Annotated in this window: 45 protein-coding genes and 1 tRNA gene; 28 read left to right on the top strand and 18 right to left on the bottom strand. The window is 42.0% G+C overall.

Annotation, left to right across the window (positions count from 1 at the left end):
* Positions 1 to 143 precede the first annotated feature (143 nt).
* Positions 144 to 216: transfer RNA gene (locus tag HWQ42_RS03230), tRNA-Trp, on the bottom strand.
* A gap of 152 nt (positions 217 to 368) precedes the next feature.
* Positions 369 to 731, bottom strand: a complete 363-nt coding sequence (gene rplS, locus HWQ42_RS03225; protein ID WP_094348921.1) for a 50S ribosomal protein L19 — start codon at positions 729 to 731, stop codon at positions 369 to 371.
* Between the two features lie 153 nt (positions 732 to 884).
* Here rplS and HWQ42_RS03220 point away from each other — a divergent pair, with 153 nt between their 5' ends.
* Together HWQ42_RS03220 and HWQ42_RS03215 are read left to right on the top strand one after the other, a co-directional pair.
* Complete coding sequence (locus tag HWQ42_RS03220) at positions 885 to 1,943, top strand: glycosyltransferase family 2 protein (RefSeq protein WP_292809236.1); 1,059 nt, start codon at positions 885 to 887, stop codon at positions 1,941 to 1,943.
* A gap of 678 nt (positions 1,944 to 2,621) precedes the next feature.
* Entirely contained in the window at positions 2,622 to 3,680 is a 1,059-nt protein-coding gene (locus tag HWQ42_RS03215) for a glycosyltransferase family 4 protein (RefSeq protein ID WP_292809234.1), read from the top strand.
* A 104-nt stretch (positions 3,681 to 3,784) separates the two neighbouring features.
* On the opposite strand, the gene HWQ42_RS03210 is transcribed toward HWQ42_RS03215, so the two are convergent.
* Positions 3,785 to 4,441 (bottom strand): hypothetical protein, encoded by a 657-nt coding sequence (locus tag HWQ42_RS03210; RefSeq protein ID WP_292809232.1) that lies wholly within the window; start codon positions 4,439 to 4,441, stop codon positions 3,785 to 3,787.
* A 551-nt stretch (positions 4,442 to 4,992) separates the two neighbouring features.
* Here HWQ42_RS03210 and HWQ42_RS03205 point away from each other — a divergent pair.
* Positions 4,993 to 5,298 (top strand): hypothetical protein, encoded by a 306-nt coding sequence (locus HWQ42_RS03205; protein ID WP_292809230.1) that lies wholly within the window; start codon positions 4,993 to 4,995, stop codon positions 5,296 to 5,298.
* A gap of 8 nt (positions 5,299 to 5,306) precedes the next feature.
* Here HWQ42_RS03205 and HWQ42_RS03200 read toward each other — a convergent pair whose 3' ends face one another.
* Positions 5,307 to 6,134 carry an ABC transporter permease gene (locus HWQ42_RS03200; protein WP_292809228.1) on the bottom strand — a complete coding sequence of 276 codons (828 nt, stop codon included), beginning with the start codon at positions 6,132 to 6,134 and terminating at the stop codon, positions 5,307 to 5,309.
* Between the two features lie 356 nt (positions 6,135 to 6,490).
* Here HWQ42_RS03200 and HWQ42_RS03195 point away from each other — a divergent pair, with 356 nt between their 5' ends.
* Positions 6,491 to 7,030 carry a DUF3172 domain-containing protein gene (locus tag HWQ42_RS03195; protein ID WP_292732812.1) on the top strand — a complete coding sequence of 180 codons (540 nt, stop codon included), beginning with the start codon at positions 6,491 to 6,493 and terminating at the stop codon, positions 7,028 to 7,030.
* A gap of 120 nt (positions 7,031 to 7,150) precedes the next feature.
* On the opposite strand, the gene HWQ42_RS03190 is transcribed toward HWQ42_RS03195, so the two are convergent.
* Complete coding sequence (locus HWQ42_RS03190) at positions 7,151 to 7,915, bottom strand: DeoR/GlpR family DNA-binding transcription regulator (protein WP_104906232.1); 765 nt, start codon at positions 7,913 to 7,915, stop codon at positions 7,151 to 7,153.
* A 296-nt stretch (positions 7,916 to 8,211) separates the two neighbouring features.
* Here HWQ42_RS03190 and HWQ42_RS03185 point away from each other — a divergent pair, with 296 nt between their 5' ends.
* On the top strand, positions 8,212 to 10,131 hold the full coding sequence (locus tag HWQ42_RS03185) for a transketolase C-terminal domain-containing protein (RefSeq protein ID WP_292809227.1): 1,920 nt from the start codon (positions 8,212 to 8,214) through the stop codon (positions 10,129 to 10,131).
* A 128-nt stretch (positions 10,132 to 10,259) separates the two neighbouring features.
* Here HWQ42_RS03185 and HWQ42_RS03180 read toward each other — a convergent pair whose 3' ends face one another.
* The 6 genes from HWQ42_RS03180 to HWQ42_RS03155 all read right to left on the bottom strand — a co-directional run bounded on the left by HWQ42_RS03180 (position 10,260) and on the right by HWQ42_RS03155 (position 17,700).
* Positions 10,260 to 11,090, bottom strand: a complete 831-nt coding sequence (locus HWQ42_RS03180; RefSeq protein WP_292809225.1) for an AMIN domain-containing protein — start codon at positions 11,088 to 11,090, stop codon at positions 10,260 to 10,262.
* A 107-nt stretch (positions 11,091 to 11,197) separates the two neighbouring features.
* A complete protein-coding gene (locus tag HWQ42_RS03175; protein WP_292809223.1) occupies positions 11,198 to 11,680 on the bottom strand; it encodes a hypothetical protein in 483 nt (160 codons plus the stop codon).
* 4 nt (positions 11,681 to 11,684) lie between these two features.
* Complete coding sequence (locus HWQ42_RS03170; RefSeq protein WP_292809221.1) at positions 11,685 to 13,874, bottom strand: cation:proton antiporter; 2,190 nt, start codon at positions 13,872 to 13,874, stop codon at positions 11,685 to 11,687.
* A 449-nt stretch (positions 13,875 to 14,323) separates the two neighbouring features.
* Entirely contained in the window at positions 14,324 to 15,610 is a 1,287-nt protein-coding gene (locus HWQ42_RS03165; protein ID WP_292809220.1) for a cation:proton antiporter, read from the bottom strand.
* A 702-nt stretch (positions 15,611 to 16,312) separates the two neighbouring features.
* Positions 16,313 to 16,747 carry a hypothetical protein gene (locus tag HWQ42_RS03160; protein WP_292809218.1) on the bottom strand — a complete coding sequence of 145 codons (435 nt, stop codon included), beginning with the start codon at positions 16,745 to 16,747 and terminating at the stop codon, positions 16,313 to 16,315.
* A gap of 185 nt (positions 16,748 to 16,932) precedes the next feature.
* Entirely contained in the window at positions 16,933 to 17,700 is a 768-nt protein-coding gene (locus HWQ42_RS03155) for a GDSL-type esterase/lipase family protein (protein WP_292809216.1), read from the bottom strand.
* 731 nt (positions 17,701 to 18,431) lie between these two features.
* On the opposite strand from HWQ42_RS03155, the gene HWQ42_RS03150 reads away from it, so the two are divergent.
* Entirely contained in the window at positions 18,432 to 19,634 is a 1,203-nt protein-coding gene (locus HWQ42_RS03150) for an AAA family ATPase (protein WP_292809214.1), read from the top strand.
* Between the two features lie 9 nt (positions 19,635 to 19,643).
* Here HWQ42_RS03150 and HWQ42_RS03145 read toward each other — a convergent pair whose 3' ends face one another.
* Together HWQ42_RS03145 and HWQ42_RS03140 are read right to left on the bottom strand one after the other, a co-directional pair.
* Positions 19,644 to 20,516 carry a response regulator gene (locus HWQ42_RS03145; protein ID WP_292732793.1) on the bottom strand — a complete coding sequence of 291 codons (873 nt, stop codon included), beginning with the start codon at positions 20,514 to 20,516 and terminating at the stop codon, positions 19,644 to 19,646.
* A 140-nt stretch (positions 20,517 to 20,656) separates the two neighbouring features.
* Positions 20,657 to 22,636, bottom strand: a complete 1,980-nt coding sequence (locus HWQ42_RS03140; RefSeq protein ID WP_292809303.1) for a scytonemin biosynthesis sensor histidine kinase — start codon at positions 22,634 to 22,636, stop codon at positions 20,657 to 20,659.
* Between the two features lie 1,655 nt (positions 22,637 to 24,291).
* On the opposite strand from HWQ42_RS03140, the gene scyA reads away from it, so the two are divergent.
* From scyA to HWQ42_RS03060, 16 genes are all read left to right on the top strand, one after another.
* Complete coding sequence (gene scyA / locus HWQ42_RS03135) at positions 24,292 to 26,169, top strand: scytonemin biosynthesis protein ScyA (RefSeq protein ID WP_292809212.1); 1,878 nt, start codon at positions 24,292 to 24,294, stop codon at positions 26,167 to 26,169.
* A gap of 313 nt (positions 26,170 to 26,482) precedes the next feature.
* Positions 26,483 to 27,544, top strand: a complete 1,062-nt coding sequence (scyB, locus tag HWQ42_RS03130) for a tryptophan dehydrogenase ScyB (RefSeq protein ID WP_292809210.1) — start codon at positions 26,483 to 26,485, stop codon at positions 27,542 to 27,544.
* A 25-nt stretch (positions 27,545 to 27,569) separates the two neighbouring features.
* A complete protein-coding gene (gene scyC, locus HWQ42_RS03125) occupies positions 27,570 to 28,538 on the top strand; it encodes a scytonemin biosynthesis cyclase/decarboxylase ScyC (RefSeq protein WP_292809208.1) in 969 nt (322 codons plus the stop codon).
* A gap of 109 nt (positions 28,539 to 28,647) precedes the next feature.
* Positions 28,648 to 29,913, top strand: a complete 1,266-nt coding sequence (locus tag HWQ42_RS03120; protein ID WP_292809206.1) for a ScyD/ScyE family protein — start codon at positions 28,648 to 28,650, stop codon at positions 29,911 to 29,913.
* Positions 29,914 to 30,021: 108 nt separating this feature from the next.
* Positions 30,022 to 31,320, top strand: a complete 1,299-nt coding sequence (locus HWQ42_RS03115) for a ScyD/ScyE family protein (RefSeq protein WP_292809204.1) — start codon at positions 30,022 to 30,024, stop codon at positions 31,318 to 31,320.
* Positions 31,321 to 31,476: 156 nt separating this feature from the next.
* Entirely contained in the window at positions 31,477 to 32,688 is a 1,212-nt protein-coding gene (gene scyF / locus HWQ42_RS03110; RefSeq protein ID WP_292809202.1) for a scytonemin biosynthesis PEP-CTERM protein ScyF, read from the top strand.
* 189 nt (positions 32,689 to 32,877) lie between these two features.
* Positions 32,878 to 34,167 carry a glycosyltransferase family 4 protein gene (locus HWQ42_RS03105; protein WP_292809200.1) on the top strand — a complete coding sequence of 430 codons (1,290 nt, stop codon included), beginning with the start codon at positions 32,878 to 32,880 and terminating at the stop codon, positions 34,165 to 34,167.
* 18 nt (positions 34,168 to 34,185) lie between these two features.
* Positions 34,186 to 35,277, top strand: coding sequence for a bifunctional chorismate mutase/prephenate dehydrogenase (gene tyrA / locus HWQ42_RS03100; protein WP_292809199.1), 1,092 nt, complete (start codon positions 34,186 to 34,188; stop codon positions 35,275 to 35,277).
* Positions 35,278 to 35,288: 11 nt separating this feature from the next.
* A complete protein-coding gene (locus tag HWQ42_RS03095) occupies positions 35,289 to 36,485 on the top strand; it encodes a 3-dehydroquinate synthase (RefSeq protein ID WP_292809197.1) in 1,197 nt (398 codons plus the stop codon).
* Positions 36,486 to 37,063: 578 nt separating this feature from the next.
* Positions 37,064 to 39,268 carry an anthranilate synthase gene (locus HWQ42_RS03090; protein WP_292809194.1) on the top strand — a complete coding sequence of 735 codons (2,205 nt, stop codon included), beginning with the start codon at positions 37,064 to 37,066 and terminating at the stop codon, positions 39,266 to 39,268.
* Between the two features lie 99 nt (positions 39,269 to 39,367).
* Positions 39,368 to 40,195, top strand: coding sequence for an indole-3-glycerol phosphate synthase TrpC (gene trpC, locus HWQ42_RS03085; RefSeq protein ID WP_292809193.1), 828 nt, complete (start codon positions 39,368 to 39,370; stop codon positions 40,193 to 40,195).
* Between the two features lie 476 nt (positions 40,196 to 40,671).
* Positions 40,672 to 41,499 (top strand): tryptophan synthase subunit alpha, encoded by an 828-nt coding sequence (gene trpA / locus HWQ42_RS03080; RefSeq protein ID WP_292809191.1) that lies wholly within the window; start codon positions 40,672 to 40,674, stop codon positions 41,497 to 41,499.
* A 131-nt stretch (positions 41,500 to 41,630) separates the two neighbouring features.
* Positions 41,631 to 42,860, top strand: a complete 1,230-nt coding sequence (gene trpB, locus HWQ42_RS03075) for a tryptophan synthase subunit beta (protein WP_292809189.1) — start codon at positions 41,631 to 41,633, stop codon at positions 42,858 to 42,860.
* A gap of 71 nt (positions 42,861 to 42,931) precedes the next feature.
* Complete coding sequence (trpD, locus tag HWQ42_RS03070; protein WP_292809301.1) at positions 42,932 to 44,023, top strand: anthranilate phosphoribosyltransferase; 1,092 nt, start codon at positions 42,932 to 42,934, stop codon at positions 44,021 to 44,023.
* 248 nt (positions 44,024 to 44,271) lie between these two features.
* Positions 44,272 to 45,342, top strand: coding sequence for a 3-deoxy-7-phosphoheptulonate synthase (gene aroF, locus HWQ42_RS03065; protein ID WP_292809187.1), 1,071 nt, complete (start codon positions 44,272 to 44,274; stop codon positions 45,340 to 45,342).
* Between the two features lie 380 nt (positions 45,343 to 45,722).
* A complete protein-coding gene (locus HWQ42_RS03060) occupies positions 45,723 to 47,057 on the top strand; it encodes an alkaline phosphatase PhoX (protein WP_292809186.1) in 1,335 nt (444 codons plus the stop codon).
* 259 nt (positions 47,058 to 47,316) lie between these two features.
* Here the strand turns inward: HWQ42_RS03060 and HWQ42_RS03055 are convergent, their stop codons facing one another.
* Complete coding sequence (locus tag HWQ42_RS03055; protein ID WP_292809184.1) at positions 47,317 to 48,129, bottom strand: SDR family oxidoreductase; 813 nt, start codon at positions 48,127 to 48,129, stop codon at positions 47,317 to 47,319.
* A gap of 203 nt (positions 48,130 to 48,332) precedes the next feature.
* On the opposite strand from HWQ42_RS03055, the gene HWQ42_RS03050 reads away from it, so the two are divergent.
* On the top strand, positions 48,333 to 49,310 hold the full coding sequence (locus HWQ42_RS03050) for a threo-3-hydroxy-L-aspartate ammonia-lyase (protein WP_292809182.1): 978 nt from the start codon (positions 48,333 to 48,335) through the stop codon (positions 49,308 to 49,310).
* Positions 49,311 to 49,426: 116 nt separating this feature from the next.
* Here the strand turns inward: HWQ42_RS03050 and HWQ42_RS03045 are convergent, their stop codons facing one another.
* Together HWQ42_RS03045 and HWQ42_RS03040 are read right to left on the bottom strand one after the other, a co-directional pair.
* Complete coding sequence (locus HWQ42_RS03045; protein ID WP_292809180.1) at positions 49,427 to 49,645, bottom strand: toxin-antitoxin system HicB family antitoxin; 219 nt, start codon at positions 49,643 to 49,645, stop codon at positions 49,427 to 49,429.
* Positions 49,646 to 49,651: 6 nt separating this feature from the next.
* On the bottom strand, positions 49,652 to 50,074 hold the full coding sequence (locus HWQ42_RS03040) for a putative toxin-antitoxin system toxin component, PIN family (protein ID WP_367119034.1): 423 nt from the start codon (positions 50,072 to 50,074) through the stop codon (positions 49,652 to 49,654).
* Between the two features lie 26 nt (positions 50,075 to 50,100).
* Here HWQ42_RS03040 and HWQ42_RS03035 point away from each other — a divergent pair, with 26 nt between their 5' ends.
* The 5 genes from HWQ42_RS03035 to HWQ42_RS03015 all read left to right on the top strand — a co-directional run bounded on the left by HWQ42_RS03035 (position 50,101) and on the right by HWQ42_RS03015 (position 55,856).
* Positions 50,101 to 50,223: a hypothetical protein gene (locus HWQ42_RS03035; protein ID WP_292809176.1), complete on the top strand. Its 123-nt coding sequence runs from the start codon at positions 50,101 to 50,103 to the stop codon at positions 50,221 to 50,223.
* A gap of 229 nt (positions 50,224 to 50,452) precedes the next feature.
* Positions 50,453 to 51,769 carry an amino acid permease gene (locus tag HWQ42_RS03030; RefSeq protein ID WP_292809174.1) on the top strand — a complete coding sequence of 439 codons (1,317 nt, stop codon included), beginning with the start codon at positions 50,453 to 50,455 and terminating at the stop codon, positions 51,767 to 51,769.
* Between the two features lie 116 nt (positions 51,770 to 51,885).
* Positions 51,886 to 52,431 (top strand): RNA 2'-phosphotransferase, encoded by a 546-nt coding sequence (locus HWQ42_RS03025; RefSeq protein ID WP_292732751.1) that lies wholly within the window; start codon positions 51,886 to 51,888, stop codon positions 52,429 to 52,431.
* A gap of 332 nt (positions 52,432 to 52,763) precedes the next feature.
* Positions 52,764 to 53,981, top strand: a complete 1,218-nt coding sequence (locus tag HWQ42_RS03020) for a lipid-A-disaccharide synthase-related protein (RefSeq protein ID WP_292809172.1) — start codon at positions 52,764 to 52,766, stop codon at positions 53,979 to 53,981.
* 138 nt (positions 53,982 to 54,119) lie between these two features.
* Positions 54,120 to 55,856 carry an ABC transporter ATP-binding protein gene (locus tag HWQ42_RS03015; protein ID WP_292809170.1) on the top strand — a complete coding sequence of 579 codons (1,737 nt, stop codon included), beginning with the start codon at positions 54,120 to 54,122 and terminating at the stop codon, positions 55,854 to 55,856.
* Between the two features lie 72 nt (positions 55,857 to 55,928).
* Here HWQ42_RS03015 and HWQ42_RS03010 read toward each other — a convergent pair whose 3' ends face one another.
* On the bottom strand, positions 55,929 to 57,137 hold the full coding sequence (locus HWQ42_RS03010) for a NupC/NupG family nucleoside CNT transporter (RefSeq protein WP_292809168.1): 1,209 nt from the start codon (positions 57,135 to 57,137) through the stop codon (positions 55,929 to 55,931).
* Positions 57,138 to 57,475: 338 nt separating this feature from the next.
* The coding region (locus HWQ42_RS03005) for a hypothetical protein (protein WP_292809167.1) at positions 57,476 to 57,671 on the bottom strand (196 nt) is incomplete at its 5' end.

Here is a 57,671-nt window from a genome sequence, read left to right as displayed (position 1 = left end):
ATCTAGGTTTGCAGTTTCGACTCTATTTCACTTACTGGAAGCAAAACAACTACAAATACAATAAGTTTACCCGAAATTATTAGCGCTAACTGCTATATTAGCAGCAGCGTAATTATTTCGGGCTTTGTTTTTTTGCTCTTGAGCGCGCCCTGGAGGACTTGAACCCCCGACATCAGGTTTTGGAGACCTGCGTTCTACCAACTGAACTAAGAGCGCACAAGCTGTTTTTGATTCAGTGATTGCGCTGAACTAAATTTCAGTTTAACGCAATATGCGATTTATATCATACCTTAATTTTGTCGGGAAAACAAGTCAGCGGCAGATGCCGCTTGCAGCTTGAGATTTCTCCCATACTTTTGAAGGACGAATCACAAAGGGCGGTCAAACCGTTGCTTGATTCGGGTTGCTTTACCTACGCGATCGCGGAGATAATATAGTTTAGCACGACGGACTTTACCGCGACGTAACACCTTAATGCTGTCAATCCGGGGAGAATGCAACAGAAATACCCGCTCAACGCCCACGCCTTGAAAAACCTTACGAACTGTAATAGTTTCGTTGATGCCGCCATTGCGCTTGGCAATCACAACTCCCTCGTAGGGTTGTACGCGGTATTTTTCGCCTTCCTTGATTTTCACTCCCACTTTTACAGTGTCGCCCACATAAATGTCGGGCAGATTCGATTTTATCTGTTCCGCTTCAATGGAGCGGATAATCTCTTGAGCGTTCATAGTCTTTCTGTCTGCTTAAAAAAAACTCACGATCATCAATGATAAATCGATAATCCTATTTCAGTCTACTTGTTAGGATTGATAATTGTACTGATACAACAGCTTGCATATCGAAGCTATATTGCAGAATGCCGTACTATAAAGGAAAAATTTATGAAATTTAGTATCGTCATCAGTACCTATAATCGCTTGAATTTGCTGCAAAGAGCAATTGATTCGGCTCGTAACCAAACAATGGAGTGCGAGGTGGTTGTTGCTGATGATTGTTCTTCTGATGACACCCAAACCTATCTCAAAAGCTTAGGGGACAAGGTTGTTTACCATCGTAACGAAGTGAACCTTGGTCATGCAGCAACGGTGAATGCTGGAGTTGCCAAAGCTAGCGGCGACTGGATTAAGTTTTTAGATGATGACGACTATTTAGCGCCCAACTGTATAGAAGAGATGGCAAAGGCGATCGCACTTCGTCCCGAAGCTGTAATCTGCTCTTGTGTGGCGGCTCAGGTGGATGGCAATGAAGTTGAACTCTCTCGCACCCCCCAAGTTGGCCCTGGTTTAGCTTTTTATATCCCACAAGCCGATATTCATTATGGGATGCTTTTAGAGCTTGTACCCTTTGGCACACCTGTACAAGTAGCTTGTCGACGTGATGCTTTTCTACAAAGTGGTGGTTGGGACTCCACACTCGATGCTAACTGTGATGACATCGATTCCTGGATTCGGATTGCTCAGTTTGGCGATGCTATTTTCTTCAACCAGTGTCTTGCTTACCGCACTATCTGGCCGGGTGCGTATAATCAAAAGTTTTCTTTGTCTCGGCGGTTAGCGACAAATATTTTGATGAAGGAAAAAATTTATGCCTTGGTAAATGAGCAACATCGCTCAAAGATTCCCGTCTTTCAGGATATAAAAAATTACCTGAAACTCCATTGGCTTTTAGTCGCACTGAAGCAAAAAAATCTCAAGAGTTTTCTTTCAATCATAGATTTATCTATACTTTCTCCTCGGTCTTGGAAGTTTTTGCTAACTGCTATTTCATCACGTCGCTCTCAGGGAAACAATTCTCAAATTCGTAAACTTGTACTGATTGAGTTGTACTATGATGTTTGGCAAAATGCGCAGAATCAAAGCGCCAGTCTTCAGAATTTAGAATTAGATTCTGTACCACTGGTGGACTTGCCTGTGAGCGCTCAGTCGAACTCTGAGCGCTAGACGAGGACGTTACTACCAACTACCAGATTTGTCGCAGTGAAATTATCCAAAGTTGCCAAGGTGTAAAAAGGATAATAACCAAGGACTTTAACTTCTGTAGAAGCACTCGATTGCAAAAATTGTCGGTTGCCATCAGACCAGGTTATGTGTGCATGAGGTGGGAATTATGGAATTTGATTGGCAGTGTGGAGTCTGTAACGTTGCCATTTTTTCACCTCAAACTAAGGTTATGAGTTCAACTCAAACTGACTGAAGCTTTATCATTACTGGGCTTTCAGATAATTATTAACAGTAATAATGAATTATTTGTTACCATTAATTTCTTTCTTGATCATCAAGCAAAATGCTGTTTTTTAAAGCAGTATTTTAAAAAAGTTTTTATTCTCTGTTTTGGCTGCCGTGCTGTAGTAAAGTTCCGATACCAGGTATTGGGAAATATAAAACTTGAAATAACAGATTCAGTCTTCAGAATTTTGAAGTTTTACCCCGATTTATCGAGCCGTTACTGAATAAGTCTTTAAGCTAAGTAACTGGTAATAAGCGCTATTAATCAGTAGAAAGTGGTTAATTTTACCCACTACTGACTACTTTTGAGTTGTCGCTGAAGACCTCAATAATTATGTTGGTTGATTTATACTCGGTTACTTATCTTTATTTTTTATATACATCTCAAAGATTATGCGAATCATACATATTTTGAACCACGTTCAAGAAATAGGTAACGGTATTGTGAATGTGGCTGTGGATCTGGCTTGTCTACAGGCAAAATCTGGTTATGAGGTAGCGGTTGTTTCTGCTGGTGGAGAATACGAGGCTTTACTAGATATTTGTGGTGTCAAACATTATTACTTAGACCAAAGCAGAAAACCGATAAATACGATTAAAGCAGCTATACGTTACCGAGCGATCGCAGCTGAATTTCAGCCTGATATTGTTCATGCCCACATGATGACGGGGGTAATATTAGCACGTATTTTCAAAGGAAACAAATATGCTTTAGTTTCTACAGTCCACAACGAATTTCAGCGTGCTAGCTTACTGATGGGTTTAGCTGACAGAGTAATTGCTGTCAGTAAAGCTGTATGTGATTCTATGATTAGGCGTGGTATTCCAGAACATAAGTTGCGGGTGGTATGTAACGGCACTTTAGGCAGTCCCCGCACCCGACAGATACAAGATTATCAACCTTTACCATTACAACATCCAGCGATCGCCACTGTGGCCGGGATGTATCAACGCAAGGGAATTGCTGAGTTAATTGCTGCCTTTGAACAAGTTGCCTCAGATTTTCCCCAAGCCCATCTTTATTTGGTAGGAAATGGCCCTGATAAACAGCTATTTGAGGCACAGGCACAAGCAACTTCTGTAAAAGAACGCATTCATTTTGAAGGCTTTCAACCAGAACCTCAACGCTATCTGATATCTTGTGACATATTTGTGCTGGCTTCCCACCGTGACCCTTGCCCTTTGGTACTTTCGGAAGCTAGAGAAACTGGAACTGCGATCGTCGGCACTCAGGTAGACGGGATTCCTGAAGCTTTAGACAACGGGCGAGCAGGTCTTTTGGTGCCAGCAAAAGATAGTCATGCTTTAGCTGGGGTTTTAGTGCAATTACTGAGTAATGCCGAGATGCTGCAAGAGTGGAAACAGCGGGCAAAGAAAAACCTAGATAGGCTGAGTGTTGCCCGCGTCCATCAGGAAACAATGACAGTGTATCGTGAGTTAATTACAGAATGAGGGTATGGGCACAAGAGGCAGAGGTGCGGAGGAGCAGAGGGGAACTTATTGCAACTTCTCCCCTACTCCCTGCTCCCTGCTCCCTTGCTTTTTCCCCAGTCCCCTTAACAGAGCGATCGCTTTAATTTTAAAGCTACGCCTAAAGCGCCAAAAACCAGTACACCCAAAACGTTAGTTGATTCAGGAACAGCTGTGTAATAAGAAGCCACTCTAATCGGCCCATCTTTATCTTCTTGGTCTGCTGGAATTGGTGGAATGATTCCAGCACCTGGCGCTACATTAGGCAGGGTAGCGAATGGATTGTAAAACAGGGTTCCGTTTGGGATGACGCCACCACTAAAAGTGACAGTACTACCAGCAATGGTAATGTCTGTAAAAATATCCTTTAGATCGGGGTTAGCAGAGTTACCAATCTTCCCATCTCCATTAACATCTCCCCACTCCACTGTTTCATTATCCAATGGTGGAGTAGAATTCGGATTACTATAGGACAGGGTTTTTAAATCAAAGACCAAGCTATTTATATCGTATCCGGTAGCATTTAGAAAGTTATTAGCTACATCTGGGACACCATATTCTATTACTTGCCCTGGTAGAAACCCTGTAAGGGTTCTTGGTTTTTTTGCATTGAGTACATCTTGATTTTTAGTCGTCACAATGGGTTCTACAAAAATGACGGCTTTTGCTGGTATCGAAGACAAAAAACTAATTCCTGCTGCTCCGAGAACAGACAAGGCTATTTTTGTGGCAATTCTAGTCATATTTGTGTCCTTTGGATATTGATTAACAGAGTGCTATACCTCGTGGTTTAAATCAAACAGCAAAAACTCACTTTTAAACTGCTATCTACCAGCTAGATAAATAGTGGTTAATATGTGCTTGCTCACTGAGTTGATATTTACTCATAGGTTGATTTATAAAGCAATTCTTGTAATGCTTTATCATGATAACTAGTAATTTCACGCAATCTTTATAAAAAATCCAAATTATAACTTATGCATTGACAGATTAGACAATGTGTGAATTATAAGTAATTACCCTGGCTGCTAATGAACTGTGGTTCATTTTGTCTTAACGGGACGCTACAACATAGCAGGTTTGAAATGAAATGGTTATAAGATTTAGAGACTATGGCAAATGACTGGCTGATTTTGAGCAAGAAATTTTAGTATGTTGTCCCCAATGCAATCGCATTGCCAAGATATGGACTGTCAACTCTGAGCAATCAAATCTCAGTTCCATCAAAAGAATTACCTGTCAGCAATGTAGCTATACAAAACAAAAGTTAAAGGATAGCAATCGAAAAGCTGCATTGCTACTGTGGCAGAACAATTACAGGGATAAAAGAAATTCCAGCGATGGAATACTAGACCATTTTTTTGGCTTGCCCCTGTGGCTACAAATCTCTTGTTGCGGTCAATTGCTATGGGCATATAATGAGGCTCATTTGAACTTCCTGGAAAGCTATGTTCAATCAAGGTTGCGAGAACGCTTGCCAGATGACTCATTAGGCTGGCACAATGGCAGTCTTGCTAGTCGCCTACTACGATGGATCAAGCTGACGCAGCATCGGGAAAAAGTTTTACAGAAAATTCAACAGTTAAAGCACAAGTTGTAATCAAGGCTTTAATCTTGTTGATGAGCAAATTTATAACCGCCCCAGAGAGAAAGAGCGATCGCGATCGCCAACAAAATCGGTATGCTGTACCAAGGAAACTGAGACAAGGGTAAATGAGCAACTGCACGCAATCCAATGCTGGCGTAAGTTAGTGGCAGCAGGTAAACTACAACTTTGAGAGCCGCTGGTAATGTAGCAGGGTCAAAGAAAGTCGCTCCTAAGAACGACATGGGGATAATGATAAAATTATTGTAGAGTCCGACTGATTCGAGCGATCGCACACTCAACCCTACAATCACCCCTAATCCAGCAAATACCGCACAATTCAGCACCACTAACAGTAAAAACAGTGGGTTGAGAAAATTCCAGTTTCCACTAAACAGCAGCGCTACCAAAATCACGGAACCGGAAGTCATCAAACCCCGCACGACTCCCGCCAGCATTTTACCCATGTACAACGCTAAGGGATTTATGGGAGTTAACAATAATTCCTCAAAGGTTTTGGTAAATAGTCTGTCTCCACAAATTGAAAATGTCGTTCCAGCAAAGCTAACCGTCATCGACGACAGCGCCACCATTCCCGGTAATATAAATTCCAAATAGTTGTCATAGTTACCACTAATTCCCGAACCGGGTTTGATGGAACTACCTAAACCCAAGCCAAAAGCTAAAATATATATCAGTGGCGATATTAAGCCTGATGCAGCAACTGGTAAAATTCTCACCCGTAAATCTAACCAATCTCCCCAAAAAATAGTCAGACTATCAGCCAGGAAGATTTGAAGTTGTGAAGTTTTGAACCTCTTGCCCGAAGGTAGCGCTCTTTGAGATGTCACTTGCTTTCAATTAGTTATTAAAATTTCATTAAATGTTAATTTACATTGTTTTACACATCAATTACTAGGGGGAACAAAAATATCTCATCTGAGAAATGGGAAATTAACAACAAAAGTTAGATAGTTTAAGCATTCTGACTAGATCAATTGTGAAAAGTAGATTAGCTATATCTGATAACAATTAAAAGTATTAAAATTTTGTCCCAATATCTAGATAAACTAGTATTTTTCTCATTTAACAAGAATATCGCAGAGAAAATCACAGGCAATTACAGTCAAGAATAGGCATACTGAAAGAGGGAGAAAAAACTTTAGACTACTCCCTCCCAAATCGGCGTGAAGGTGATTAAGCAACAATGAGACGTAAATCTACTGGTAGACCGGCTACTACTTCTAAACCCTCTATTTTCCAATCCCCTCTATTTAACTTCACCACCATCGCAATTATGGGAGGGGTGTTGATTTTGGGAATTGGGATTGGCATTGCTTTTAGTTCTACAACCACATTGGCTCCATCAAATGTAGCTTCCCGTGAATTTATAGACACCAAAGCACCGAACCCGGAAATTTGTGTGCAGTACGGAGCCAGCGCGATGGTAATGGACGCTAGACTGTTCGTCACTCTCAACCCATTCAATGTCTACGTTGCCCAACCCAGTATGCGTCCTGGATGTGTGATCCGACAAAATAACTGGGCGCTTTTAGAGCAACGTAAGCTAGTGACATCTGATCAGGTAAGAGATTGCAAAAATCGCCTGAACACCTTTGGTTTCACAGGCAACTTGGACAGTGACAAACCTGATATTAGGTGCATATATCAGAATGAAGCTGCTCAAAACTTCTTCACCGCTCAACCGGGAGCAGTTGGAACACCTCAAGAAACGGATAGATTTTGATTTGGGCATTGGGGTTAGGGAAGAGGTGACAGGTGACAGGTAACAGGGAATAATCTGTACCCTCTAACCTGTACCCTATTCCCTTCCCCAATCCCTAGCGATCGCATCTGTCAAATCAGATCACTCGTACTCATCACGTATAATGGTCAAACCTAAAGCTTTGTAAGCACTCAGCATATTATTAGATACTGTTGGTGCTGTTACTAGGTAAGTCAGGGCATGAATAGACTCCACGAGATAAGGAGCAGCCGTATCTAATTTTTCTGCTGTCACTAATCCTACTACTTCAGCCGAGCCTGCAATCATGGCTCGTTTGACATGGGCTTCGTCTAGGTTAGGTACGCTAATCCCAACTTCTGGATGCAAACTGCAAACTCCCAACATGCACAAATCTGCACGAATCATCCGTAATGTCTCAATGGTGACAGTACCAACGTTCACCAAGGCTTTTTTGTAGAGTTGTCCACCTAACATCACAACCTCTATATGGGGATGTTCTGCTAAAGCAACTGCTATTGGCGGACTATTTGTGATCACTGTTGCGTGCAAATCTAGAGGCAAATGACGGGTTACTTGGAGAGTTGTTGTACCTCCATCTAAAATCACCACCTGTCCTGTACAAACTAATTTTGCTGCTGTCCGAGCGATCGCTTCCTTTTCTTTTGGCGCTTGCTTTTGGCGATCGGCATAACTAGCGGTGGCTGGAGATTTAAGGAGCGCTCCCCCATGAACGCGTTGCAATAGTCCAGTTTCTGCCAGTTCTCGCAAATCCCGGCGAATCGTATCCTCAGAAACTTTCAGAACAGCACTAAGTTCTGTCGAAAGTACCTTTTTATCACGACGCAGAATTTCTAAGATGAATTGTCGTCGTTCAGCAGTTAGCATAATTAATTTTCCTGAAAATGCGTTTTTGGACTTGAAATTGCATGTTTGTGAGTTTATACTTATTGATATGCAAGTTTTTGTACGGTAATCCGTAACTTCAATTGAATTCAAGCACATTCATGCACAATTGAATGTATTGATTTTGGCATTTGATGAAATCACATGGTTCCACAACGGTTCCGAGTGGTTAACTTGAGCTTGGATAATTGTTGCCCAGTGGGGGTTTTAACAATTTTTTTTGTAGTGCGATCGCGCATTCGGTCTGTTCAAATTGTTTTTTATTCAATCAATAAACCATGACTACTATTAATACCCAATTTCCGATCGATCTCGGTGCTTACAAACTTTTAGCGCTCAATCCCGCAAATTCCAGCCTCACCGGTGAACAGCGAGAGACTCTAAAAGCGAATATTCAACTTTGCCGGGATGCGATCGTCTTTTTTACAGCGACTGGCGCTGCTAGCGGAGTCGGCGGTCATACTGGCGGGCCTTATGATACAGTGCCAGAGGTAATGATTCTTGATGCCTTTTTCCGGGGAGCATCGGAGCAATTTGTACCGATTTTCTTTGATGAAGCAGGACATCGAGTTGCCACTCAATATCTGATGGCAACATTGCATGGTGATTTACCTGCCGAGCAACTTTTACGTTATCGGCAAGCACATTCCAATTTACCGGGACACCCGGAACTAAAACTAACTCCTGGTGTGAAATTTAGTTCTGGCCGCCTGGGTCATATTTGGCCTTACATCAATGGTGTGGCAATGGCGAATCCAGGCAAGGCTGTTTTCTGTCTCGGTTCTGATGGTTCGCAGCAAGAAGGTAACGATGCTGAAGCTGCTCGCTTGGCTGTTGCTCAACATCTTAACGTCAAGCTGATAATTGATGACAATGATGTCACGATCGCTGGACATCCTTCTAAATATTTACCTGGTTTTAGTGTTGCCAAAACCTTAGAAGGTCACGGGTTGAAAGTACTTCAGGGAGACGGCGAAGACTTAGACGATTTATACCATCGTATTTGCGAAGCTGTAAATACTCCCGGAGCGATCGCTATTATCAATAAACGCCCGATGTGTCCTGGTATTGAAGGTTTAGAAGGCTCCACTCATGGTCATGATGTAATTCCTGTAGATTTAGCAGTTAAGTATCTAGAATCTCGCGGACAAACTGCGGCTGTCGAATACCTTAAAAGTATTGAGAAACCGAAACAAACATATACATTTCTGGGTTCCAGCGACAAATGGGGCGCTAACCGTAATGTGTTTGGTGAAGCCGTGGTGGGTGTCCTCAGTCGCATGAGCGAGGCGGAGCGTAAAGAAAAAGTCATGGTCATTGATAGCGATCTAGAAGGCTCCTGCGGTTTGAAGAAAATTCATGAAACATACCCAGAAATATTTATTTCCTCCGGCATCATGGAACGGAGCAACTTCTCTGCTGCGGCTGGATTCGGGATGGACGAGGGCAAGCAAGGTATTTTTGCGACCTTCAGCGCCTTCTTAGAAATGTGTATCTCAGAAATCACGATGGCACGGCTGAACTATTCCAATGTTCTATGTCATTTTTCCCATGCGGGTATAGATGACATGGCAGATAACAGCTGCCACTTTGGTATAAATAATATGTTTGCCGACAATGGCTTGGATGATGGCTACCCAACACAGTTGTACTTCCCGGCAGATAATAATCAAATGACAGCTTGTGTAGAAGCTGTGTTTTTTGAGCCGGGACTGCGGTTTATTTTCTCCACCCGTTCCAAAGTGCCCAATATTCAGGACAGCAACGGCAATGACTTCTTTGGAAGTGGCTACAAATTTGTTCCTGGTAAAGATGAAGTTATACGAGAAGGGACGCAAGGCTACATTATCAGTTTTGGCGATGCTCTCTACCGTGCCGTTGATGCTGTAGAGCGTCTGAAACAAGAAGGGCTAGACGTTGGTTTGATTAACAAAACAACTTTAAACACCATTGATGAAGAAATGATTACCAAAGTTGGTAATGCTCCTTTTGTGCTTGTAGTAGAAGCCTTCAACCGTCGCACTGGCTTAGGTAGTCGTTTCGGCTCTTGGCTACTAGAGCGGGGGTTGACTCCCAAATATGCCCATCTTGGAACTTATAAAGAAGGTTGCGGCGGTTTGTGGGAACAGTACCCATATCAAGGTATCGATCCAGTCGGCATCATCAACAAGGTGAAGGAGTTAGTTGGAGGAAAGTAATTCATTTATTAGGGCATAGCGCATAGCAGGGGAGCAGGGAAGAAGTGGCAGTAAGTTTTTCCCTTCTGCCCCTCTGCCCCTCTGCCCCTCCGCACCTCTGCCTCTTTTCCATGCCCAATTCCCAATTTTTATTTAGTTTTGGGTAAAGGTTGACCAAACTCGATTACCTGGGGTTCGGGATCGTTGGGGATTGTTGGAACTGGAAATTCCGACATCCCGAATGGAGGAATGTTATTTAAATTGCCGGGTTGATTTGGGAAAGAAGGAGGGGGAAGACTCAAAGCAGGTTGTTGAGAGGATGTATTTGGAGTTAAAGGGGGTACGGTGACAAAAGGTTGCCCTGAGTTAGTAGTAATTGTTGAGGGCAGTTCATTGGATGGAGGTGGAGCTGTGAGTGAGGGGGATTGTGGGTTAGTAGTTAAGGGTAGTTTACTAGGCGGCTTTTGGAGTGTTTGAGGCTGTTTCTTGGCTGAAGGAGGGGAATTTCCTGATTTGACGGCAGTAGTTTTACCAGAAATAACCGGACGTAATACCCAGCGAGTGGAGTTTTTTCGAGAAACGGGTTGCAGTTGTACCTTTTTGGGATTAAAAACAGTCCCTGCTGCTAAATCTAGGACAATACGTGTATCATTTGCGTTGAGTTGAGAAATGCGAATGCTTTTGATTGCTCCAGAATAATTTTGTTGCGTGGTAACTTTGCCCAACTTAGTATTCGGTAAATCTACAACCAAACGAGAGGGTTGGGCTAAGTAGAAATAACGAGGGGTTGTGCCTGCTGAAAGAGTGATTTCGAGTTGCTGTGTCTTGGGAGAAAAACGCCAATTATTTAGCTTTGCCCCTGGTGTAGCAGCAGTAGTGAAAGTTTCGAGGGCGATCGCTGCATAAAAACTTAATATACTGATGCTAAATAACTGCTTGCCCCATTGGTAAGATTGCTTAGTTTTTAGTACCTGATCCATTATTTTTATTTGCTCCATAAAACCCATACAATGCACTTACATTGCTGTTTACTTCGCGCTTCCAATCCCGTAGACGCGATTCATCGCGTCTCTACCAATCCCCCAATTCAATTAGCTTTTTGAGGCACAGCAGTAAATTTCAGAGTTTGTGGAATACCATTTACGGTTAATTGACCTGTCATATTACCTTTATCCACAAGTTGCATTTGAATTGTGACTGAGGTTAGAGGATCGTTTTGGGGGTAAGGAATATTACAAAGGATTGATTTACCAACTTTCCCAGATAAATTTAATTGTTGATTTCTGAAGATGCCTGCCAGAGAGTGCTTTTCGTCAGTGTCGGTGTTAGCGTTTGCCGGTAATACAGAGGCATTTAAGTAAATACCTGACTGCTGAATGTTTAACGTCAGAGTATCCGATTTTTCACAGTTAGGCAAATTCTCCGCTAGGGTTAGACGATAGCGACCGTTAACTGGCGGAGGAGCCTTGAGATTGTTTTCTCCGTAAGCACTGACAGTTTTAAACAACAGTAGCACTGAAATTATCGCTACTCCGTAAAAACTTAAAGATTTGAAGTTGAAATGATTCATGTTCTCAACTCCTAAGTGTTGGCTCTTGACTGCTAACATCAGGAAGCATGGAAGCCAGATGAGCGGTGACTTGACTGTAACGGCGAGCGATCAGCAGGGAAGAAGAACATTGAATGGCTAGTTGATCTGTATATCTTCCCAAGGTTTGACGCTCGATACCCCAAGTGCGGCTAGTGCCTGCAATTGTTAGGTCTACATTTTTTGAGGCTTCGACTACAGCTTGGATTGGATCTGGAGCTTGGACAATTTTGATTTCGATGCGATCGCGTACACTAGTCGGTAATTGCTCCATCATCGTATTTAACTCATAACTCAATTCATCCTTAAGCTGATTTTCGGGTACAACCTGCAAAACCTGTAATATACAAGTCTCTCGGTTAATTAGCAGTCTCAGAGCTATTATTAGCGCTAAATCATCATGAATATTTGCCGAATAAGGCACTAACAAGCTTTCTAAGCGATCGCTTCCTCTATCCACAAACACTGCAACATCAACTGGCGCAGTAGTGAGCATTTGACCAACTCTTCCACCTAAGCGGTTGCTACTAAAAGCTGGGCGATGCCATCCCACAAGAATTAAATCAACTTGTTTGAGTGCGGCAATCTGTGCAGTTTCCCGTGCAACATTACTAGATATGCGAATAATGGGATGCACATGAGAGCGTGTTTCTACTGGTTCGAGAGTATTAATCAATTCTTCTAGCTGCTGGCGGCGCTGGGCAATTAATCGGTCTGCTTCAACTGGCGTACTTTCAAAGGCATAATCTTCTTCAAATTCAATCAGGCTCAGAGGGTTTACAACAGCCGGAGATCGGGAGTTGAGGGCAATGTTTGCTGCTAACTGTAGCAAGCCTTTTTGGGTACTGGGATTAGCCACGGGCACCAAAATTCGGTAGGGACGAATGTAAGTTTCGGCATCAGTAGCGCTTGCAGCTGTTTGTGCTTCTAACTCTGGTTCCACCACATCTAACCTGATCAGCTTTTTAGGATATGTCCATTCCAGCAGTGGCGAGGTCATGAAGGTAGTTACCAATGCCATAATTACCAGCATGGTAAATATTAAGGGGGAAATTACCCCTAACTCTAAACCAATGTTTAGCACTATCAGTTCGGTTAAGCCGCGAGTATTCATTAACCAACCAAGTGCCGAGGCTTCCCGTTTACTAATGCCACTGACACGAGCTGCTACATAAGTACCAACATACTTGCCTGCGATCGCTACAGCTAAAACCAACCCACACAAAAGCCACAATTCGGGACGGTTGAGCAAACCAATCTGCGTTTTTAAACCACTGTAGGCAAAAAATATGGGCAGCAAGAAAATTAGGACAAAATCTTCCGTTTTCACTGCCAATTCCCTGACTAAATCTTCATTTTTGGGCATGGCTGCTCCCAGCAAAAATGCTCCAAAAATTAAGTGAATCCCAATTAGTTCAGTGATTAATGCTGACGCAACCACGCCCATATAAATCCCAGCTAGCAGCAATTGGCTGAGTCGTCCCGCACGGAGGTAGTGTTTGGCAAGGCGTTGCAGGAACCAACGACCGGCTGTCAACATCAAGCCGATGTAAACTATGCTGGCGATAATTGTGGGTATAGCACCAGCAAAGTCACCAGTTCGCGCAACTGCGATCGCTACTGCCAACAGACACCAAGCTGTGACATCATCCACTGCTGCACAAGTTAACGCCAACGTTCCTAAACGCGTTCCTTGTAAATTGTTTTCAGTAATGATTCTCGCCAACACTGGGAAGGCAGTAATCGACATCGCCGCTCCCAAAAATAAAGCAAAGGCGGTGAATGATACACTTGCATTAGAAACTAGGGGATAAAGTATCACCGCTAGCAATGTTCCTAGAGAGAACGGCACCAAAATGCTGACATGAGAAGTTAAAACTGCTACTTCTAATTGTCCGCCGAGGTATTTGGGATTTAGTTCTAACCCAATCAGAAACATGAAAAATATTAATCCCACCTGAGACAAAACATTCAGAAAAGGAAAAGTTTCTGGTGGAAACAAGCTAACTGCTAGATGGGGAGCAACTAAACCAAACAAAGATGGGCCGAGCATAATTCCGGCGACAATTTCACCAATGACTAGCGGTTGCTTAATAGAACGAAATGCTAGCCCTACTAGCCGTGAAAGCCCAATAACAATCAGCACCTCAACCAGAACGAGAATAACTATGTGCATGGTTTCCTCAAAATTAACTATCTGGTTTCCCTAAGATAATTCTTTAAAAGACTGCAAAATGTCAAGCTTGTTAGATACAACTAAGAGTAATTTGTGCTTCGTTGTTATATTAATTATTGTTACGATTTAGTTGCAACCGTGAAACATGAATTCTGATGATTTAAGGAGCTATATCTCGAAGAACTTCCGAATTAACGATAGCAATAAAGCGAGTTAATAGGGAGTCAGTTTGTAGTATTACTTAATCGCCACTACAAATAAATTAGCAGTCAAAGAAGAGAAATTTACCCAATTACTAGTAGTCTGTAAAATTTCAATTCCCAGGTAATTAAGTTCGTAGTAAGGACTTTAGTCCTTAATTTGCTCAGTCATAAAGTACTTACTACAAACCCTCAAAACTAGCTTGGTCATTGTACTAGATACTTAATTAATCTGATATTTAATTTTGCTTAAGTAGAAGATTTATCATAGCTTGTACCGTGCAATAAGAAGGCAATCAGTGGTGATGCCATCAGGGTAGTAATGACTGCCATAATAACCATTATAGTGAATAAAGTTGGGGTAATGATACCTTGTTCCAGACCAATATTGAGGATGATTAACTCCATCAAACCACGCGCATTCATCAGAGCGCCGATAGTTGCAGATTCGCGCCAATTTTCTCCCGCTAATTTTGCAGCCAACATACAAGCAACACCTTTACCGAGAATTGCGATCGCAATAATTAATAGCGTCACTCCCCATAAAGTAGGTGTGTTTACCAATCCAATTTGAGTGTTTAGTCCAGAGAAGACAAAAAATATTGGTAACAAAAAAGAAGTAGTTAAAAACTCTGTATATTGGCGAATTTGTTGGGCGAATTCTCCCCGTGGTGTCACTGCTCCCAACACAAAAGCACCGAATATTGCATAGATACCTGTAACATCGGTAAACCATGCACAAAACATCAAAATTATCAACATTAAAGTCAGAGTTTGTCTGTTCACACCTTCGCGTTTTGTCATGCGTGTAAACGCTTTCAGTAGAGGTTGTCCGAGAAAAATCGCAAATAGTACATAGCAAATGCCACCACCAATTGCTAATATGGCTATGCTTAGAGAATTTTTCACGCTAGCCAGCACAATCGCTAGCAAACACCAAGCAACTGCATCATCTACCGATGCTGCACCTAAAGCCAAAGTACCGAAGCGAGTTTGTGCAAGACCGCGTTCGTAAAGAATACGAGCTAACATTGGAAAAGCTGTAATAGTCATCGACGCACCCAGATACAAAGCAGCTGACCAAGGCATAACTTTTGGTTGAAAGAAATCGCCATTGTGATAAAACCAAAAAGATGCGATCGCTCCTAAAATAAAAGGAGTGATAATCCCAGCCGCAGATAGCAAACTTGCACTTTTAATATGATGCTTTAAGAGTTTGGTATTAAACTCTAAACCAATCAAAAACATATAAATTGCCAACCCAATCTGGCTGATAGCATATAAAATCGACATCGATGGATTGGGTATTTTGAGTCCGACAGCAGTGATGATGGGAAGCTTAGGAAATAGCCATTGCTGAAAATCTGGTGCAATCAATCCTAGAAGTGATGGCCCTAGCATTACACCTGCGATCATTTCGCAAACAACATCGGTTTGACCAAGATAGCGGCGTCCTATAATCGTGACAATGCGACAAGTGGTTAAAATAACTGTGAGTTGCAGAAATAGCTGAATAACCAGATCAAAATTTGACATTGCACTTCCTTAATTTATGTCTCTGCATTGAAGAATCTCCCTAGACTCTAAAGTTTGTCCTGTTTTACTCATATATGATTACTACATCAGCACAAATGCCAATTTTGTAAACATAAGATAGCTGTTTGTAATTTGATGAGATACAACAAGCAATACGTTGCTTTGGTTTCCAAAGTCATATTGTTCTTAATAACGCACACAACTGTACGTCAATACAACATATTGCATCCAAACTAAAACCGCCATATATAGCAGTCCGAAATCATTCGTGAAAATTATTATATCTCTCTTTCTTCTTTCTTTCCTTTGCGTCCTTCTCTGACGAGACGCTGCGCGTTGGCAGAGCCTCTCGCAGAGAAGGCGTCCTTGGCGGTTCGTTTCCTAATCTATATTTTTCACAACTCAAATAGGATTGCTATATGATTTTTATGATTTGTTAATTTGCGATTTATAGCCCAATACGCTTGGGTGAAGCAAAGCGCAATCCAACAAAGCTATGAAAATGTTGGGTTTCGTTCCTCAACCCAACCTACACAACTTAAGGTTTTTGGCGCTAACCCAAGCGTATTGATTTATAGCTTTTTTTATCTGTTTGAGACACAATCGACTGTAAAGACGTACATTTGTGCGTCCCTACCCTACGGTTGAATAGCCTGAAAATTACTGTAATTTTTAATTAAATTAGTTCGAGAATTTGAAATTTTACAACCACTCACCGCCCCGGAAACGCCAACGAGGGAAGATAATTCGCATCAAGCTTTGGGAACTAATAAAAACTGCTAGCCACACGATGCTATAGTGCAATAAAAAAGCTCCTGGCGAAAGTTCTTCCTTCGGTAAAGGTATTGGCAAGAAGCCAAATAGCTTAACTCCACAAAATATAAATATTAATTCCCATATACCAGCAAAGAGTTGATAAGCTGCGGGCCAATCTCTATCCCAGCGAGATTTTTGTAGATAGTCATAAAGTATATCCCAACCTAAGCCAAAAATGGCGACATAAGCAAGTATCCAAAAATAAACCGAGTTAGCACCAGGGCCAATCCAACCCATTCCAAATGGCAAAGATACGAGTACGCCGACAGTTGCCAGTAATAATAATCGAGTTTGCCAGCGACCAAATAAAGTTGGTGTCATAGGAGTGCTGAGTTAGGAGTTAGGAGTTAGGAGTTAGGAGTAATGAATAATATAGAGAAATTAGAGTTTTTATAGATAGATTTTGACTCGCTTCATTAAAAAATTAGGAAGATTGTGGTGCTTTTTGCGAGGATGGCAAATACGAGAATATCGGCTAGCCCCAAAGCACCAACACATCTATATTATTAGGATGGTTTTAGGTGATAATCAAATTTAGAATGGTAAGCTGCATTGGCAAAGTCCATTGTTCGCGTAGCGTCTCGTAGAGAAGGTATGGCATCCCAATTGATTACATCTTCTAACAAAGCTTGATAACCTAGTGTATTGGGATGGAGTCCATCTTCACTAAAGCGTTTTAGCCGCCAACTCTCACCGCGTTCCATCCATTGCTCAAAAATATCCAAATAGGGAATCTGCCGTTTGCTGCAAGCAATTCGAGTTGCTTCTTTGTAGCGGTACTGGTCGGCATGATTATAGTAAAAACAATCCAAAAACGGCATCTTGGCTTCATCCACTGGCACCATGCCCACGAATAACACAGGACAAAGTTGCTGTGCTAAATCTAGCAGAGACGCAATTTCTTTTTCAAACAATGTAAAATCTGTGTAACTTCGACCATCGGGACGCGCCAACCGGGCTGAGTCATTTACGCCTACGGATAAAATAATCAAATCGGGAACACGATTTCGCAGTTCACCCCGGTGGCGGAATTCAACTTCCAGTCTTTGGGCTACTTGTTGCGTGCGATCGCCTCTTACCCCTAAATTATAAAGAATATGACCGGCGCTATCCGGTAACATCCACCATCGCCGTAGTTGCTCAATCCAGCCTCCTTTTTCCGGGTCGCCGAATCCATAAATTAAGCTGTCCCCCAGTGCGACAATCTTCATAGGCTGAAAGTGATTTGGTGGTACAGACAGCTGCATTGAGGAAGAAGCGAGAAATGTGTGCATTTAACAACTATATTTTATATATTTACAAGATTCTATACATTTCTATACCATAGATGGCTATCTTTAATGTTCAAGTATCTATGGAGTTTTTACTTGTTGATATAGTTGTAAGGTTAATATTGCCGCAGTTGAGCCTCTGTACGATGAGCTACGCCTACGCAGTTTAACAATCAGCATGAAAATTGAACCGCAGAGGCGCAGAGGACACAGAGGAAGAGAAAAGAGGGAGATTCCCTCAAAATTTTCGCCTTTGTGTCATAAATCCAAAGGGTGAAAATTTTATTTTTGGGATGTAGGGAATTCTGCTGGGCAATTCCACGGACATGATATACAGCAGAATTCAGGAGTCAGAATGGGCTGCGCCCCGCTGCGCTAACAGAATTCAAAAGTAAAACAAGCTTTATACCTAACTTTCAGACTAGCTTGTGTATTTCATCAACTTGAAATGCGCTGTCAGTCCTCATCTACAGACGGATAAGTAGTGCAGGTACATCAATCGCTAAAAGTAAACACTGACTTACCAATGGGTTTGTCAAAAAAGTTGACACAAGTAGTTGTTATGTAATACAGTATATTACATAAGTAATGAGTTAGATTAAAAAGACTTCTTCGCCACTAGAGTGGAAATAAAATTACCATTTGTATGCAATTAGTTGATATTACAAGAAAAAATTTTCAAAACTTCCTACTTAACACAAAATAACTTAATTAACGCTGCATAACCGATAAATATGGTTTTTGACTATTTTAAAAGCAACGAAGGCACTCCTACAAATAATACTCGGCAAAGCTTAATTGCTTGTGGTTGGCGACCGTTTAATCGAGAGTTAGACTGGGGATTTTTATGGCAACTGTTGTACAGTGACTCCCGCGAATTAAGTCAAAAAAGTTTGAATTTAGCAAGTAATTTTGCTGATGTTTTAGGACGAAATAATTATGCTTGGTGGGCTAATTTATTAAGTGTTGTATCTGACAATACTCGCTACGAAGTTGAAAAGTTTTGGAATTACATCACGCCAGATCCTCAATCACCAGATCATCGCTACAAAGATGTTTTGAGTACGGAAACGCCCATCGTCCAATTTGTCAGTCGTAGTAGTATTCCTATTGATTATGTTCTTAATCGACTGCAAGAAATTACTGTACTGCGAGTTTTAGGCGTGTTGGGTAATCCTGATATTATTACCCAGTATTACTCAGAAAGAGATTTTTACTTTCCTATAGATAAATTTGTTAGCTGGGAACGCTTAGACGTTATTAATACTGTTTACGCTTACTGGTCTAAGTATGACATTTGGTTGCAAATTGAACCCTACGATCGCGGGCGACGAGAATATAGTTTAATGGCAAAAAATCTCGCGCCACTAATTAACAAAGCAACTTACGACTTAGCAGTGATGCTGAGTGGATATCAAAGTCTTGTAGGCAAAGTTCATAGTCAATTTAACATCCGGACATTTCCCGCAGATATCCAAAACTTTACTGATTCTGTACAGCAAGCGATTCTCAATCAAAACCAGTTAGCGGTTGTTGTACATGGACAACCAGGTACTGGTAAAACAGTGTGGACACAGGCAGTAGCAAAAGAAATTCTTGTACCTTTAGGGTATGTAATTTTTATTTTAGATCATGATGCGATCGCTAATTTTGTCCCCCCGACTTACATAGAGCGTATTTGTATCGTTATTAACGAAGCTGATAATCTAGCGCAAAATCGTGCTTCGGAGGTAGCGCAATACAATAACAAAACCGAACACATTTTGAGCTTGCTGGATGGCACTTTGTATCAGAGTGTAATTGATGACTCTGGTATTCAAATGCAGCAACGGTTAGTTATTTTGATGACTTGTAACACTACTGAAAGATTAGATCCAGCCATGTTACGTAAAGGTAGAGTGGATTTAATATATGAGTTTACACAACTATTTGTTTGAAATCTACTTTCACCACAGTTTCACCTGTTTTTGCGATATAAGCTGATGCTCTTTGCGCCAAGCTTGGGGAGGTAAACCGTGATGTTGGCGAAACTGGCGGGAGAAATGAGACACATCCTGATAGCCCAATGCTTTCGCTATCTTCTCGACTGTCTGATTATTATTTTGGAGTAAAAAACAAGCTTCCGCCATCCGGCGTTTGACAATCCAGCAGTTTACAGTCTCTCCACTTGTCTCCTTTACTCGGTTAGTTAAGTAAGCCGATGAGTAACCAACAGCAACAGCCACATCACACAAAGTAATTCCTTGATGATAATGAGCTTCGATAAAGTCGAAAACTTCTTTTAATTGCGGAATGCAGGGAAAGATTGACTTAGGACGAATGTTGACTTCTTTATCAGAGGCGACGGCAACACTGGAAGCGATCGCTGTAGTATCATCTGTAAATGCTGATGATTTTGGAGCTTTCTCGAATTTCATCGCACACCAGTACTGGAGATTCGCTTGCTTTTCCAAGCGAGTAGCGATCGCTCTGAGCAATTCCTCTAGTGTCGAAGGTTTGGTAAGATAATCATCTGCTCCCAATTCCATAGCTTTGCGAACATCTGCTTTAGTACTACTGCCAGTCAGAAAAATGAAAGGAATAATTGCTGTCAGAGGATCTTGGCGTAGGGTATTTAAAACGCTATAACCATCCATATCGGGCATTGTAATATCGCAAATCACCAAGTCGGGTACATCCTTTTGTGCTTGTTGGATACCAACACGACCGTTTTGAGCGCCTATCATATCAAAACCTTTAGCCTCAAGACCCTTTAAATAGAGATTGCGGGTAACGCTATCATCTTCAATGACGAGAATTTTCTTTGATGATTCGTACATGATTTTCTATTACTATAAATGTGAAAGAAGGTACTTACTAGACTCTTTGGAGAGTATCTAAATAGCAATGAAATTAATTAACTCGTTCCGAGAGTTATGATTGTTAAGTTTTTAATTAACAACTATCTTCATTTCAACACTCATAACTCGGAACAAGTAAACTCTGATTTGATTAATGGCAGTATTACAGTAAACGTAGTGCCAACATCAACTTCACTTTCTACAGAAACTTGACCATGATGTAAATCTACAAGGGTTTTAAGAATCGATAGTCCTAGTCCAGTACCAGGTATATGATCGATATTGCTACCACGGTAAAATGGCTCAAATATTCGTTGTTGATCTACTACTGAAATACCGATACCTCTATCTTTTACTTGGAAAATTAATTTTTCATTTTGGCAAGATAGTTCTAAATTAATTGCCTGATTTGAGAGAGAATATTTAATCGCGTTATCAAGTAAATTCTTCAAAATCGGCTCTAACAGTTTTCTATCTATATAGGCTGTTAGAGAGTTATCTTGACTTACCAAATTGATGGGGTTTTGGCTCAGATTCATCTGCATTTGTGCAACTAAATCCTGACAAAACTGAACTAATTCAAGCGGTTTTGGTTCAAAGTTTAATTTTGCTGATTCTGCTTTAGAGAAAAACAAAATATCATCCAACATCAGGCTCAGTTGTTCGGTGGCTTTTTGAATGTGATCGAGTAATGGCTGGATTTTCTTCTGTGTACGTTTGTCTACTTCTTCTTTAAGTAAACTATTAGAAAATGAAACAATATTCAGTGGGGTTCGGAATTGATGGCAAACCATAGCAAGAAAACGCGCTCTAAGTTCGCTAAGTTGTTTGGCTTGTTCTAAAGCTTGGTTAAGACCTAATTCTGCATATTTGTAATCGGTAATATCGATACCTGCAATCAGTTCGACTGGGTTTCCCCCAAAATCCGGCCCTCCATCAAGCTTGGCAACTGCACAAGCTAGCCAGCGCTCCGTGCCGTTTTTTGTTAAAATATTCATCTCCTGGTATTCAAAGTTAGTTGCTTCATCCTGCTTACGTACTTGCCTGCGTTTTTTGCTTTTAATCAGCCGACGAAGATCAAAACCTGTTAGCAGTTCCTCTTTTGTGTAGCCAGTGAGTTGCTCTACTGCCGGATTTATATAGCAAAGCCGCGTACCTTGAATCAGAAAAGTGCCGGCATCTGTCGTTTCGGCTATTGTCCGAAATCTAGTTGCGTTCAGTCGTAATGCTTCTTCAGTCTGTTTCGATTCAGTAATATCCCAAATACTCCATACTCTCCCAATAATTTTGCCCTCAAGCAACTGAGGTTTAGAGTAATGTGCAAAAACTCTTCCATCTTTCAACTCCAGAATATCGTAGCTCTCGAAATCAGATTGGCTAGACACTTCCCAAATCAGCCGACTAAAGGCTTGTGGATCTTTAAGTTGGTTCTCAAAAAAGGCTTTGCATTGAGGACATTTCTTAGATAGTATTAGGGACTCTGGAATCTGCCACATATCCACAAATTTCTGATTCAAGCTTAGAATATCTCCCTCAAAGTTAACTGCAACAATACCAATGGCAGTAGACTCAAGAGTAGAACGAAGTAAAGAAAGAGATGTTTCTAGTTCTACTTCTTTTGCCTTGACTTGAGAAAATTCTTGTTGCAAATTATCTTTGGCATCTCTTAATCCATCAGTCCACTTTTGTACGCTTAATTCTACTATTTCATCAGTTTTCTCACGAGCAAAGGCACAGCCAAATTCCATATCTTGGTGTTTTACATAGTTCATGGATATTTCTACCAGAAATATCCGACCTCCTTTTGTTCGATAGCGAGATTTAAAGGTAAGGGAACCCTGTGAGCTAATATCTGACCAATTATGCAGCGAAAAATCTACATCTATATCATGCAGACTCATAGAAAGTAATTCCTCACGGGAATACTCAGTCATCAGACAAGTGGCATCGTTAACGTAAAGAAACTGCGCGTTTGCTCCTAAACAGAAGGCAGCATCTACAGCGTGATTTATTAGAAAGTGAGCAAACTTCATCTCTATTTCTGGTTGTAGTGCCCATTGATTGTTTGATCTAGCTAGTGTATATTCGCCAGAATTCATATTCATACTTCCTCCTGGTAATCAATCAGCACCATTCCCATTAATGAGTTAATAGTCATAACTTACTAAAATCTTTGGTGTACTGTTCGGCTGTGAAAAAATAAAATTTGTTAGGATATTAAAAATATTACTAATTACCTTAACAAAACTTATCATACCAATAAAATGTAAATTATTGAATCAAATATTCCTAAAAAAACTAAATATTTTCAAAAATTCTTCTTGACTTAAACAGCTTTTTCTAGCAGCACAAGATTTAGGCAAATCAAATCTAGATTAGCCAATCAATCTTATTAGATAAGAGTTCAAAACTCTTAATCTATAAGTAGAAAAGATATTTTCAATTTAAACTCGTTCTGCACCAGAACTAATTCATAGACATCTCCACAAATTAATTATGCGTTATCAATAACTCTTGTAGAGACGTAGCAATACTACGTCTCTACAAGAGTTCATCAACCTAAGATTCCTGGGTTTCCACTGGGGAAAGGTTAAAGGATAAAAATTTTTATCCTTTAACATTTTCCCTACCAAGGACTTTGGCGAACTACTTGTGTAGAGTCGTTTGATTTTCAACATAAATGAATTTGCAGTGCTGAACCTGGCTTAAATGAATAAACTTCAACTCATCAACTCATTTTCTTAATTTATCTTAACTTACTCTCTCAGGGATTTAACTATAGAAGAATATGCTTAGTCATCCGTCGCAAGAAGTACATTTGTATTAAAATAATATGTATATTTTTACGTATAGGATTGTGTTTGTTTTATCTCAAGAAACACTGCATTTGTATACTAAGTATATGTTTGTATATGTATATTTTAAAACATATTTTAAAGCATTTACATACTAAATACTTTGTCATCCCTCAAAAGAACTATAAAAAGTTGAAAAATGATGTCTTTATCGTTACAAATAATTGACTCAAAAAGTTTTTCTTGGCAATATAAAGACCGCTAAATCTCCTCATGCTTAAATTTGGATAAAAAATTGTGTAAGTTCTAAAGCGAAAGAATTGACACCTACATCAAAAGATTTCCTATTGTAAATTTATTAATGTACCGTTCGTGCGAGCGCAGAATATCAATCTTTCAGGTGACTAAGTTGCAAATGTCACAATCACAATTAAAGCGAAAGAATTGACATCTATACCAAAAGATTTTTCATTGTAAATTAGGTTTTCATTGTAGTGGATAAGAACCTCACCAAGGGTTTATTGAGTAGATCGGTGCTATTAAAGCTAGCTATATGAAGTTTTCTAAAGATTCTGAGACACGCTTAACTTCGGGTTAATTGCTAGTTTATATATCTTTACACCATTTAGTTTTTCCCCGCTAATCTACTTAAATACTGTAGTCACCACCATAGAAGCGAAAAATTTGACACCCCCATCAAAAGATTTTTGATTGCACGACAGTCTTCATCTCCTTTATTCTGGTGACAAGAAGCACAGCCTCAACTGTTGTATGCTTTCGGTAAAAATTTTTGGTACTGCGCTCACAAGCATCAATCAGCAGCGATCAGCCATTTCTATTCTTGACCAAGCTAGATCATCGCTGCAAGAAACAACAGAGTTGTTTGTAATAAATATTTCTAGCGCTGTGATTGTAAACTAAAAAGCCTTTGTGTAACTTTTTGTAATTACGTGAAACTAATGAGTCAAAACTATACTGGTTCAAATCCTCTCATCACCACTGAGCCATACAAGGAACTTCCAGCAAACAGATATGTAGAATCTGTGTCTGACTCCCGTCAGCTTGATGAATCGGAGAATAATGGGGGAATTCAGCCTTTTTTAAACGATGAAATAGCTCCAACACTCTCAGTTGCCGATGCGATCGCTCAAATGTTGGAAAATTTGGGAGTAAACTACGCTTTTGGTGTCGCTGGTGGTGCAATGGCCAGCCTTTGGGGTGCGCTATCCAATAGCAGCATCGAGGTGTTGAACTTCCGCCATGAAGCCGGAGCAGCATTTGCCGCCACCGAAGCATACTTTGCCAATAATCACCCAACTGTAGTTTTTACTACAGCCGGTCCGGGGATCACTAACGCCCTCACTGGGTTGTTTGCAGCTCGTGGTGAAGGTGCAAAGGTGATTTTACTGTCAGCTTGCACCTCAGCACCGCAGCGTGGACGTTGGGCAATTCAAGAAACTAGCACTTACACGTTGCCAAGTGGGGGAATTTTTACCCCAGGAGCGCTATTCAACTATGCAATCACGATTGAATCTGCGGCTCAACTACCGCAGATTTTCCGCAAACTTGCTTTAGCTATGGCGCAACCAGGCGGATTTGTTGCCCATTTGAGCATTCCCACTGCTGTGCAGACAAGTTTAGTTGAGGATATATCCTTGCCTCAACTAGATGTTACTCCGTTTCCGATGACTGCTTCCAAAGAAGCGATCGCTAAATCTGTAGAGTTATTATCATCTGGCCCCTTTGCTATCTGGGTTGGTTTCGGTGCGCGTGACGCAGCAGAGGAAATCCTTGAACTCGCTGAAAAAACCGGAGCAGCCGTCATCTGCTCACCCCGTGGTAAAGGTATCTTCCCTGAAGATCATCCCCAGTTTGTGGGTGTCACAGGTTTAGGTGGACATGCTTCCGTCTTAACTTACATGGAAGAACAACCTCCACTACGCACACTCGTATTAGGAACCCGCCTTGGTGAACCGACTTCTTTTTGGAGTTCGGCGCTGGTTCCAAAAGGAGGTTTTGTCCATGTTGATATTGACCCGGAAGTGCCAGGTGTAGCCTATCCTCACGTTGAAACTTTTGGAGTTCGGTCTGACATCAAAGTTTTTGTGGAAGAGTTGTTGCAGCAATTACCAGATGCACCTGATTCCACAATGCCGCTACCTCGTCCAGAACACAAAGCAATTGAACCGGCATCAGACGTAGATTATCCAGTACGTCCAGAAGTATTGATGGCAGCAATTCAAAAGATCGTTGTTGAGGGTAGCGATGCTGTAGTGATGGCAGAGTGTGGTAACTCCTTTACTTGGTCAACTCATCTACTCCAATTTGCCGAAGCCAATCGTTACCGAGTCAGTACCGGAGTCGGCGCAATGGGTCACGCCGTCACTGGAGTATTGGGTGCAGCACTGGCAAGCAAAAGCAAGGCTGTAGGAATTGTCGGCGATGGAGCAATGCTGATGAATAACGAAATCAGTACAGCCGTGAAATACAAAATTCCTGCAATCTGGATTGTACTTAACGATGCGCGTTACAACATGTGCCATCAAGGGATGAAAATCTTGGGGTTAAAGGGCGCAGATGCAACACTTCCACCGACAAACTTCGCCATGATTGCTCGTGGGATGGGAGCAGAAGCGATCGTCGTTGTCAGAGAGTCGGATATTGAAGCCGCATTAGAACAAGCGATCGCATCAACTGTTCCCTTTTTAATCGATGTAGTGATTGACGCCGATCGACCAGCACCTTCTGGTGGACGTAATAAAAGTTTGGCAGCCCAAGGAATTAAATCAAGTGCTGCTAAAAATGCAGTCAAGCAAGTTTCATTCCCAATGGTTTGACTTTAAAACCTAGCAATTTCCTGCAATTTTTATAGATACTAAAACATCTCAACAAGTTGGACTTTACAATCCAGTTTGGATTAGTCAATTCAACAAAAGACAAAGGATAAATTTAGAAGCTGCAAAAACCTTATTCCAGCCAAAAACTATACCCAATCAACTGGAATTTTAAATTTTTGATTTTTAAACCCTAAAGTCTCTTCTTAACTCCATCTAATCTTAATCTTCGAGAGTTGTTTTGTGTCTATATATTTACATTTTGTAATGGTCATTACTTTCTCTAACCAATCCCAAACAATATCGAGAGGTCAAGATGCTGCTATTTGAAACTGTTAGAGAAATGGGTCACGAACAAGTTCTTTTTTGTCATGGTAAAAATCCCGAAATTAAGGCAATTATTGCCATCCATGACACAACCTTGGGCCCAGCGATGGGAGCTACAAGAATCTTGCCTTATATCAACGAAGAAGCTGCGTTAAAAGATGCACTTCGTCTAAGCCGTGGGATGACATATAAAGCCGCTTGTGCAAACATCCCGGCTGGTGGCGGAAAAGCAGTTATTATTGCTAATCCTGAAAATAAGACAGATGACCTGTTGAGAGCTTATGGGCGTTTTGTTGATAGCTTGAATGGGCGTTTTATTACCGGACAAGATGTCAACATTACGCCTGATGATGTGCGGACAATTAGTCAAGAAACGAAATATGTTGTTGGGGTATCAGAAAAATCTGGTGGACCTGCTCCCATAACATCACTAGGAGTTTTTCTCGGAATTCAAGCTGCTGTAGAATCTCGTTGGCAGAGCAAAAGACTTGATGGCATGAAAGTTGCAGTTCAAGGCTTAGGAAATGTTGGTAAAAATCTCTGTCGTCACTTACATGAGCATGATGTCCAGCTTTTTGTTAGTGATGTAGATCCAGTAAAAGCGGAAGAAGTGAAACGGCTTTTTGGTGCAACTGTTGTAGAACCAACTGAAATTTACTCACTTGATGTAGATATTTTCGCTCCTTGCGCTTTAGGAGGAATTCTTAATAGTCATACAATTCCTTTCCTGCAAGCCTCGATTATTGCTGGTGCAGCTAATAATCAATTAGAGAATGAGCAGCTACATAGTCAAATGCTTGCTAAAAAAGGGATTCTTTACAGCCCAGATTATGTAATTAATGCTGGAGGATTAATCAATGTTTACAACGAAATGATTGGTTATGACGAAGAAAAAGCTTTCAAACAAGTGCATAACATTTATGACACGCTATTAGCAATTTTTGAGATTGCGAAAGAGCAAGGAGTTACTACTAACGATGCTGCTAGACGATTAGCAGAAGACCGGATCAAGAACGGTAAGCGAAATCAGACTACAGCGATCGCAGCCTAATTATTATTATCTTCAGGAGTGAACAATGGAAAAAAATACCTTTGCTACATCAGCATATATTGCTACTTCACCAGAGAGCGCTTTTGACTACCTTTGTAGTTTAAAGAATTTGGATGAATGGACGCTTTACAGCCGGATGAAAGAGCAAATTGACGAAGATACTTGGCTGGGAACTGCGTCTGGTTATCACAAAAATCTCTATTATCATGTTAAAAAACTAGAAAATCCCCTTTTCTACGGCATTGAGTGGCACTGTGGATTAGAGTATCAGAAATATTTTCAGGTTTATCCTGTCTTGCTATTTCCCACCGACTATATCGAGCCGGGAACAGATGAAAAAGGTGTGTACTTTCACTGGTTGAGCTTTGTCGATCCCAAACGGCAGACTCAGATGATTATGCAGGGAATTCATACAGTACACACTTCTGAATGTCGTTCTCTCAAAGGTAATTTGGAACGCAAAGCTGGTCTAACTTCAGCAGCTAAAGGAAGCCACTTTATCGATACAGACACCATTTATATTGATGCCCCAATTGAAATCGGCATTGAATACTTAAAAGACTTAAAAAATGTAGATGAGTGGGCGCATTTGCTACGACCAAATGGTGATATTACTTCTGAATCAGGTGAATTCAAAGATGAATATGACCAAAAAGTAAAAGTTTCTGTGCGAGTTCATTCGTTGAGTAAATACTACTTGCTTGAACAAGAACATTTTTATCCAGATTACGAATATTATCAGCGTTCTGTAGCGTTGCTGATCCCAACTGCATACTCTTTTGCTGACCCAGAAGCCTCTGGTTTCATCCTACATCGAATTACATTCTGGAAAACAGATGGAACTGTAACCCACGGCAAACTTCAGATTGAAGATTATGGCGCTGAAAGCATGAACATCAAACGTTTACTCGAAGCCAAAGCTGGCAACCTCAAATCATTTGACCGAGGAATGAGCTATCTACCAAAAATTCAAGAGTCACTAGTTACCAACTAAAACCTCAGCGCTCCTCTGCGCTTCCCTTCTCTGCAAGACGCTTTGCGAATGCGCCCCTCTGCGTTTAAAATTCCCCCTCAATTCCTCAAGATTACCTGCATTGCAACACATGAAACACAAACAACTTACTATTACCATCCTCACCTTTTGTGTTGCCGCTTTTTCGGGAATGAAAGCTGCCTCAGCTGCATCCTTTTCAGTAATCGCCGACGGTCTATATAATGCCGGAGGACTAAGCTTTAGTCCTGATGGTAATCTCTATGTTACAGAGGCGGGAATCGGAGGAAGTGGCGGTTGTGTTCCACCAGCAAGCGGTCAAGGTGATTCTTTATGCTATGGCACAAGTGGGGCAGTTACCAAAATTGAGAATGGTAAAACCGAACGCATACTTACAGGACTTTATTCCATAGCATTACCAGATGGTACTGGAGCCGGTGGCCCTCGTGATATCCAATTTGATGCTACAGGTAAACCTTATGTTCTGATTGGGTATGGGGCAAATCCAGCCTTTCGCGATCGCAATTTAGGTTACACTGACCTCGGTAAAATCATTGCTCCCGACTTTAATACCAATTCCTGGACGAGTGTTGCTGATTTCGCTAACTATGAACTCGCCAATAATCCCGATGGTGGTGATGTCGGTAGCAATCCTTTGGGTTTCGTAATAGATGGTAATAAGTTAGTTGCAGCTGATGCGGGTGCAAACGACTTACTCAGTGTGAATACTGGTGGCAGTAATTTGCAAGCTATTACTACCTTCCCCGAAGACATATTAGCTAATCCCGTCTTCCCACTCTCCGGTACTCCATCCAATGAACCGGCACAAGTGCCATCTCAAGGGGAAGTGGTGCGATCGCAGTTTGCAACTCAACCAGTACCTTCAGGTGTGGCAAAAGGGCCTGATGGTGCTTATTACGTTAGCCAATTTACTGGTTTTCCTTTCCCAGAAGGTGGGGCAAAAATCTATCGAGTCGCTGCTGATGGTACATCAGTCTTCGCCGATGGTTTTACCCAACTCACAGACTTGGAATTCGATCCTGCGGGCAATTTGTATGCTTTGCAGTACGCCAATCAGTCAGCTTGGAAGGGTCATTTTGATGGTTCTGTCATCAAAATAGCTGCCGATGGTACTCGCACAACTCTGCTGAGTGGCAATGGATTAGAGTCACCTAGCGCCCTGACTATTGGTTCGGATGGTGCGATATACGTCACCAACCGAGGCGATCGCCCTGGTCAAGGACAAGTTCTCAGAATTGAAAATATCAAATCTGTTCCTGAACCTGATTCTAATTTAGGCGTATTAGCGATCGCTGCCTTGGGCGTTGCTTGGTTGCACAAGAAAAGAATCCCCCAACCTCCCATAAATGAATTGTGATCCTCAATTAAAGAGTTTCAAACCAATTCTGCGTTCCTCAAAGACTGGGATTCATTGTCTTCAAAACTATGAAGTTTTCCACTTATCTAACTCTCAATCTTTAAAGGTATGAAACTCAAATCATTTACTCTTACACTTTTGACTGTTTGTATTGCTGCCGTATCTGCACCAAAAGCAGCCGAAGCCGCCAGCCTAACGGTAGTTGCCGATGGTCTTAGTAATCCACGCGGAATCGGCTTTGATTCTAGTGGGAATCTTTTTGTGACAGAGAGTGGTTCTGGCGGTGATGGCAAAGATGGAAGATGTATTGCATCACCTAGCGCCGGATATATTCCTTTATGTGCTGGTCAGAATGGCTCCCTGCTCAAAATTGCTAAGGATGGTACAAAAACAAATATAATTTCCAATCTGACTTCTTTAGCGTTATCCCCTTCTGGAGAACAAGCAGCCGGGCCTGCTGACATCAAATTTGATTCTCTAGGTAACGCTTATCTATTGACCGGTCTTGCAGGAGATCCTACTAACCGCGATACCGTTTTAAAATCGCCTGACCTCGGTAAATTATACAAAGTAGACTTAAACAGTGGTGGGTTGACAACTCTTGCGGATTTTGCAGCTTATGAAACTGCATTTAATCCTGATGGTACTGATTTGATTTCCAACCCTTATGCTTTTGCCATTAAAGATAAGACTGCTTACATAGTTGATGGCGGCGGAAACAGCATATATTCTGTAGGACTCGATGGCAGTGGTATTAAGAACGTAGCTGGAGTCCCTCAGAAACTAATAGATAGAAATAAACTTGAATTCCCCGATCTTGGGCCGAGTATAGATACATCTGCACTACCAATAACCCAACAATCAGTACCGACTGGGGTTGCGATCGCTCCAGATGGCAGTTTAACAGTTAGCGAATACACTTATTTTCCTTATCCAGAGAAAGAAGCACGTATCTTTAGCGTTGACCCCAATACCTTGCAATCAAAAGTTATCGAAGATGGCTTTACGCAACTGACTGGCGTAGCTTATGACCCTGACGGCAATTTGTACGCTTTGCAACACATCAATAGTTCAGAATGGAAGGAAATTCAACAGGGCGGTATTATCAGTGGTGATATTAGTGGTTCCTTGATCAAAATAGCCACCGATGGAACTCGTGAAACGATTTGGAGTGGTGATGGATTAGAAGCTGCTTCTGGCATCACTTATGGCCCTGATGGGAATTTATATATCGCCAACCGATCCAGACTGGCAGGAACAGGACAAGTTATCAAGATCGATCCGAGAGTGACCAAAGTCCCCGAACCTACCTCTGCAATGGGTCTGATAGTAGCTGGTGCTTTGGGTGCAACTTCAATGCTGAAGCGCAAACGCAGCAAAGAATTAGTGAAAGCAGAGACTGTCTAATTCCTGGTAAAGCTTACAGAATAGGCTGCTGCCTCACAGAGAAAGTTGCATTTCAAACAAGAGGCAGCAGCCCAAATTTTAGATTTCCCAAACTGGGACTGGGAACGAAATTAGTCTAGGAACGAGTATACCTCATAGAACCAAGGCTTAAAACTTATGGGATTAGTCAAAAATTTGTCAATCGGCATTCTCGGTACTGGATTCATGGTGTTGGCAACAGCAGCCCAAGCCAAGGCTGTAACATTAACTTACGACAGAAGTATTGGTAGCCCCGGCTTTGGCCCTGGAGAACTCTTTGTCCCTCAAGGTATAGCGGTGGATAGCCAAGGGAATACCCTCATAGCTAACGGACGCGGTGTTAACCCAGATGGTACTCCTAACTACAACCTCGGTAACAAAATTGAAAAATTTAGTCCAACCGGTCAGTATATTGGAGCAATTGGCTCCGGCGGCACAGGGCCCGGACAGTTTGACGAGCCAACAACTGTAGACTTTAATCCCGTAACAGGGGATTTGTATGCAGGTGATGTTTACAACAACCGCATCAATCAATTCGATTCTCAGGGTAACTTTATTAGATCCTTTGCAAATGGAGAATTTACCCCTCTCGTACAGGGTAGGCTTTTCTTTGGGCCATCTGGTGTGACATTTGACAAAACTGGCAACGTTTACGTAGGTGATTTTAACGGCGAAAGAATCCTTAAATTCACACCTGACGGACAGCAAATTGGTGTCATTGGTGGCACTGTGGGCACTGCACCTGGACAATTCCAAGGTGTAGCAGGTGTAAGGATTTCCCCAGTTAGTGGAAATATCTTTGTAGCTGACCAGTATAACAACCGCGTTCAAGTACTCGATCCAAATGGTAATCCTCTGTTGGCATTTGGTTCAGCAGGTAGCGGCCCTGGACAGCTTCTTCAGCCAATTGGCATCGAAGTGGACGACCAAGAGAATGTTTATGTAGCTGATTCTATCAATAGCCGCGTACAGGTATTTGATAAAAACGGTAACTTCTTGACTTCCTTCGGTGAAAATGCACGCGATGCATCAGGTAATCCGGTACCGCCTCCAGCATTAACTGGCCCTCCTTTTGGCAACCCCCTCGACCTCACTCCCGGTAGATTTAACTGGACGGGTGGCACAAGCTACAAAGATGGCAAGCTTTATGTGGGCGATTTCTTCCAAGGTCGCGTCCAAGTCTTAAACGTAGAGGGCAGAAGGCAAGTACCGGAATCTAGTTCAGCATTGGGTTTAGCATTGCTTGGACTTGGGGCTGTTACCGTCACATTGCGGAAGCGTGGGCAACAAAAGCCAGTCTTCAGTTTAGAGAAATTAACTGCAAAAACAGTGCTGAGTTCTGATGCTTAAGTAACAGTTTTGTAGGGTGCGTTAGCCAAGGGCATAATGTACCATCTCAATAAATTCGGTGCATTAGGCTTCGCGGTAACACACTCTACCAAAGTTTTTACGGAACCTTCAGGTTATTAAATCTGGAACTAGGGAGATTAAAACTGGATAACACAATAAAGCCAACATTATCAAGGTGCTTTCAAGTTCATGCACATTCTGATTTATTCATACAACTATCATCCAGAACCAATTGGTATTGCACCTTTGATGACTGAACTAGCAGAAGGGCTGGCGAAGCGAGGGCATCAAGTGCGGGTAATTACAGGTATGCCTAACTATCCTCAGCGCCAGATTTACGATGGGTATCGAGGTAAGTTATACGTTACTGAACAAAAAAATGGTGTCACCATTCAGCGTAGTTACCTGCGGATTAAGTCTAAACCTAACCTCGTAGACAGACTACTGCTAGAGTTGAGCTTTATTTTTACAAGTTTGCCACAAGCTCTTAAGGGTAAGCGACCTGATTTAATTCTCTCAACAGTGCCGCCGCTACTAGTTTGCTTACCTGCCACCTTAATAGGTTGGTTATACAATTGTCCAGTAGTGCTAAACGTGCAAGATATCCTCCCAGAAGCTGCCGTGCGTGTTGGGCTAATTAAAAATAAGTTGATGATTTTCGCTCTGGAAGCTTTAGAGAAATTTGCCTATCGAACTGCACATACTATTAGCGTAATTGCCGATGGCTTTGTAGATAATTTAATAAATAAAGATGTACCTGCTAATAAAATTGCCTGCATTCCAAATTGGGTGAATCTAAATTTTATCCACCCTTTAGCAAAAGAGAATAACTCTTGGAGAGCTACCCATCAACTCGATAATAAATTTGTTGTGCTTTATTCAGGTAATATTGCTCTAACGCAAGGTTTGGAGACAGTCATAGAAGCAGCCGTTCGCTTGCGTCATCTAAAAGAAATTGTCTTTGTCATCGCCGGCGAATCCCAAGCTCTCGAAAGGTTGCAAAAACATTGTCTTGTTAGTGGTGCAGATAACGTTTTGCTGCTGCCATTGCAACCACGAGAAGAATTACCGCAAATGTTAGCCGCCGCTGATGTCGGGTTGATTGTGCAAAAGGGCAATGTGATTTGTTTCAATATGCCCTCTAAAATACCACTATTGTTAGCCAGTGGTCGCCCAATTATAGGTTCAGTTCCCGCAATTGGTACTGCTGCGAAAGCTATCAAAGAAAGTGGTGGCGGTATTATCGTTGAGCCAGAATCAGCAGATGCTTTGGCAAGTGCGATATTAGATTTATATAATCAGCCAGAATTAGCAGCGAAATTAGGGTGTGAAGGAAGAAAGTTTGCGGTAGAAAATTATTCCTTTGAGCAAGCGCTAGATCGGTATGAAGAGTTATTTACTGATGTGATTTCCAAACGGACGACAACTTTGGATATCTTGCCCGAATTGAGTTCTCAGGAATCACTTGTTGATATTTGAAAATTGGTGCCAGGAAAAATGCCTTTAAAATCCTCTTATTCAGATCGGCTGAAAAAAACTGACCAGAGGTTGATCGCCTTATTGAGCGATCGCATATCATTATTAGCAGCATCAGAACCACCTTCTTTAGATGAGCAACTGGCTGATGTCGCTCCCCTACTGGCTCAAGCTGGTATTCCTGAGTCTGTTTGGGCAGGTGTGCTAAATAGTTGTCATCCTACTCTGATTCCTAAATATGCAACAAATCATGTCACTCCTCGACAAATTACCATCATCGGTGGATGCGGCAGGATGGGAAAATTATTTAAAGAGCAACTTTCGCTAGTAGGTAACAATGTTAGCGTCCTCGAATCTGATGATTGGGAATATGCAGATCAACTTTTAAGTCAGGCAGAATTAGTTTTAGTCAGCGTTCCTATTGAACATACAGTTGATGTTATCAAACGGGCAGCGAAATACCTTGCTCCGACTACCGCTTTGTGTGACCTTACGAGTATTAAAACACAGCCAAATCAAGCAATGATCGAACACCATTCTGGCCCAGTCATGGGTTTACACCCAATGTTTGGGCCAAATGTAAAATCATTTTTTGGACAAAAAGTGGTGGTGTGTCCAGGTCGAAACGATGATTCATTTCAATGGTTTTTAGACTGGATTAAAAGTCAAGGTGGAGAGTTAATTGTTTGTACGCCTGAAGAACACGATCGCATGATGGTGATCGTTCAAGCAACGCAACATTTCTGTAGATTTAGTCTTGGTGTTTTTTTAGCGCAAGCAAAAATTGATATACAGCAGAGTTTAACAATGTCAACTCCTAACTACCGTCAAGAAATTGACATTGTTAAACGTTTGTTTTCCCAAAACCCTCACTTATGTGTGGATATTATGCTAGCGACAGAAGAAAGATGTGATGCAATTAGCTTTTTGGCTGATACTTACAGTCGTTTGGCAAAACTAGTAGCGATAAAAGATAGAGACGCATTAATTCAGGAATTTGAAAATGCTCAAAGGTTTTTTGAAGAGAAAATTAATACTTTTATCCAGCCTTTAAATGCAATGGCTATCCAACGAGATTTTCAACCCAATATCTACACAAATATTAGTCTTTAAAGAGCAAAATCATGGTAGTTGATATTAAGCAAAAAAGTAGATTAATTAATCAGCGTGTTTCGGTTACTTTTAACTACGAGGTTTACTTCACCCAAAATTTATTTGAGTTGAAAAATCCCACCTTAGCTCAAGTGATTGGTGCAGATGAAGAGGCAAAGCCGAAGAAATTAATTGCAGTGATAGACGCAGGAATATTAAAGCATCAACCTGAATTGGTGAAGCAATTAGTCGCGTATACCAAGTTTTATGCAGAGGTACTAGCGATCGCAGCTGAACCAATGATAATTTCGGGAGGAGAAGCTGCTAAAAACGATCGCACTTTACTAGAGCAAATCCAGCAACAGATTGAAACCGCTGGATTATGTCGCCATTCTTATGTGTTAGCGATCGGGGGTGGGGCGGTGTTGGATTTAGTAGGATACGCAGCTGCAACTGCTCACCGGGGAATTCGTCTCATTCGGGTTCCAACAACGGTGTTAGGGCAAAATGATTCTGGGGTTGGTGTAAAAAACGGCATCAATGCCTTTGGGAAAAAGAACTTTCTTGGCACATTTGCGCCACCTTATGCAGTTATAAATGACTCTGCCTTTTTGACAACTCTAGACGATCGCGATTGGCGTTCTGGAATCGCAGAAGCAGTGAAAGTGGCGCTGATTAAGGATGCTAGCTTTTTTGATTTTATCCACTCTCACACCGCAGCTCTGAGGCGGCGAGATATGGATACTATGCAACAGGTTATCTATCGTTGCGCCCAGTTGCATTTAGAACATATTGCCAATGGCGGCGATCCTTTTGAGATGGGTTCGTCTCGTCCCCTGGATTTTGGACATTGGGCGGCTCATAAACTGGAGCATTTGACAAATTATCGCTTGCGTCATGGCGAAGCAGTTGCGATCGGTATTGCTTTGGATAGCACTTATTCTTATTTAGCAGGATTGCTGGATTATTCGGAGTGGCAACGGATATTAAATAGCTTATCAGCATTGGGTTTCACGTTGTATGTGCCTGAACTGGCTGAGAAGTTATCACAATTGGAAGATCCTGATTGTTTGTTTCGGGGTTTGACTGAATTCCGCGAACATTTGGGGGGAGAGTTGACTTTGACGTTGTTGAAAGGGATTGGAAAAAGAATTGAGGTTCATGAGGTGAATTTGTTGTTGTATCGGCAAGCAATATCGCTGTTGCGGGATGTGAGGGGGGAATTTTAAACGCAGAGGTACGCTGAGGGAAGCGCGGAGTAACGCAGAGGTTTTATGAGGTTATTTACTACTTTTGGGGGAGGCGGATTTGTTTAACTAGGATTGTTGGTAAATGTACTAGAAAAGCAGTATAAAAAGCGAATAAATTGACACCCAATCGAAAAATTATTCAATGTATTATCTGCTTGATCTCTAGTATTCTTAAATAAGAGCTAAAAAGTTTTTCATCACATTTTTTTAAAAGAATACGCGGATTAAATGTATTGGCTTGGATTGATAGAGAATTATCTAAGAGATTGTTTGAAAAGTGTTGGCTGTGATTTTAATCGAATTATTACCCCCCTTAATCCCCCCTTGTAAAGGAGGGAAACTAGAAAATCCGGTTCCCTCACGCCACATGCTTCAAGTCGGGCGTTGCCCGCCCAACGCAGTGGCTCCCCTTTATAAGGGGAGGGTTAGGGTGGGGTAAAAAATATTTGACACATCAATCATGACTTTTCAAACATCCTCTAAGTCTGTTCTAAATTTAAAAATAACTACTAATAATGATTAATGGTTGACTAACAAATATTCTAGAGAAATGACTCATGGTTTTTGATTCACGTTCTTACAATATTCTTGGTGGTGTAAGTGTTTCTCGCTCCATCACTGAAGTTAAGATGGACACTGCTCTCGATGATATTCTATTCCATTTAAATTCTCAGCGTGGAGGGTTGCTAAGGAGTAGCTACGAATATCCTGGCAGATACAAAAGATGGGCAATCGGATTTGTCAATCCACCGTTAGAGTTGACTACCCAAGGAAACTCTTTTACTTTGATAGCGTTGAATGAACGCGGTAAAGTACTTTTGCCATTCCTCTTAGAGAGACTATCTCAGTCAGAGCAACTTGAGAATGTCACCCAAGAAAATAGTATTGTTATAGGCTTTATTAAAGCTTCGGAAAAATTATTTACTGAAGAAGAACGTAGTAAACAGCCTTCATCATTTACCGTTGTTAGGGAAATTTTATATACTTTATCTAGTCAGGAAGACGAGCATTTAGGCTTGTATGGTGCGTTTGGTTATGACTTAGTTTTTCAGTTTGAACCAATTATTCAACATTTGGATCGTCCTATAGATCAGCGCGATTTGGTGCTTTATCTGCCAGATGAATTGATTGTTGTTGACTACTATCAGCAACGTGCATTTCGTCTACAATATGATTTTAAAACAGCGCACGGCAACACAAAGAATCTTCCGAGAACTGGTGAGTCTGTAGATTATCGCGGCAAACGTCTGCTACCGAATCAAACTGCTGACCATAAAGTAGGCGAATATGCGAAAAAAGTTGAGGTTGCACTCGATTATTTCCGTAGAGGCGATTTATTTGAAGTTGTTCCTAGTCAAAACTTTTTTGAAAGCTATGAAGATGAACCCAGCAAACTATTTAACACCTTGAAGGAAATAAATCCTAGTCCTTATGGATTTATTTTTAATTTAGGTGGCGAATATCTGATTGGTGCATCTCCAGAAATGTTTGTGCGGGTTGAAGGTAGGCGGGTAGAAACTTGTCCCATTAGTGGCACTATTAGCCGGGGACAAGATGCTCTTGACGATGCGGTGCAAATTCGTCAGTTACTCAACTCTCACAAAGATGAAGCTGAGTTGACCATGTGTACTGATGTCGATCGCAATGACAAATCCCGAATATGCGAATCTGGTTCAGTACGAGTCATCGGTCGTCGCCAAATTGAATTATACAGCCACCTGATACATACAGTAGATCATGTTGAGGGTACTCTGCGATCGCAATTCGATGCTTTAGATGCCTTTCTTTCGCATACATGGGCAGTTACAGTCACCGGCGCACCCAAAAGAGCAGCAATAGATTTTATTGAACAGCACGAAAAGAGCGCCCGACGTTGGTATGGTGGAGCAGTCGGCTATTTAAATTTCAACGGGAATTTAAATACTGGCTTAATTCTGCGGACAATTCGATTAAAAGATTGCATCGCTGAAGTGCGAGTCGGGGCTACTGTCCTTTATGACTCCATACCCCAAGCAGAAGAACAAGAAACAATTACTAAAGCCGCCGCGTTATTTGAAACAATTCGGCGTGTGAAGCAAACGAGTCAGAAAATTGATGAGTCCAGTTCTCTAAAATTAACTAAAATCTTACCTTGTGCGGCATCTGGCAAACGTATCTTATTAATAGACTACGAAGACTCATTTGTTCATACCCTAGCCAATTACATTCGCCAAACTGGTGCAAGCGTTACTACACTGCGTCATGGTTTCTCGGAATCGCTATTCGATACAGAACGCCCTGACTTAGTTGTATTATCGCCTGGCCCTGGTAGACCAAGTGATTTTGGAGTTTCCGAGACTGTCGGCGCCCTTCTGCATCGCCAAATTCCGATTTTCGGAGTTTGTCTAGGATTGCAAGGCATCGTTGAAGCTTTTGATGGCGAATTGGGAGTTCTCAACTACCCTCAACATGGTAAATCCTCACGGATTTTCGTCACCGATTCCAATTCTGTCACCTTCAAAAACTTACCCGAATCCTTTGCAGTGGGTAGATATCACTCATTGTTTGCCCTACCCCAACGTTTGCCAAAAGAACTCAAAGTAACAGCGATTTCTGATGACGACGTAATTATGGGCATTGAACATCAGACACTTCCCATCGCCGCCGTTCAGTTTCATCCAGAATCAATCATGACTTTAGGCGGAGAAGTCGGTCTGAAAATAATTAAAAATGTGGTGCGTGCATATACGCAAGTCAAAGAGTCATTAGTCATTGGTCATTAGTCATTGGGCATGGGGGATTGGGCATTGGTTATTAATTATTTTCCCCTGCTCCCCCTGCTTCCCCATCTCCCCCTGCTCCCCGCTCCCCCTAGCATTATTATGACTATTCAAGTTGCCACTTCCCGCCATATTCTTGAAGAAATTGTGTCGCATAAAAGGCAAGAAGTTGCACAAATGCAGCAAGAACTGCCTTTAGCCTCCTTGCGACAACAGTTAAATATAGCCCCGACTGTGCGAAATTTCTTGACTGCTTTGCAAGAAAGCCCCAACCAACCAAGCTTAATTGCCGAAGTAAAAAAAGCATCACCTAGCCGTGGGATTATCCGCGCAGATTTTGACCCAGTTGCTATTGCTCAAGCTTATGAACGAGGCGGTGCAGCTTGTCTATCAGTCTTGACTGACGAAAAGTTTTTTCAAGGCGGTTTTGATAATCTGCGAAGGGTGCGTCAACAAGTTGCATTACCTTTACTGTGCAAGGAGTTCATCATTGACCGCTATCAAATTTATTTAGCACGGACAGCAGGTGCAGATGCAGTGTTGTTGATTGCAGCTATTTTATCAGATCGAGAACTCCAAGATTTTTTGCGAGTAATTCACGATTTGGGCATGATTGCACTGGTAGAAGTCCATACCTTAGCTGAACTGGATCGAGTGCTAAAGCTTGATAACCTAAGTTTAGTAGGAATCAACAATCGCAATTTAGAAGATTTTACCCTTGATTTAGGAACAACACAGCAACTCTTGGCAGAGCGTCAACAACAATTACAAAGCTTAGATATCACCGTTGTCAGCGAATCTGGACTGTATACACCTGCTGATTTATCTCTTGTTGCTGAGGCTGGTGCGCGTGCAGTTTTGATTGGAGAGTCTTTAGTTAAACAAAGGGATGTAGAACAAGCTGTGCGTGAGATTTTAAGCCTTTCTTAGAATACAGACCTAACCCCCCAGCCCCTTCCCTGCAAGGGAAGGGGAGTAAGATTCAAAGCCTCTCTCCTTTTAGGAGAGAGGTTTGGAGAGAGGTCAAAGTGTATTGTATCCAAGCGAGAAGCGCTATATTACTTCAAAAAATTAAGCTCTAATACTCGACGACGGAGATAAAAGACTCGTTCACGGAGATATAAAGACTCGTTCACGGAGCTAAAAGACTCATTAACGGAGATAAAAGCCTCGTTCGCGAGTATCAAAGACTCATTCACGAGTATAAAAGACTCGTTAACGGAGATAAAAGCCTCGTTCGCGAGTATCAAAGACTCATTCACGAGGATTAAAGACTCGTTAACGGAGATAAAAGCCTCATTCACGAGTATCAAAGACTCGTTAACAAAAAATTTAGCATAGGCATAGCTAATTGCTAAGTGTAAATTATTCTAAAACTATTAAACAATCATTAACTATTTTTCAGCATGACCTCTATCTCCGATTCCTTTCAAACTTTACGCGATCGCCAACAATGTGCTTTAATCCCTTTTATCACAGCAGGCGATCCTAACTTAGAAACCACTGCCGAAGCCTTACGCATCTTAGATCGTAACGGTGCTGACTTTATCGAGTTAGGCATTCCCTACTCCGATCCTCTCGCAGATGGGCCTGTAATTCAAGCAGCAGCAACCCGCGCTTTGCAAAAAGGCACGAAATTAGAGCAAGTGCTAGAGATGTTACACGTAGTGATTCCTAGCCTAAAAGCGCCGATAATTTTATTTACTTACTACAATCCCATTTTGCACCGGGGTATTAAATCGTTTTTGGCGCAAATTGCCGTTGCTGGGGTGCAGGGATTGGTAGTACCAGACTTACCCTTAGAAGAAGCAGAAGAATTAATCCAAACTGCTGCATCTTTTGGAATTGAGGTAATTTTACTCGTAGCTCCTACCAGTTCTCAAGATAGAATTGTTGCGATCGCTCGTCAATCTCAAGGTTTTATCTATCTAGTTAGTGTTACAGGCGTTACAGGTATCCGCGCTCAAATCCAAAACCGCGTAGAGCATTTAATTACCGAGTTGCGAAGCGTCACCGATAAACCCATCGGCGTTGGTTTTGGCATCTCAGAACCAAAACAAGCACATCAAGTCATGGAATGGGGTGCAGACGCGGTGATTGTTGGTAGCGCCTTTGTGAAACGTTTAGCTGAAGGTAGCCCAACAGAAGGATTGCAAGCTGTAGAAGAATTTTGTCGAGAACTTAAAACAGCAATTTCTTCTGCATCCCTGCAACAAGTTGGTTGCGCAAAGTAAAAAACCTCTTTCTTCTCTCTGCGTCCTCTGCGCCTCTGTGGTTCGATAAAAAATAACCAACCGCAGAGGCACAGAGAACACAGAGGAAATCTTGATCAAAAATATATTTGAACATAAAAGGATTTTAACCAATGGTAAGTCTACAAGACATCAAGACTGCAACTCAACAACCAGATTCATTGGGGAGGTTTGGAAAGTTCGGCGGTAAATACGTCCCAGAAACCTTAATGCCTGCATTAAGTGAATTAGAAGCAGCATTTCATCAATATCGCAACGAGCCGAGTTTCCAAGCAGAATTGCAAAACTTACTGCGTGACTATGTAGGACGACCCAGCCCATTATATTTTGCGGAACGCCTGACAACAAACTACGCTAGACCAGATGGCACGGGGCCGCAAATTTATTTAAAGCGCGAAGATTTAAATCATACAGGCGCTCACAAAATTAATAATGCGTTGGCTCAAGTGTTACTCGCTAAACGCATGGGTAAGCAACGGGTGATTGCCGAGACAGGTGCAGGACAACACGGCGTAGCGACTGCAACTGTATGCGCGCGGTTTGGTTTGAAATGTGTGATTTACATGGGTGTCCAGGATATGGAACGCCAAGCCCTGAATGTGTTCCGTATGAAGTTAATGGGTGCAGAAGTTCGTCCCGTAGAAGCAGGTACAGGCACTCTCAAGGATGCAACTTCGGAAGCAATTCGAGATTGGGTGACGAATGTAGAAACAACCCATTACATCCTGGGTTCCGTTGCTGGACCTCATCCCTACCCAATGATTGTCCGTGACTTTCACGCGGTAATTGGTGTAGAAACTCGCGCTCAATCCCAGGAGAAATGGGGAGGATTACCAGATATTCTACTGGCTTGCGTGGGTGGAGGTTCCAACGCGATCGGCTTATTCAATGAGTTTGTGCATGAATCTTCGGTACGCCTAATTGGAGTGGAAGCTGCGGGTGAAGGTGTAGATACAGAAAAACACGCTGCTACCTTGACAAAAGGGAAAATAGGTGTTTTGCACGGTGCAATGAGCTATTTATTGCAAGATAATGATGGTCAAGTCATCGAAGCCCATTCAATTAGTGCAGGATTAGATTATCCCGGCGTTGGCCCTGAGCATAGTTACTTAAAGGATCTTGGTCGCGCTGAGTATTATAGCGTTACCGATAAGCAGGCATTAGATGCATTTCAAAGGCTTTCGCAACTAGAAGGAATTATTCCAGCCTTAGAAACTGCTCATGCGATCGCATATCTCGAAACCCTTTGTCCTCAGTTAAAAGGCAGTCCCCGCATCGTCATCAATTGTTCCGGCAGAGGTGACAAGGATGTGCAAACTGTCGCCAAAGTCCTAATTCCTTAATTTTCTCTTCTTGTCATTAGTCATTTGTCCTTCGTGAATGACCAATGCCCAATGCCCCATGCCCAATAAATATGATCGCTGTAACGCAAACTCCACCCGATAAAATCTCCATCTCTTCTGAGTTCTACAACTGGCCAGCTTTATTACAACAGTTGTTAAATCGGCAATCGTTGACGGTTCCCCAAGCTGCGGATTTGATGCAAGGTTGGCTCACCGATGCCATTCCCCATGTTCTATCAGGAGCGATTTTAGCCGCAATTCAAGCCAAAGGCGTCTCTGCCGAAGAATTAGTCGGCATGGCCACCGTCTTACAATCCCAATCCCCAGTTCTCAGTTCCCAGTTCCCAGTTCCCCTAATTGACACCTGTGGAACTGGTGGAGATGGTGCTTCAACCTTTAATATTTCCACTGCTGTGGCCTTTGTCACTGCTGCTGCTGGGGTAAAGGTTGCCAAACATGGCAATCGTTCGGCATCCAGCAAGGCTGGTTCCGCTGATGTGCTAGAAGCTTTGGGTATAAATCTCAACGCCACTCCTGAAAAAGTACAAGCCGCAGTGGGTGAAGTCGGAATCACCTTTTTGTTTGCTCCCGGCTGGCATCCTGCACTAAAGGCGATCGCAACTTTGCGAAAAACTTTGAAGGTGCGGACTGTTTTTAACTTGCTCGGCCCGCTAGTAAATCCCATGCGACCGACAGGGCAAATTATTGGTGTGAACGATCCGCTATTACTGGAAGAGATTGTTCAAGCTTTATCCCAACTGGGATGTCAGCAAGCGATCGCCCTCCACGGACGGGAACGTTTAGATGAAGCTGGTTTAGCAGATGTCACTGATTTGGCTGTACTCCAAGATAAAAAAGTCCGCTCTTTGACACTCAATCCTCAAGAACTTGGTTTAAGTTTTGCACCCACTGCGGCGTTGCACGGTGGAGATGTCCAAGAAAATGCCGAAATCTTGAAAGCAGTTTTGCAATGTAAAGGCACTCAAGCGCAACAAGATGTAGTCGCTTTAAATACAGCCTTAGCTCTGCAAGTTGGTGAAGCCATTCATGGGGAAACTGATGTTTTAGCAGGTTGTGTTAAAGGTATTGCCCTTGCCAAGGAAATTCTGCAAAGCGGCGCGGCTTGGACAAAACTAGAACAACTTGCGGAATTTTTGCGCTAGACGAACCTCTCTCCGTTTCGGCTACGGTTACACAAGTCGAATTACCCTCCTTAATCCCCCCCTTATAAAGGGGGGAAACAGGAAATCTAATTCCCTCCCCAATACATACGGGGAGGGTTAGGGTGGGGTAAAACCCTGCTTAATCAGCTATTTCAGACTTGTGTGTACACCGTAGCCGTTTCAGGGAGAGGTTTGGAGAGGGGTCAATATATTACACCCAAAAACTAACTATACGGAAGGAAAAACAGATGATTATCATACTTAAAAGCGGTACACCTGCTGAAGAAATTACTCGCATCAGCCAAGAACTGAGTGAGACTTGGGGAGTCACGGTAGAAAAAAGTGTTGGTACTCATAAAGTTGTGCTGGGGCTAATTGGTGATACCACTAGCATTGATAAATTACAGGTTCAGGAGTTCAGCCCTTGGATTGAGCAAGTATTACGAGTGCAACAACCTTTCAAGCGGGTAAGTCGAGAATTTCGACATGGAGAAGCTAGCGAGGTGGTTGTACCGACACCTAACGGTCGTGTCTATTTCGGCGAACATCATCCGATTGTAGTGGTAGCCGGGCCTTGTTCTGTTGAAAATGAAGCGATGATTGTCGAAACGGCAAAGCGGGTGAAGGCTGCTGGGGCACAGTTTTTGCGTGGCGGAGCCTACAAACCCCGTACTTCACCTTATGCCTTTCAAGGTTATGGTGAAAGCGCTTTAGATTTATTAGCAGCAGCGCGGGAAGCTACTGGTTTAGGTATCGTCACAGAACTAATGGATGCTGCCGATTTATCCGCAGTGGCGAGAGTAGCTGACATCATCCAAATCGGAGCGCGAAATATGCATAACTTTTCGTTGCTGAAAAAGGTAGGCGCTCAAGATAAACCTGTACTGCTGAAGCGGGGTATGTCTGCAACAATTGACGAGTGGCTGATGGCGGCAGAATATATTATGGCATCTGGAAATCCCAATGTAATTCTTTGTGAGCGAGGAATTAGAACCTTTGATGGTAAATATGCCCGCAATACTTTAGATTTATCAGTGCTGCCGGTGTTGCGATCGCTTACCCATTTACCAATTATGATCGATCCCAGTCATGGTACTGGTAGGTCTGAATATGTTCCATCAATGGCAATGGCTGCGATCGCAGCTGGTACAGATGCCTTAATGATTGAAGTTCACCCCAATCCCGCAAAAGCTTTATCCGATGGCCCCCAATCTCTCACCCCTGAGAAATTTGACCGCTTGGTTCAAGAAATGTCAATTCTGGGCAAACTAGTCGATCGCTGGACTACACCTGTATTTGATCGTATTGGTGGGCGTTGAATTCAGAATCAAGATGCTCTGGTGCGATCGCTTCAGGGTACGCGGACTCGCAATCAGTGAAGGATACCCTGCGGAGTCTTGCTACAGACCCGCCAATTAAACCCCCGTCCAATCATGATTGGGTGGGGGTTTTAAACCTCCTTGTTCATTCGTTTTTTCGTACAAAATCCATTCTGTTAGCGGATAGCTAAGGTTTAGCCCATTCTGACTCCTGAATTCTGTTGAGATAAAATTTATATGCATAAATTTGGCTGATTTTGAAAAGCTTTTATATAAATTTATTTTTTATTAACTAACCTAAATTAAATAAAGCATTACCCAAACTTAATCACAATCAAATATTTTTCCTTAAGCATTATCTTAAGTAACCAATCATCCTCATGACACTCTCAAGACGTAAATTCTTTGCAGTAGCAGGTACTACTGCCGTCGGCACTTTGATGGTGTCTCCTTTGGAAGGTCTTCTTGCCAGAAAAGCCTTTGGTAAAAAACTTGGTAAAGGATATGGTCCACTTTTACCAGATCCCAATCGTTTGTTAGATTTACCAAAAGGATTTGAGTATCAAGTTATCTCTCGCACTGGAACCCTGATGAGTGATGGCAATCTAGAGCCTAGTAATCATGACGGTATGGCAGCCTTCTCTGGACCCAAAAACACAACCATTCTGGTTCGCAATCACGAACTTAGCATCAATTCTGGTACACGAGTACAAGTACCAAATCCCTACGATCCCATTTGCAGAGGTGGCACTACGACTCTAGTTGTTGGACGCGATCGCCAGTTGATCAAACAGTTCAGCTCTCTCGGCGGAACCATTCGTAACTGTGCCGGTGGTTTAACTCCTTGGGGTTCATGGATTAGCTGTGAAGAAGATACAACTATACCAAGTGCAACTAATGGAGTCACAAAGTTACACGGTTACAACTTTGAGGTTCCAGCTAGCGCCACTTCTCCTGTAGCTCCAGTGCCTCTAGTTGCGATGGGACGGTTTAATCATGAGGCTATAGCTGTAGATCCCGAAACTGGATATGTCTATCAAACTGAAGATAGAGGAGATAGCCTCTTCTACCGTTTTATCCCGAAGGTTCGTGGCCAGTTAAAAGAAGGAGGCATTCTTCAAGCTCTGAGGATTATAGGTAGACCAGGAGTAAACACCAAGACCGGTTTCGTAGTAGGACAGAAGTTGTCTGTAGATTGGGTGAATATTCCTGACCCCAACCCAACAACTACAGATAATGTCAGAGTGCAAGGTCGCAACTTAGGTGCAGCCCAGTTTAGCCGTGGGGAAGGCATCTATTATGAAGACAACAAGGATAAGAAGGATAAAAAAGGCAACAATTGCAAAGGAGAATTTTACTTCACTGCTACAGATGGTGGCCCTGTAGGCGGTGGTCAGGTCTGGCGCTACATTCCAGGTGAAGAGACAATTGAATTGTTTGTCGAGTCTCAATCTAAAGATGAACTCGATATGCCCGATAACTTAGTTGTGGCACCTTTTGGCGATCTTATCCTCTGTGAGGACGGAGACGGTGATAATTTCTTAATCGGTATTACTCCCAGTGGTGAAATCTACAAATTTGCGCGTAATGCCCTCCAAACTGGTGAGTTTGCTGGAGCTTGCTTCTCACCTGATGGTCGTACTTTGTTCGTCAACATTCAAAGCCCTGGTATTACTTTAGCTATCTGGGGCCCTTGGAAGAGTAATAGAGGCTAACACGAAATTTCTTCCGTAGTAGAAAACAGGTTTCTTATACACCGTAAAAAGTCAGTAAAACAGTAAAACAGTAAAACAGTTAGGGACTTCCAAAGAAAAAGTCTCTAACTGTGCTTTTGCGGGGTAGGTAATTTATTAGTTGGAAGTTCCTAAAGCGAAATTTAGCTGATTTTTGCAAATGGTTAAACCCGAACAAGAAATTATTTCCTCTAAAAAATCCATTGTTCGGGTCTTATTGAAAAGAGTATAAAATCTCGAACTACTTCTTTTTTTGAAGTTCGTGCATACTTCTAACAACCTTTGTGACTAAATTTCTGGGCGTAAATCTGACACTTTCAGTTAATATTTTATTTCTCATCCCAGGAACAACAACAGTTTTGTTTTTCATTAAGCCCCGATAACCAATCCTAGCAACGGTTTCCGTATCCATCATTCTGTTAACGTTAGCAATCTTAGAGTCTTCCATTGCAGCATTTTGTTGGAATTCTGATGCTGTTGGCCCTGGACAAAGAACAGTCACGCTGACACCTGTACCCTCTAATTCATTAGCGATCGCTTCTGAAAATGATAATACATAGGCTTTAGTAGCAAAATAAACTGCCATTAAAGGCCCCGGTTGAAAAGCAGCCGCTGAGGCCACATTTAATATTTTTCCATAGTTTTGCTCGACCATATCTTTAAGGAACAACTTAGTTAAATGAGTCAGGCTGACCATATTTACCTGAAGCATTTTCAATTCAGTGCTGAGGTCTGTTTCGCAAAATGCTCCATAAGTACCAAAGCCAGCATTATTAACCAGCACATCAATCTTGAGGGATGCTTGCTGTAATTCTGTGAAAATTTCTTCTGGGGTTGTTGGGATAGATAAATCCTTCACAAAAATTTTGACAAAAATGCCAAATTTATCGGGAAATTCATCTACAATTTCAGTAAGTTTTTGTTCATTTTTATCTACCAACACAAGATTATAATTATGACGAGCAAAAATCTGGGTTAATTGATAGCCTATCCCACTAGCCGCTCCTGTAATTAGAGCAGTTCTTTTTTGCCGACTTTCAGATGTTTTATTCATGTGACAAAAATGATTAATTTGAATTAATTAACTTTTATAAATTTAGCTACAGCAATATATAATGTCTGCTGTAGCTATTTTTATGCAGACAATAAATGATGCTAGCCACCTGAAATGAGTATGCTTCAATCCAGGATATTAGACACAAATATAAAAATCTGTATCTATATAAACAAGAACAAAAATATTTAATATCGTCATCAATGCCACAACATAATTCCGTTGCTATAACTGACGTGCAAGCAGCACAAAAGCGCATTTTAGGGATTGCCCACCGCACACCTGTGCTTACTTCTAGAACCTTTAACGATCGCACCAATAGCCAAGTATTCTTTAAGTGCGAAAACTTTCAACGCACGGGGGCATTTAAATTTAGAGGCGCGTACAACGCCCTAGCTCAACTATCGATAGCAGAAAAACAAACAGGCGTTATCACCTATTCATCGGGAAATCATGCCCAAGCGATCGCTTTAGCTGGACAATTACTAAATATTCCCACCACCATTATCATGCCTGATGATGCTCCTGCCGTTAAACAAACTGCCACTCGTGGTTATGGTGCAGAGATAATTTTGTACAATCGCCAAGAAACAAACCGGGAAGAATTAGCCCAAAAGTTAGCAGATGAGCGCTCTTTAACACTCATTCCCCCTTACGATCATCCTGATGTAGTCGCCGGTCAGGGGACAACTGCCTTAGAACTAATCCAAGAAGTTGGTGAGTTGGACTTACTATTAGTTTGTTGTGGCGGTGGCGGATTACTTTCAGGGTGTGCGATCGCAGCCAAAGCACTTCTACCTAATTGTAAAGTAATCGGGGTAGAACCAGCCCTTGCCGACGATGCTACCCGCTCTTTTCACACCAAAACCTTACAAACTGTCAAAAATCCTGATACCATCGCTGATGGTGCGCGGACTCCTAGCCTTGGTAAAATTACTTTCCCCCTAGTGCTGCATTACGTCGATGATATGGTGACGGTATCGGAAGAAGCGATTCTTCGCACCATGTTTTTCTTGTGGGAACGTTTGAAAATTGTAGTTGAACCCACTGGAGTATTAGCTGCTGCTGCTTTACTCGAAGGTGTGGTGACAGCACCAGAGGCGAGGGTTGGTGTCATCATCAGTGGTGGAAATGTAGATTTGGCGCAAGTTGGTAAATTGTTTTCTGTGGGATTAGATTGAAAAGTTAAATTTCCAATTAACAAACTGCGATGCCTACGGGCTGCGCCTACGCACTTTTCATGATAGGGCTGATGCGATCGCCTCTGGTTGGTGTTTACATAATCGCCATACAAGCTCTATTCTGTCAGAGCATCAAGTTTAGCCAGTATTCTTAAGCCTTCTTCTGGGTTGCCAGTTGCAGCTATTGCTTTAAATCTTGTATGGGCATCAAATTCTGCTAGAGCTATGATAGAAAGTTCTTCAATCAATTTATTGACACTGATGCCTTTGGCTTGAGCAAGTTCTTTCAATCTATTATGCTTATCGTCTGGTAAACGAATAGTTAAAGTTGCCATTTTTGTTTAACTCCTAATAAGTTCTTCAGGTTTTAATATTGATAATTTAGGAAATATTAATTCAGTATTTTGGAAATCTTTGACATTGTGAGTGGCAATGATTTGAGCATTTTCGGCAACTGCTAATTCAATTAAATAATTATCAGCTTCATCTTTTAAATTAGGTCGCCATAAATAATAGATATAAACCCATTGACTTACGCTCATGAATGATGCAAGTAAAGCAGAAATTTCTTCACTAGTTAAAGGGCATTTGGTGATAATTTCTGAGCGATGAATGACTAACTCATACTCCAAAAACAAAGCATTTCCCATCAAAGGCTGATATTCTACTTTTAAACAGCGTCGGATTAGTTCTCTACTAGAACCTTTAGAGCTAATCAGCGCACTAATAAAAACGCTGGTATTAACTACAATTTTAATCACTATGTAAACATGGTAGCATATACGCTGTCATGAACGTTCTAGTCAAAAGACTTAAAAGCGATCGCATTTCTGATGAGGGGAAATTAGCGATCGCTTTTTTGGTGATGGAGTTAATTTGGGCGATCGCTCTCGTTTATTCACAAAAGCCTTAAGTTGAAATTTAAACTACATCTGTTTATTGGGACAATGTTTTTTACTGCGTGGTCTATTTAATTAATAAAGTGCAATAAGTGACATTTGTGTTATTAAAATTGTGTTGATAATGAAGTAGCGATCGCTTATTTAGCAAAAAAAATTGCTTGAAAAACCAGGAACATCAGGGCTTTTACGAATAATATTTACGTATGTTAATATTGTTTGGTTTAGGTACGGATATTCAGTATGGTTCCCATAAAGACCGTTCTAAAAAATTCAGAGCAAGTCACTCGGTTGTTTTCTCATCTCGAATTTGATGGAAAAAAACTCAATCGTCAACCGGGTAGTGTATTGGGAAGTACTGCATTAATTGCGGGAACCACCGTTGGGGCTGGGATTCTCGCTCTACCAGCCGTTACCCTGCCATCTGGTATCCTACCATCCACATCTGGACTGATTGCTGTTTGGCTCTACGCTCTAGTTTCGGGGTTATTGGTTGCAGAAGTTACCTTAAACACGATGCGAACAGAAGGGCTTTCAAGTATAGGTTTTTTGGGAGTTGTTGAGAAGATCCTTGGTAAGGTAGGAGCGCGAATTGCTGGCGGTGCATATTTATTCATACACTATGCTCTGTTGGTGGCATACATCACCGAAGGCGGAGAGATTTTAGGAGTGGCGGCGGCAAAAGTCTGCGGTATGCAGATATTGCCAACGTGGATGGGCACAATGGCTTTCACGCTCTTATTTGGTGGCATTATGTATCTTGGGCGAGAAAAGTTTATTGAGAAATTAAACAGCGCCTTTGTCGTAATTGTCATCGTTTCTTTCTTAGGATTATTATTTCTGGGGGGAAGACATATTCAGACTGCCCAGCTATTATTTCAGAACTGGAGTGCCCTTGGTAGTGCCATTTCAGTGATGTCTGTGGCGCTGTTTTTCCAAAACGTTGTACCATTGGTTGTGACGCAACTCGAAGGGGATGCCCGCAAAATTCGTCAGTCCATCTTTATTGGTTCTGTGATTCCTCTAATTATGTTCTTGGCGTGGAATGCCGTAATTTTAGGAAGTGTCAGTCCTGATATGCTAAATGGTATATCTGACGGTAGACCTGTTTTTGACCCACTGGAAATTCTCCGAGCAGGTGGAGCAGGGGAATGGTTAGGAGTGCTAGTATCCATTTTTTCAGAGTTTGCGATCGCCACTTCATTCATTGGATTTGTGTACGGGTTGCTGGATTTGTTTAAAGATATTTTCCTGCCTGCACAGTGGCAACTTTCTAGCCGCTTACCCCTCTATTCGCTGGTTCTTTTCCCGCCGATGACTCTGGGAACGCTTAACCCCAGCATCTTTTTTACTGCCCTAGATTACACTGGAACATTTGGTATTTCAGTTCTCGGTGGAATTATTCCGGCGTTAATGAGTTGGAAACAACGTCAAGAACAAGAAAATTCAGATAGCACAAATCAACCACTCGTTCCTGGTGGAAAGGTGACACTCATTGCGATCGTTGGAATGGCATTAGCCATGATGGTAAGACAAATTCTGTCAATTTACACAAAATAAAACCATCAATAAAAATTTTGTGCTACAAAAACTACAATTGTAGTATAAATATATTAACTACAATCAAAGTGCAACACGAAAGTCAAATGACTAATAACCAATGAATACTTAATCAAATGAGTGATTCTCGACTCGTCAAAATCAGCAAATATCTCAGCAAATATCTGCGACATACACCAGATGCCATTGGAATTAAACTTGCCCCTGGTGGTTGGGTTGCTATTGATGACTTACTTACCGCTTGTGCTCAAAACAAGTTTCCGATTACCCGTGAGGAATTACAGGTGGTAGTTGAATTCAATGAGAAGCAACGCTTTTCTTTTGATTCTACAGGTAATCTCATTCGTGCAAACCAAGGACATAGTATCAAAGTCGATTTACAATTAGAAGCTGTTGTTCCTCCAGATAAGCTTTATCACGGCACGGGACGCAAATCTGTAGAGTTAATTCTGCAAACAGGACTTTGCAAAATGTCGCGACATCATGTCCATTTATCAAAGGATATAGAAACAGCAAAAACTGTTGGTGCAAGGCATGGAAAACCAGTCGTTTTTGCTGTAAATACTGCGGTAATGCATCAGGCAGGTTACATCTTCTATTGTTCTGCTAATGGTGTTTGGCTAGTCGAGCGCGTGCCACCTGAGTATCTACAAAAAATTTGAATTTTAACAAAATAGAATATTTAACCGATATTTGCCAAGAAGTTACATAATGCAGAAGTTCAACAATTACTGCATCTTTGAATTGAATTCAGATCGATGTACCCATAGCGCTTGTACTCTTAATACTGTATTCTCTGATAGATTAGCGTTTGCAAAAACAGGGATTAGCAGTAATTCCATTCTGGTTTACAGCAAAAAAAGTAACTTTGTAGATTTGTCTATAAAATTACAAACTCTCAATAGTAAAAAGACTATCAATCTCTTAGCCTACTCACCCAATGTAGGTTAAAAATCTCACCAAACAAGCATTTTAGACCTATCCAAACCCCAAGATGCCTTCTAAGCGAATCTTGTTTATCAGTAACGGCCACGGAGAGGACAACCACACCTCTCATGTTATTCAGACCCTGCGCCAATTGTGTCCTTCGATTGAGATGGCGGCAATGCCGATTGTGGGTGAAGGAAAAGCTTACCGCAGCTTGGACATTCCCATTATTGGGCCCACACAAACAATGCCCTCTGGGGGATTCTTTTACATGAAGCGTCTCTATTTGCTCAAAGATTTTCAATCGGGATTGATTGGGTTAACGTGGCGACAATTACAAGCGGTGTTGCAGTATGCTCCTAACTGCGATTTGATTATGGCTACTGGGGATTTTGTCTCCCAGACATTTGCTTACTTAACAAAGCGTCCCTTCGTCTCGTTTATCTCCTGTCTTTCTGCTCTCTATGAAGGGCGATTGCGTCTCAATCCACTGCTGTGGCACGACCTTAACTCTTCCAGATGTCTGGCAATTTTCACCAAGGATTCCCATACGGCTTATGACCTCCAACGGCAAGGTTTAACTAAAGCTCAGTTAGCTGGCATTCCGGCTTTAGATTGGCTCGTCCCTACTGGCAAAGACTTGCACCTGAAACCGGACGAGAGAGCGATCGCAATCTTACCAGGATCGCGGATGCCGGAAGCCGCGCGAAATTTTTGTTTGCTGTTGCAACTAGTGGTAGAAATCGCCAAGGTGATGCCTGAGTCAGGATTACAATTTCGTGCAGCCTTGATACCGAGTTTAATGCAGCAACTAGACGACATTGCCAAAAGTCAAGGTTGGCAGCTGACTCAAGGCATACTCACTTATTCTCCTCCAGGAAATTCTCCTGACGAATCACCGCTTGTAGAAGTGAGATGTTATTCAGATGCCTTCAGTGACATCCTATGTTACTCTACTCTCGTGATTGGTATGGCAGGGTTGGCAGTAGAGCAAGCTGTAGCGATCGGGAAACCTATTATCCAGATTCCTGGAGAGGGCCCTCAATTTACCTATCAATTTGCAGAAGCGCAAACGCGGCTGTTAGGCATTTCTGCCCAAACCATCGGCACTAAGCCAGCAACCCCTGCGATTCTCAAGCAAGCAGCTAAACGAGTAGTTGAAACTTTACAAGATTCAGACTACCTCGCTAAGTGCAAAGAAAATGGCCCTGAGCGATTTGGCCCACCCGGCGCATCTGAGAGAATTGCCCGCTTTCTACTAAACTCTTTAGGAGAAACTGAGTAGAAATTACGTCAGAATTCAGGAGTCGGCACGGTTGGGTAACATGGTGTGGTAGGCTAACGCCTTAATGCACCTCAATTCTGACTCCTGATTCCTAACTCCTAACTCCTAACTCCTAACTCCTGAATTCTTACATTACCTATGAAAGTCCGCTCTAGTTACTGGCAACTCTTGCCTTATCTCTGGCCCCAATGGCCGCTGTTAATTCGGGGATTGGCTTGTATTCTAGGATTTGTGTTATTCACCCTAGCAATACCCTATTTAGCAGGTCAGGTCGCTTTTTTTCTTGGTCAGGGAAATGTAAACCAGATTGCCTACTGGCTCGGACTAGCCACTTTGGTATTTTTTGTTCGAGGGCTTTGTCAATACGGGCAGAATGTCTTTATGATCGCTGCTACTCTGAACATGGTTTTAAACTTGCGTAAGCGGGTTTATGCTCACCTGCACAAACTTGGATTAGATTACTTTGAAACCACACAGACAGGAGACTTGACTTATCGCCTAACTGAAGATATTGATCGCGTCGGCGAGATTGTGGACAAGTTATCCCATCAGTTTCTTTCCAATTCGTTGCAGTTAATTGCGATTCCCATTTACATGCTCTACCTGAATTGGCCGCTCACTCTTGCGGGTTTGATTTTGGCTCCTTTAATGGCTTGGTTGATCGGGCAATTTGGTCAGCGATTACTCGTACTATCTCGCCAGAGCCAAAATCAGGTTTCCAATTTGTCAGCGATGCTAACTGAAGTATTTAGCGGAATTCGCGTTGTTCAGGCTTTTGCAGCCCAAGAATATGAAGTGAAGCGATTCAATAAAGAAGCAGAAATCAATCGCCAAGCTAAGTATCGCGCCCTACAACTCAAATCCATTCAGTTTCCCGTTGTCGGTTTTTTGGAAGCAGTTAGCATTATACTGCTGTTTTTATTAGGAGGATGGCAGATTTCTCAAGGACAACTGACCACTCAAGGGTTTATCAGTTTCTTAGCTGCTGTGGCTTTACTGATTCAGCCAATCGACATGCTGATTAGCAATTACAACGAGTACAAACAAACCGAAGCTTCTGTTGAACGCATCTTTGAACTGATGGCGAAGGAGCCTAGTATCAGCGAAAAATCGAATGCTCAGGCAATGCCACGAGTTATGGGCAAAGTAGAGTATCGTCATGTCGATTTCGCCTACAATCCCGATCAGCCAGTTCTTAAGGATCTCTGCTTAGACGCTTCTCCTGGTGATGTCATTGCCTTGGTTGGTTCTTCTGGAGCAGGCAAATCGACGTTAATCAACCTTTTACTTCGCTTTTATGACCCTCAGAGGGGTCAAATTCTGGTTGACGATATTGATATCCGTGATGTCACACTTACCAGCTTGCGCCATCAAATTGGCATTGTTCCCCAAGATGTTACTCTTTTTTCGGGAACGATCGCTGAAAATATCGGTTACGGTCAAGAAGAATTAGATTTAGCAGCGATTCAAGAAGCAGCAAAGATTGCCAACGCTCACTCCTTTATCACCCAGTTTACCCAGGGTTATCAGACTTGGGTGGGAGAGCGGGGAGTTAACCTATCGGGAGGACAACGCCAAAGATTAGCGATCGCCAGAGCAGTTGCCAACGATCCTCGAATTCTCATCCTCGATGAAGCCACCTCTGCCCTCGATTCTGAATCAGAAGCACTAGTTCAAGAAGCGCTAGAACGAGTGATGCAAAATCGTACCGTGTTTATTATCGCCCATCGCTTGAGCAGCGTTCGTCGGGCTGATTGCATTCTCGTAATCGAACAAGGAGAGGTGGTTGAAGCTGGTACTCATACCTCCCTGTTGTCTCAAGAAGGACGGTATGCCCGTTTTTACGCCCAACAGTTCTACTCTACAGATGAATAGTAGTCTGTCAATAAATAATTGATGGATAAATTCCCTGTAGAGACGGCGATTTATCGCGTCTCTCTAACTTTTTCAAATCAACACCCCAGCAATACAAGCGGTGATAAAACCCGCTAACAATCCGCCAATCATTGACCTTACACCCATGCGAGCTAAGTCATGTTGGCGATTAGGTGCTATCCCCGCAATGCCGCCAATGGTAATGCCAATTGAACCGATATTTGCAAAATTACATAATGCGTAAGTTGTAATAATTACTGCGCGTTGAGAGATTTTGCCACTTTCAATTAATGCTTTCAAATCCAAAAAAGCAATAAACTCATTCAAAATTGTTTTTGTACCCAATAAAGCCCCAACTTGCCAACAATCAGCCCAAGGTACACCCATCAGCCACGCCACGGGAGCCATGAGAAAAGACAAAATCCACTGTAATGAGAGTTGCTGTAAGCCCACAAATGCCCCTAACCATCCCAAAAGTGCATTCAGGGCAGCTAATAATCCTAAAAAGGCGATAATCATTACCCCAACATTAACTGCTAGCTTCACGCCGTCAATTGCTCCGGTAGTAGCAGCATCAATTACATTTACATAATTGGTTTCTATATATGCTTTTGCTTTGCCAGCCGTCTCTGATACTTCGGTTTCAGGGTAAAGTAATTTTGATACCACCAACGATGTGGGAGCAGTCATAAAGAAAGCAGCAATTAGGTGTTCTGCCGGGATGCCAAAGGAAAGATATGCTCCTAGTACTCCAGCCGCAATTGTGGCAAAACCACCCGTCATCACGGCATGGAGTTCCGATTGCGTCATATTCGCTATGTAAGGTTTAACCATCAGCGCCGCTTCTGTTGGCCCCAAAAAGATATTACCTGCACAGGATAAAGATTCAGAACCCGATGTTTTCATCGTCTTCATCATTACCCACGCCATCACGTTTACGACTCGCTGTAAAATGCCGTAGTAATACAACACACTGATGAAAGCAGAGAAAAAGATAATTGTTGGCAGCACTTGGAAAGCAAAGAAATGATCCTTAAAATTTTCTCCAAAGACAAATTTTGCCCCAACATCAGAAAATGCTAAAAATTGACCGACAATATCTCCCAGAGATTTAAACACATTTAAACCCCAAGGAGTTTTAATAATCACTAATGCAAACACAAATTCTAATCCCAAACCCCACACCACTATTCGCCAACGCACCGCACGGCGATTAACAGAAAAGGCGTAGGATATACTAATAAAAACTAAAATTCCCAACGCAGAGATGGCGTGTTCCATGTTTACTCCTGAAAAAGTATTGTTAAGGCACTTAGTCACAGAGCATACACAAAATCTGCCTTTTTTTGTGGTTTTGTAGTCAATTACTAGAGTTTTGATGCTGTAAATAAGAATTTAGCGATCGCCCGGCAAATTATTATAGAAAAACATGGCGGCACTCTGGAAGTTAATTCTGTACAGGGAGAGGGTACAGAATTTGTGATTCAAATTACGATTTAAAATAGTTCTGGTGACTGCGCCAGCGCCACAATCAGTAAGGTGTCATACCAATTTGAAAAATTATTGCGACAGATGGAAAACTGAAACACTTATCCAATGGATGTTTCACAATCCAAAATCTAAAATCTAAAATCCAAAATGGTATTAGTTTGGTTATCTGTGCCAGTTATCCCACCATAACCAGACTCAATCCCAAAATTGCGATCGCAAACACTAATGATTTGCCAGATATAGTGTGCAACAGTAACTATAGGCTCATCCAGGGCAAACGCATCTAAATATAGTACACATATACTAAAGAGTCTAAGAAAGGTA

Origin of the sequence: Nostoc sp. JL23, assembly GCF_017115065.1 — a bacterium.
Lineage (GTDB): Bacteria > Cyanobacteriota > Cyanobacteriia > Cyanobacteriales > Nostocaceae > Nostoc > Nostoc punctiforme_A.
The sequence above is the reverse complement of the archived record's forward strand: the minus strand, read 5'-3'. Positions and strand labels throughout refer to the sequence as shown.

Coding starts and splice junctions, on each gene's coding strand:
- rplS (WP_094348921.1), bottom strand. CDS start 731: ATGAACGCTCAAGAGATTATCCGCTCCATTGAAGCGGAACAGATAAAA.
- HWQ42_RS03220 (WP_292809236.1), top strand. CDS start 885: ATGAAATTTAGTATCGTCATCAGTACCTATAATCGCTTGAATTTGCTG.
- HWQ42_RS03215 (WP_292809234.1), top strand. CDS start 2,622: ATGCGAATCATACATATTTTGAACCACGTTCAAGAAATAGGTAACGGT.
- HWQ42_RS03210 (WP_292809232.1), bottom strand. CDS start 4,441: ATGACTAGAATTGCCACAAAAATAGCCTTGTCTGTTCTCGGAGCAGCA.
- HWQ42_RS03195 (WP_292732812.1), top strand. CDS start 6,491: ATGAGACGTAAATCTACTGGTAGACCGGCTACTACTTCTAAACCCTCT.
- HWQ42_RS03190 (WP_104906232.1), bottom strand. CDS start 7,915: ATGCTAACTGCTGAACGACGACAATTCATCTTAGAAATTCTGCGTCGT.
- HWQ42_RS03185 (WP_292809227.1), top strand. CDS start 8,212: ATGACTACTATTAATACCCAATTTCCGATCGATCTCGGTGCTTACAAA.
- HWQ42_RS03180 (WP_292809225.1), bottom strand. CDS start 11,090: ATGGATCAGGTACTAAAAACTAAGCAATCTTACCAATGGGGCAAGCAG.
- HWQ42_RS03175 (WP_292809223.1), bottom strand. CDS start 11,680: ATGAATCATTTCAACTTCAAATCTTTAAGTTTTTACGGAGTAGCGATA.
- HWQ42_RS03170 (WP_292809221.1), bottom strand. CDS start 13,874: ATGCACATAGTTATTCTCGTTCTGGTTGAGGTGCTGATTGTTATTGGG.
- HWQ42_RS03165 (WP_292809220.1), bottom strand. CDS start 15,610: ATGTCAAATTTTGATCTGGTTATTCAGCTATTTCTGCAACTCACAGTT.
- HWQ42_RS03160 (WP_292809218.1), bottom strand. CDS start 16,747: ATGACACCAACTTTATTTGGTCGCTGGCAAACTCGATTATTATTACTG.
- HWQ42_RS03155 (WP_292809216.1), bottom strand. CDS start 17,700: ATGCACACATTTCTCGCTTCTTCCTCAATGCAGCTGTCTGTACCACCA.
- HWQ42_RS03150 (WP_292809214.1), top strand. CDS start 18,432: ATGGTTTTTGACTATTTTAAAAGCAACGAAGGCACTCCTACAAATAAT.
- HWQ42_RS03145 (WP_292732793.1), bottom strand. CDS start 20,516: ATGTACGAATCATCAAAGAAAATTCTCGTCATTGAAGATGATAGCGTT.
- HWQ42_RS03140 (WP_292809303.1), bottom strand. CDS start 22,636: ATGAATTCTGGCGAATATACACTAGCTAGATCAAACAATCAATGGGCA.
- scyA (WP_292809212.1), top strand. CDS start 24,292: ATGAGTCAAAACTATACTGGTTCAAATCCTCTCATCACCACTGAGCCA.
- scyB (WP_292809210.1), top strand. CDS start 26,483: ATGCTGCTATTTGAAACTGTTAGAGAAATGGGTCACGAACAAGTTCTT.
- scyC (WP_292809208.1), top strand. CDS start 27,570: ATGGAAAAAAATACCTTTGCTACATCAGCATATATTGCTACTTCACCA.
- HWQ42_RS03120 (WP_292809206.1), top strand. CDS start 28,648: ATGAAACACAAACAACTTACTATTACCATCCTCACCTTTTGTGTTGCC.
- HWQ42_RS03115 (WP_292809204.1), top strand. CDS start 30,022: ATGAAACTCAAATCATTTACTCTTACACTTTTGACTGTTTGTATTGCT.
- scyF (WP_292809202.1), top strand. CDS start 31,477: ATGGGATTAGTCAAAAATTTGTCAATCGGCATTCTCGGTACTGGATTC.
- HWQ42_RS03105 (WP_292809200.1), top strand. CDS start 32,878: ATGCACATTCTGATTTATTCATACAACTATCATCCAGAACCAATTGGT.
- tyrA (WP_292809199.1), top strand. CDS start 34,186: ATGCCTTTAAAATCCTCTTATTCAGATCGGCTGAAAAAAACTGACCAG.
- HWQ42_RS03095 (WP_292809197.1), top strand. CDS start 35,289: ATGGTAGTTGATATTAAGCAAAAAAGTAGATTAATTAATCAGCGTGTT.
- HWQ42_RS03090 (WP_292809194.1), top strand. CDS start 37,064: ATGGTTTTTGATTCACGTTCTTACAATATTCTTGGTGGTGTAAGTGTT.
- trpC (WP_292809193.1), top strand. CDS start 39,368: ATGACTATTCAAGTTGCCACTTCCCGCCATATTCTTGAAGAAATTGTG.
- trpA (WP_292809191.1), top strand. CDS start 40,672: ATGACCTCTATCTCCGATTCCTTTCAAACTTTACGCGATCGCCAACAA.
- trpB (WP_292809189.1), top strand. CDS start 41,631: ATGGTAAGTCTACAAGACATCAAGACTGCAACTCAACAACCAGATTCA.
- trpD (WP_292809301.1), top strand. CDS start 42,932: ATGATCGCTGTAACGCAAACTCCACCCGATAAAATCTCCATCTCTTCT.
- aroF (WP_292809187.1), top strand. CDS start 44,272: ATGATTATCATACTTAAAAGCGGTACACCTGCTGAAGAAATTACTCGC.
- HWQ42_RS03060 (WP_292809186.1), top strand. CDS start 45,723: ATGACACTCTCAAGACGTAAATTCTTTGCAGTAGCAGGTACTACTGCC.
- HWQ42_RS03055 (WP_292809184.1), bottom strand. CDS start 48,129: ATGAATAAAACATCTGAAAGTCGGCAAAAAAGAACTGCTCTAATTACA.
- HWQ42_RS03050 (WP_292809182.1), top strand. CDS start 48,333: ATGCCACAACATAATTCCGTTGCTATAACTGACGTGCAAGCAGCACAA.
- HWQ42_RS03045 (WP_292809180.1), bottom strand. CDS start 49,645: ATGGCAACTTTAACTATTCGTTTACCAGACGATAAGCATAATAGATTG.
- HWQ42_RS03035 (WP_292809176.1), top strand. CDS start 50,101: ATGAACGTTCTAGTCAAAAGACTTAAAAGCGATCGCATTTCTGATGAG.
- HWQ42_RS03030 (WP_292809174.1), top strand. CDS start 50,453: ATGGTTCCCATAAAGACCGTTCTAAAAAATTCAGAGCAAGTCACTCGG.
- HWQ42_RS03025 (WP_292732751.1), top strand. CDS start 51,886: ATGAGTGATTCTCGACTCGTCAAAATCAGCAAATATCTCAGCAAATAT.
- HWQ42_RS03020 (WP_292809172.1), top strand. CDS start 52,764: ATGCCTTCTAAGCGAATCTTGTTTATCAGTAACGGCCACGGAGAGGAC.
- HWQ42_RS03015 (WP_292809170.1), top strand. CDS start 54,120: ATGAAAGTCCGCTCTAGTTACTGGCAACTCTTGCCTTATCTCTGGCCC.
- HWQ42_RS03010 (WP_292809168.1), bottom strand. CDS start 57,137: ATGGAACACGCCATCTCTGCGTTGGGAATTTTAGTTTTTATTAGTATA.